General features: G+C 33.7%; 47 protein-coding genes (2 of these 47 cut by a window edge). 11 read left to right on the top strand and 36 right to left on the bottom strand.

Features of this window, described 5'->3' with window-relative positions; genetic code table 11:
• A protein-coding gene (locus ABW637_RS16080; protein ID WP_367585742.1) for a sensor histidine kinase crosses the window boundary here: on the bottom strand, positions 1-826 show its beginning. 1,208 nt of this gene lie to the left of the window's left edge; the window shows 826 of its 2,034 coding nt (coding positions 1-826); the start codon lies at positions 824-826; the stop codon falls past the left edge of the window.
• Positions 827-938: 112 nt separating this feature from the next.
• On the opposite strand from ABW637_RS16080, the gene ABW637_RS16075 reads away from it, so the two are divergent.
• On the top strand, positions 939-1,799 hold the full coding sequence (locus tag ABW637_RS16075; RefSeq protein ID WP_367585741.1) for a hypothetical protein: 861 nt from the start codon (positions 939-941) through the stop codon (positions 1,797-1,799).
• 13 nt (positions 1,800-1,812) lie between these two features.
• Entirely contained in the window at positions 1,813-4,050 is a 2,238-nt protein-coding gene (locus tag ABW637_RS16070; RefSeq protein ID WP_367585740.1) for an NAD(P)-binding protein, read from the top strand.
• Positions 4,051-4,236: 186 nt separating this feature from the next.
• Here the strand turns inward: ABW637_RS16070 and ABW637_RS16065 are convergent, their stop codons facing one another.
• Both ABW637_RS16065 and ABW637_RS16060 read right to left on the bottom strand, forming a co-directional pair.
• A complete protein-coding gene (locus tag ABW637_RS16065) occupies positions 4,237-4,809 on the bottom strand; it encodes a DUF4251 domain-containing protein (protein WP_367585739.1) in 573 nt (190 codons plus the stop codon).
• A gap of 131 nt (positions 4,810-4,940) precedes the next feature.
• Complete coding sequence (locus tag ABW637_RS16060; RefSeq protein WP_367585738.1) at positions 4,941-5,462, bottom strand: hypothetical protein; 522 nt, start codon at positions 5,460-5,462, stop codon at positions 4,941-4,943.
• Between the two features lie 162 nt (positions 5,463-5,624).
• Here ABW637_RS16060 and ABW637_RS16055 point away from each other — a divergent pair, with 162 nt between their 5' ends.
• Positions 5,625-7,010 carry an HTTM domain-containing protein gene (locus tag ABW637_RS16055; protein WP_367585737.1) on the top strand — a complete coding sequence of 462 codons (1,386 nt, stop codon included), beginning with the start codon at positions 5,625-5,627 and terminating at the stop codon, positions 7,008-7,010.
• A 62-nt stretch (positions 7,011-7,072) separates the two neighbouring features.
• On the opposite strand, the gene ABW637_RS16050 is transcribed toward ABW637_RS16055, so the two are convergent.
• On the bottom strand, positions 7,073-7,246 hold the full coding sequence (locus tag ABW637_RS16050; RefSeq protein ID WP_367585736.1) for a hypothetical protein: 174 nt from the start codon (positions 7,244-7,246) through the stop codon (positions 7,073-7,075).
• A 321-nt stretch (positions 7,247-7,567) separates the two neighbouring features.
• Between ABW637_RS16050 and ABW637_RS16045 the strand changes: the two genes are divergently transcribed.
• On the top strand, positions 7,568-8,158 hold the full coding sequence (locus ABW637_RS16045) for a YceI family protein (protein WP_367585735.1): 591 nt from the start codon (positions 7,568-7,570) through the stop codon (positions 8,156-8,158).
• 53 nt (positions 8,159-8,211) lie between these two features.
• Here ABW637_RS16045 and ABW637_RS16040 read toward each other — a convergent pair whose 3' ends face one another.
• The 16 genes from ABW637_RS16040 to ABW637_RS15965 form a co-directional block, all read right to left on the bottom strand.
• Positions 8,212-11,067: a M16 family metallopeptidase gene (locus tag ABW637_RS16040; RefSeq protein ID WP_367585734.1), complete on the bottom strand. Its 2,856-nt coding sequence runs from the start codon at positions 11,065-11,067 to the stop codon at positions 8,212-8,214.
• Positions 11,068-11,164: 97 nt separating this feature from the next.
• On the bottom strand, positions 11,165-11,704 hold the full coding sequence (locus tag ABW637_RS16035; protein WP_367585733.1) for a 4'-phosphopantetheinyl transferase family protein: 540 nt from the start codon (positions 11,702-11,704) through the stop codon (positions 11,165-11,167).
• Positions 11,704-11,958, bottom strand: coding sequence for an acyl carrier protein (locus tag ABW637_RS16030; protein WP_367585732.1), 255 nt, complete (start codon positions 11,956-11,958; stop codon positions 11,704-11,706). Before ABW637_RS16030 ends, ABW637_RS16035 begins: the two co-directional genes overlap by 1 nt.
• A gap of 9 nt (positions 11,959-11,967) precedes the next feature.
• Entirely contained in the window at positions 11,968-13,239 is a 1,272-nt protein-coding gene (locus tag ABW637_RS16025; protein ID WP_367585731.1) for a beta-ketoacyl-[acyl-carrier-protein] synthase family protein, read from the bottom strand.
• Positions 13,239-14,129: an alpha/beta hydrolase gene (locus ABW637_RS16020; protein WP_367585730.1), complete on the bottom strand. Its 891-nt coding sequence runs from the start codon at positions 14,127-14,129 to the stop codon at positions 13,239-13,241. The genes ABW637_RS16025 and ABW637_RS16020 overlap by 1 nt, the downstream gene beginning before the upstream one ends.
• Positions 14,130-14,132: 3 nt before the next feature.
• Positions 14,133-14,576: a 3-hydroxyacyl-ACP dehydratase FabZ family protein gene (locus ABW637_RS16015; protein ID WP_367585729.1), complete on the bottom strand. Its 444-nt coding sequence runs from the start codon at positions 14,574-14,576 to the stop codon at positions 14,133-14,135.
• An 11-nt stretch (positions 14,577-14,587) separates the two neighbouring features.
• Positions 14,588-15,073, bottom strand: a complete 486-nt coding sequence (locus tag ABW637_RS16010; protein WP_367585728.1) for a hypothetical protein — start codon at positions 15,071-15,073, stop codon at positions 14,588-14,590.
• 38 nt (positions 15,074-15,111) lie between these two features.
• The gene (locus tag ABW637_RS16005) at positions 15,112-16,230 is read right to left on the bottom strand and encodes a retropepsin-like aspartic protease (protein ID WP_367585727.1); all 1,119 of its coding nucleotides are present in this window, start codon (positions 16,228-16,230) and stop codon (positions 15,112-15,114) included.
• An 11-nt stretch (positions 16,231-16,241) separates the two neighbouring features.
• On the bottom strand, positions 16,242-17,033 hold the full coding sequence (locus ABW637_RS16000) for an enoyl-ACP reductase FabI (protein ID WP_367585726.1): 792 nt from the start codon (positions 17,031-17,033) through the stop codon (positions 16,242-16,244).
• Between the two features lie 49 nt (positions 17,034-17,082).
• Entirely contained in the window at positions 17,083-18,090 is a 1,008-nt protein-coding gene (locus ABW637_RS15995) for a type III polyketide synthase (protein WP_367585902.1), read from the bottom strand.
• A 63-nt stretch (positions 18,091-18,153) separates the two neighbouring features.
• Complete coding sequence (locus tag ABW637_RS15990; protein ID WP_367585725.1) at positions 18,154-18,870, bottom strand: methyltransferase domain-containing protein; 717 nt, start codon at positions 18,868-18,870, stop codon at positions 18,154-18,156.
• Positions 18,864-19,994, bottom strand: coding sequence for an NAD(P)/FAD-dependent oxidoreductase (locus ABW637_RS15985; RefSeq protein WP_367585724.1), 1,131 nt, complete (start codon positions 19,992-19,994; stop codon positions 18,864-18,866). The genes ABW637_RS15990 and ABW637_RS15985 overlap by 7 nt, the downstream gene beginning before the upstream one ends.
• 80 nt (positions 19,995-20,074) lie before the next feature.
• Positions 20,075-20,767, bottom strand: a complete 693-nt coding sequence (locus ABW637_RS15980) for a YiaD family glycine zipper/OmpA-like lipoprotein (RefSeq protein WP_367585901.1) — start codon at positions 20,765-20,767, stop codon at positions 20,075-20,077.
• 16 nt (positions 20,768-20,783) lie between these two features.
• Entirely contained in the window at positions 20,784-21,263 is a 480-nt protein-coding gene (locus tag ABW637_RS15975; RefSeq protein ID WP_367585723.1) for a lipocalin, read from the bottom strand.
• Between the two features lie 216 nt (positions 21,264-21,479).
• Positions 21,480-22,799: an MFS transporter gene (locus tag ABW637_RS15970; protein ID WP_367585722.1), complete on the bottom strand. Its 1,320-nt coding sequence runs from the start codon at positions 22,797-22,799 to the stop codon at positions 21,480-21,482.
• An 87-nt stretch (positions 22,800-22,886) separates the two neighbouring features.
• Complete coding sequence (locus tag ABW637_RS15965) at positions 22,887-23,705, bottom strand: M48 family metallopeptidase (protein WP_367585721.1); 819 nt, start codon at positions 23,703-23,705, stop codon at positions 22,887-22,889.
• Positions 23,706-24,130: 425 nt separating this feature from the next.
• On the opposite strand from ABW637_RS15965, the gene ABW637_RS15960 reads away from it, so the two are divergent.
• Genes ABW637_RS15960 through ABW637_RS15945 form a run of 4 tightly spaced genes read left to right on the top strand, consistent with a single transcriptional unit; the run spans position 24,131 to position 33,322 of the window.
• The gene (locus tag ABW637_RS15960; RefSeq protein ID WP_367585720.1) at positions 24,131-27,025 is read left to right on the top strand and encodes a caspase family protein; all 2,895 of its coding nucleotides are present in this window, start codon (positions 24,131-24,133) and stop codon (positions 27,023-27,025) included.
• A complete protein-coding gene (locus ABW637_RS15955) occupies positions 27,012-27,845 on the top strand; it encodes a gasdermin (protein WP_367585719.1) in 834 nt (277 codons plus the stop codon). Before ABW637_RS15960 ends, ABW637_RS15955 begins: the two co-directional genes overlap by 14 nt.
• Before the next feature lie 15 nt (positions 27,846-27,860).
• Positions 27,861-29,648 carry a hypothetical protein gene (locus tag ABW637_RS15950; protein WP_367585718.1) on the top strand — a complete coding sequence of 596 codons (1,788 nt, stop codon included), beginning with the start codon at positions 27,861-27,863 and terminating at the stop codon, positions 29,646-29,648.
• A gap of 2 nt (positions 29,649-29,650) precedes the next feature.
• Entirely contained in the window at positions 29,651-33,322 is a 3,672-nt protein-coding gene (locus ABW637_RS15945; protein WP_367585717.1) for an AAA family ATPase, read from the top strand.
• Between the two features lies 1 nt (position 33,323).
• On the opposite strand, the gene ABW637_RS15940 is transcribed toward ABW637_RS15945, so the two are convergent.
• The 8 genes from ABW637_RS15940 to ABW637_RS15905 all read right to left on the bottom strand — a co-directional run bounded on the left by ABW637_RS15940 (position 33,324) and on the right by ABW637_RS15905 (position 45,063).
• Positions 33,324-35,726: a glycoside hydrolase family 31 protein gene (locus ABW637_RS15940; RefSeq protein ID WP_367585716.1), complete on the bottom strand. Its 2,403-nt coding sequence runs from the start codon at positions 35,724-35,726 to the stop codon at positions 33,324-33,326.
• A 191-nt stretch (positions 35,727-35,917) separates the two neighbouring features.
• Complete coding sequence (glgB, locus tag ABW637_RS15935) at positions 35,918-37,828, bottom strand: 1,4-alpha-glucan branching protein GlgB (protein WP_367585715.1); 1,911 nt, start codon at positions 37,826-37,828, stop codon at positions 35,918-35,920.
• Positions 37,829-37,837: 9 nt separating this feature from the next.
• Positions 37,838-39,469, bottom strand: coding sequence for a phosphotransferase (locus tag ABW637_RS15930; protein ID WP_367585714.1), 1,632 nt, complete (start codon positions 39,467-39,469; stop codon positions 37,838-37,840).
• Positions 39,470-39,475: 6 nt separating this feature from the next.
• Positions 39,476-41,416, bottom strand: a complete 1,941-nt coding sequence (locus ABW637_RS15925; protein WP_367585713.1) for an alpha-1,4-glucan--maltose-1-phosphate maltosyltransferase — start codon at positions 41,414-41,416, stop codon at positions 39,476-39,478.
• 210 nt (positions 41,417-41,626) lie between these two features.
• A complete protein-coding gene (locus tag ABW637_RS15920; protein WP_367585712.1) occupies positions 41,627-42,427 on the bottom strand; it encodes a DNA alkylation repair protein in 801 nt (266 codons plus the stop codon).
• A gap of 70 nt (positions 42,428-42,497) precedes the next feature.
• Positions 42,498-42,890 (bottom strand): hypothetical protein, encoded by a 393-nt coding sequence (locus ABW637_RS15915; RefSeq protein ID WP_367585711.1) that lies wholly within the window; start codon positions 42,888-42,890, stop codon positions 42,498-42,500.
• A gap of 61 nt (positions 42,891-42,951) precedes the next feature.
• Positions 42,952-43,638 (bottom strand): helix-turn-helix transcriptional regulator, encoded by a 687-nt coding sequence (locus ABW637_RS15910; protein ID WP_367585710.1) that lies wholly within the window; start codon positions 43,636-43,638, stop codon positions 42,952-42,954.
• 111 nt (positions 43,639-43,749) lie between these two features.
• Positions 43,750-45,063 (bottom strand): cation:proton antiporter domain-containing protein, encoded by a 1,314-nt coding sequence (locus ABW637_RS15905; protein ID WP_367585709.1) that lies wholly within the window; start codon positions 45,061-45,063, stop codon positions 43,750-43,752.
• A gap of 257 nt (positions 45,064-45,320) precedes the next feature.
• Between ABW637_RS15905 and ABW637_RS15900 the strand changes: the two genes are divergently transcribed.
• On the top strand, positions 45,321-46,214 hold the full coding sequence (locus tag ABW637_RS15900) for a pirin family protein (RefSeq protein WP_367585708.1): 894 nt from the start codon (positions 45,321-45,323) through the stop codon (positions 46,212-46,214).
• Positions 46,215-46,242: 28 nt separating this feature from the next.
• Here ABW637_RS15900 and ABW637_RS15895 read toward each other — a convergent pair whose 3' ends face one another.
• The 3 genes from ABW637_RS15895 to ABW637_RS15885 all read right to left on the bottom strand — a co-directional run bounded on the left by ABW637_RS15895 (position 46,243) and on the right by ABW637_RS15885 (position 48,886).
• The gene (locus ABW637_RS15895) at positions 46,243-47,859 is read right to left on the bottom strand and encodes an FAD-linked oxidase (protein ID WP_367585707.1); all 1,617 of its coding nucleotides are present in this window, start codon (positions 47,857-47,859) and stop codon (positions 46,243-46,245) included.
• Positions 47,860-47,869: 10 nt separating this feature from the next.
• Entirely contained in the window at positions 47,870-48,229 is a 360-nt protein-coding gene (locus tag ABW637_RS15890; protein WP_367585706.1) for a hypothetical protein, read from the bottom strand.
• Positions 48,230-48,532: 303 nt separating this feature from the next.
• Positions 48,533-48,886, bottom strand: coding sequence for a hypothetical protein (locus ABW637_RS15885; RefSeq protein WP_367585705.1), 354 nt, complete (start codon positions 48,884-48,886; stop codon positions 48,533-48,535).
• Positions 48,887-48,998: 112 nt separating this feature from the next.
• On the opposite strand from ABW637_RS15885, the gene ABW637_RS15880 reads away from it, so the two are divergent.
• On the top strand, positions 48,999-49,208 hold the full coding sequence (locus ABW637_RS15880; protein ID WP_367585704.1) for a hypothetical protein: 210 nt from the start codon (positions 48,999-49,001) through the stop codon (positions 49,206-49,208).
• An 88-nt stretch (positions 49,209-49,296) separates the two neighbouring features.
• Here the strand turns inward: ABW637_RS15880 and ABW637_RS15875 are convergent, their stop codons facing one another.
• The 5 genes from ABW637_RS15875 to ABW637_RS15855 all read right to left on the bottom strand — a co-directional run bounded on the left by ABW637_RS15875 (position 49,297) and on the right by ABW637_RS15855 (position 57,205).
• The gene (locus ABW637_RS15875; protein ID WP_367585703.1) at positions 49,297-52,545 is read right to left on the bottom strand and encodes a M14 family zinc carboxypeptidase; all 3,249 of its coding nucleotides are present in this window, start codon (positions 52,543-52,545) and stop codon (positions 49,297-49,299) included.
• Positions 52,546-52,902: 357 nt separating this feature from the next.
• Positions 52,903-53,988, bottom strand: coding sequence for an Ig-like domain-containing protein (locus ABW637_RS15870; protein WP_367585702.1), 1,086 nt, complete (start codon positions 53,986-53,988; stop codon positions 52,903-52,905).
• Between the two features lie 103 nt (positions 53,989-54,091).
• On the bottom strand, positions 54,092-54,856 hold the full coding sequence (locus ABW637_RS15865) for an SDR family NAD(P)-dependent oxidoreductase (protein ID WP_367585701.1): 765 nt from the start codon (positions 54,854-54,856) through the stop codon (positions 54,092-54,094).
• 52 nt (positions 54,857-54,908) lie between these two features.
• On the bottom strand, positions 54,909-56,072 hold the full coding sequence (locus ABW637_RS15860) for a pyridoxal phosphate-dependent aminotransferase (protein WP_367585700.1): 1,164 nt from the start codon (positions 56,070-56,072) through the stop codon (positions 54,909-54,911).
• Between the two features lie 86 nt (positions 56,073-56,158).
• Entirely contained in the window at positions 56,159-57,205 is a 1,047-nt protein-coding gene (locus tag ABW637_RS15855; protein WP_367585699.1) for a helix-turn-helix domain-containing protein, read from the bottom strand.
• Positions 57,206-57,566: 361 nt separating this feature from the next.
• Between ABW637_RS15855 and ABW637_RS15850 the strand changes: the two genes are divergently transcribed.
• Positions 57,567-57,671: the start of an aldehyde dehydrogenase family protein gene (locus ABW637_RS15850; RefSeq protein ID WP_367585698.1), read on the top strand. The gene runs 1,419 nt beyond the window's last position; 105 of the gene's 1,524 nt are visible here — the first part of the coding sequence; the start codon lies at positions 57,567-57,569; its stop codon lies off the right edge, out of view.

Raw genomic sequence — 57,671 nt, 5'->3', positions numbered from 1 at the left:
ATTCTTTGGTATTTAAAAACTTTTGGGTGAATAAAGTCGCAGTAATCATGGTTAATCCTGAACTGACGACTACTATTTGATTAATAATAGGGGTATTGGGCCAAAAGTATTCAAAGAAATAACCAAATACTGACGCCATAAACCATGTAATACTGAATACATAGGCTATATAGTAGAGATAAATTCTTTCTCTTGTTGAAAAATACAAAAAGAGATTATAAAGGAAAATCATCAGCATAAACCCAAAATAGATCCCTTGTAGAAAGTCTAAATCATGTTCATAGCTTAAAAAATTGGGTAATGTACCTACTCGAAGGAGGAAAAACAAAGGTTGATCACTCTTTACCCTAAGATAAAAAGTTCGTGCGCTATTTACATCAAAATCAAGGGCAAATAGATAATTTCCCACTTCAATTTCCCTGGTATTAAAAGGTAAATCATCGCCTGTATGTCTGGTAGAAATTAATTGGTTCGCCTCATCAAATTCATAGAGCGATATAGAATCAATATATGCCGAACCGACATTCAGATAAAAATTACCCGGTTTTGCCTTGGTCACTTTAAATTTTAACCAATAAGCAGAAGCCGTACTAGAAAAATTTATGGTTTCCTGAGAATATTCTTTAAAATTAGTCTCCAGATCACCATTTATAATTTCTTCAATAGATAATCCAAGAGAAGCATCCTCCAGATAATAAGTTTGCTTTCCGATATCTAGCAATTCTGTCGAATCATGTAGAAGAATAGTTGTTTGGCTAAATGAACTAAGAGAAGACAATAATATAATCGATAAGAACCCTAAATAGTATTTGAAATAAGTTGTCATTCTTAATGCTTAATATGGGGGGATTTTATAAAAATTACTTCTTGAATTTACTAAAAATATTTATGGTATTTAACAATTTAACTTGTAAGTTTATAAACCTTTTCACGAATATATGAACAAACTCGAAATACTTCAGGAAAAAGCCAAAGGAATTGTACTTGGCGTATCCAATAATCCACAAGGACGCTATCAATTGCGTTACGAATTCTACCAAAAATACGGAGATCCTATAATTAAAGGAAACGAAGGGCTTGGAAATTCTGAATTAGCATTTATTGAATGGGAAATAAAGAGAGGCACGCTCAATCCCCTAAATGATCCACATCCAGGCAGCCCATGGTGGAGAGAAGTCAATAGTCATTTTTTGTATGTAGCCACACTTGCACAATTAATCGAAGAATCTGGTGAGACGTTTCAGGGTTTACCAGTGCCAGTTAATTTTTGGCTTGATTATATCAATACACCCAATGAATGTTCTTGGTATCGTGCCCATAACTCAAGCATAATTTCTGGGTACCAAGTAGCCGATTCATTAGCTTTCAACGAAAATATTTACGAGCAATATTTTATGAATATCGTGCTCTATCGCTTACTTTATGCCCAGTCAATGGTTGAAGGTGTAAGTTTTGGGATTTTAGGTAAAATATTTGCAAATCCCAGAGGATCAGCGGTTTCTATAATAACTGATATCGAAGCCTTTTATCCAAGTCATTACCCATTATCAAAAAAAGATATTAAGTACGTTACCCATCATGCCCATAATTTGATCGGGTTGATTGAAGACATTTTTGATAAGGTTTTTATCTTGCCACATTTGGATGAGTTATATACCGAAGCCGCCAAATGGAACAACTCCCCAATAGTGATGAAGTTCGTTAAGAACAACAAACCTATCTACCCTATTACCGAAAGTGAACTGAGTTCAGCACACTTCAATAATAAATTAACAAGTAAAAAAATTCCTATCTCTTAAAACCAACAAACCAATGCAAAACAAAGAACAGAACAAAAAGAAAATAGCCATACTAGGCAGTGGTATGTCATCGCTTACAGCAGCTTATGAGCTTAGCTCTTACGAAAACTGGCAAGATCATTATGATATCACAATATATCAAATGGGCTGGAGACTAGGAGGCAAAACAGCTACTGGTAGAGGTCCAAACGAAAGGATTCAGGAACATGGTATTCATATCGCTCAAGGATGGTATGAAAATGCTTTTAGACTGATACAAGATTCTTATAAAGAATGTGAACAACATAATCTAATGCCTGATAGTCCCTTTAAATCCTGGGAAGATGGCTTTGATCGAGAAGACACCACATTACTTACCCACTTTGATCCTAAGACGAATCAATGGATTAAAAAGAATATTATTTTTCCATCTAATGAGTATATACCTGGTCAAGGTGGACCGTTACCTTTTTCAGCCATTATTCATAAAGCAGTAGGTCTAATCGCTGAAATTTTATTTGGTACAGATCCTAACAAGGATAGTCTAGTAAATATGGCTTCTGATTCTGCTAAAAAGATTCAACCTCCAGAACATCATTCACTTTGGGCAGATTTTAAGGCTAAATTTGAAGAGTTTGGAAAGAATGCCTTTAGACATGAGGGTGAAAAGTTGTTAAATTATGTGGCTGAATTAATTCAGAACATGAGCAATATGGATGATGAAAACCATGCTCATCGCAAAAATCATCACTCTATAATCAAGGGGTTACTCGACCATCTTTCTAAATGGGTGACTAAGCTTATTGATTCGATTGCAGAACACAATGAGTATTTCTATTGGTTAGCCGTATTTGTAGAGTTTGGACTTGTTAATATGAAGGGAACATTTGGAGATGTATATAACCCCGAAACCCATGAGCTGGACTATGAACGTATCAATGATCTGGATTATCGAGAGTGGCTCAAAAACCATGGAGCAAGTGAACGATTGTTGAGTTCTGCTATGGTAAGATTTCTCTATACAGGAACATTTCATAATCTCACAGGATCTGATGGACAAGGTTATTTGGCTGCAGGTGTTGGGCTTCATTTTCTAACCAATTCGGCAGGTTATAAAGGATCTTTCGTATGGAAATTCAAAGCGGGAACTGCAGATACGATGATCACTCCTATTTATTTGGTACTTAAAAACAGAGGTGTAAAATTCAAGTTCTTCCATAAAGTTGAACGGGTGCATTACTCTGATTCTGGAGAAATAGAAAAGGTATCTATGGCCGAACAGGTCACCTTAAAAAATGGAGCTTACACCCCTACCTATAAGTTCAAAGGTCTAGATGTATGGCCAGGAGAACCGCTTTATGACCAAATAGATGATCAACAAGCCAAAGCACTTAAGGAAGGTAATTATGATCTTGAAGAAGCTTGGTGTGGTTGGGAGAATGTTGGTAAGGTATCTTTAGAAAAAGGTAAAGATTTTGATTATGTGATTTTAGGCATACCGATTGATGTTTTGGGTGGTGATGAAGGTATCTGTAAAGAGATTATCGATAAGAAGGAAACTTGGAAAAACATGTATAACCATGTTAAAAGTATTCCTACCATGTCTATGCAATTATGGATTAAACCTACATTAAAAGAGTTAGGTATGAATTTACCAGATTGGGGTTTTCCAGAGGGGTCATTACCTAACCTGGTTACGTATGCTAATCCTCAATATTCATTTATAGATATGTCGCAGGTATTACCCTTTGAAGATTGGAATGAGAATGAACCTGGCGTATTAATATACTATACAGGATCATTTCTGGATCCCGAAGTCATACCTCCATACTCAGATCATACCTATCCTCATGAGCAATTAGAACGTATCATGCGTGTTTCAGAACAATGGTTGAAGGATAAAATGGGCTGGTTTTTTCCGAATGCTACTACCCTGGAATATCCCGAAGGAATGAAGTTGGATGTAATTCACGATTTCTCAAAAACAGCCAAAACGGAGTATGCCAGGTTAAAAACACAATTTTTCAGAGCTAATGTAAACCCAACCGATAGATACACCCTATCACTTCCTGGTTCTAACAAATACCGCCTTAAAGCCAATGAATCTGGCTTTGATAACCTTATCCTCACTGGGGATTGGATCGATTTTGGTGTCAATGTAGGGTATTACGAGGGAGCTATTATTGCAGGTCTTCAAGCAGGTCAGGTAATGAGGGGTAAACTTGGATTGCCCAGTGAAACAGAGATTTTTAGCGGAGTAAAATTGAAATAGTAAGATGTAATACTGTTACAATAAAAAAATGAGTCGATAAAAGTTTTTATCGACTTTTTTAATTCTTGTTATTGATCAATTTATCAATTCAATAGTTTTTGTATTTCTTCAATCTATATTGGTTTTATCAACTTAGCAGGAAGAAATTACAAGTAGAATAATCAATAATGCACAAATAAATCTCATCTATTGTATGGTCACCGCGTTTTCTTGGGGTAGTTTTGATATTGTACCACCACTATAAGTTATAGTCGTTCGATACACACTATTTATATCAATAGTACTTTTCAAATTTGGATATAAAGTCACATAAACGTCATACACATCCCTATCGGTTTTGGCAGAGAAATGTATCCGATAGATTTGCTTTTTATCGTTTTTTATGATTTTAATTTCATCCGGTTTACCATTATATTCAATGGCCGCATCTGCCCTGTTATAATTGGTAGCAATTCGTTGTTCTCCAAAATAAGGTAGATACATAGAAATACTGTCACCGTGCATTTTCAAATAGTTTGGATTTCCAACCAAATTTATATTACCAATACTACTTCCTGGTGGGAGCAATCCGCTATTGGCAAGATTAGAAATACTAGCCGTAACCAAGGGATTTGCCCATACTGATTCTATCTGAAATGTTTTTTTAGCAACAATTTCATCAAGCGCCTTTATCTGTGCCTCGGTTACTACTGCCCTTTTTGTACCACTACAGCTTAGCAACAAACAAAAACCAAAAATCAAAAATATTATTTTCTTCATTTTATATAATAATACACTTTAAAACAACGATATATTTTAAAATTTCTTTTTTTAATGTACAAAATTTAAATACACTATTGCCTTTTTTAACGTATGATTAAGGTTACCCTCTACTAAACTCTTTTTATTCTCTAAAATTTTAGCTTCCCTTTTACTGAAAATGAATTTGGACTGGAGAACGGGGACAAATAGGTAGGATTAATATCGAAATCCTTTTGTGCTTCAATAGAAAGATATGGGTTTACATCATATCCTAATCCATTGATTACCCTGTATTGTGCAGGAATATCAGGAATAGGTAGTTGATCTGTATAGACAACCTTGGTCAATTCTATCTCACCACCAGAAAAAATATATACGCCGTTAGACACATATCGTTTGGCTAATAATGCTGATTTAAAAACGTTTACGATCGGATAAACGTCATACTGCCCTCGTACTTCGAGAAAGAGATTAGAACTAACCCTATAGCTAATGGTATACCTAGAATGTTGTTCTGGATTTGATGGTTCCATATATGAAACGCCATCAGTGATCAACCTTGGTTCTTGTGCCTCTATCTTATCAATACATATAATAACCAAAAACAATGCAATCATAAAGGCCAAAAATTGATGTTTCCCCGAAGATCTTAATGTGTGACTTTTTTTCATTGTTTTAGTTTTGGTTGGGTTCAATTAAAAGACGTTGTAAAAAAGGATGCGTTACAGGTTTGATTTTTTAATCATTAATCTTGAATACTTATAATTTGTATTTTGTATCCTTGTAAGACCATTGTCACTATATCAATAAGTAGCTATTCAAATTAGAACATTATGCCCTTTCGAATAAGAAACTTAAAATTTCTTTTTAATCAAGTTGATATTTCAAGTATTATTCTCTTTAGAATTGCTTTTGGTGCTATTATGCTTGTCGAAGTTTTTCGTTATTTCGATCATCGTTGGATTTCACGTTATTGGATTAATACTACTATTAATTTTCCGTATTGGCCATTTTTGTCGTTAAAACCACTTGAGGGAGATGGTATGTACTACCTTTTTATAGTTTTAGGAATACTTTCAATTTTTATAATGATAGGCTTATTTTATCGTGTTAGTATCTTATTATTCTTTATAAGTTTTTCGTATATGTTCTTACTTGAACAAGCACGATATCTAAATCACTTTTATTTAATTGTTTTATTGAGTTTTGTAATGTTATTTATTCCTGCTCATAAAAACTTCTCATTAGATGCATTATGGCTTAAGAATATACGCTCTAGATATATACCTTTATGGTATGTATGGCTATTGCGATTTATGATAGGCATACCCTTCTTTTTTGGAGGCATTGCTAAAATAAATCCTGATTGGCTGGCTGGTCAACCGCTACAAATGTGGTTAGCAAACGATACCGATTTTCCGTTAATAGGTCATTTATTTACAGAGCATTGGATGATTCTTATCATGTCGTATTCAGGATTGATTATAGATGTACTGCTTGTCCCGTTACTACTGTATAAAAGAACAAGAGTTTGGGCTTTTTTAGTAGGAGTTACGTTTCATTTAATGAACTCTAAACTATTTGAAATTGGTATTTTTCCTTGGTTTATGATCGCTTCTACTACGCTGTTTTTTCAACCCAATTGGCCAAGATTAGTGATACATTCTTTACTCAGAAAAAAGGAAACATATAAAGAAAGTATTCAACAATCAGAAACTACAGTACTATCAAGAAAACAAAAGTTTCTTTTGGCTGTATTGGGCTTCTGGGTACTTATAATGATTGCAGTCCCTCTGCGACACTTTTTAATTCCAGGAAATGTAAATTGGACAGAAGAAGGCCATAAATATTCATGGCATATGAAATTAAGGTCAAAGAAAGCTAATGGAGTGTTTATTGTTAGAGATAAAGATGGTCGTTTCGCCGATACTTTAGATTTGAAGAATAATCTACCTAAATGGCAATATAGAACGGCAATCGCAAGACCGCCTATTATTTGGCAACTCGCCAATGTATTAAAAAAGGATTATGCGCAACGTGGACACGATGTATCTGTTTATGCGGATATTAAAGCACGACTTAACGGAAGACCGTATCAACAATTTATAAATCCTGAAATAGATATATCAGCAGAACCTTTTCCTGTTTGGAAAGCTGATTGGATAGTACCATTATCTACGCCACTGCCAAAGAAAAGGTCACTAATTAAAAAGCGTTAAGTTCTATACGTAATTTTAAAAATCCGTAAAAGAGTAGTTTGTAAGATCGCTATCTTCGAAACTCATGTAATACCTTCTTCTCCATCTCTAATATCATCCGGTGCAAATAACTCACCATTACCAGCAATAGCAAATTGATCTCTCTTAGAACCATATCCAAAGTTAGAAGATCGTCGGTATTTGTTCTGAAAGTCGGCAAAGCGTCTCTTTCTAGAAGGCTTGTCTTTTTTATTCATAATTAAACTTTTTTGATTAATTACCTAAGTTGACGATCAATTTACTCTCTAATTTATTACTTTTTTTAATTTTACACTACACAAATACTGCACTTTATATTTATTTTATGAAATTAACTAATTCAAGACAGAATTGTAACTATTAACTTATAAGCTGTTGATCGAATTCAAAAATATATTTGAATAGTGGTTTAAAAAAGAGCTAAAAACCCCTTATTGTATAGTGTAAACACTGGTAAAAAATGATACCACGTCTCTAGAAAACCTTGGAATGATTCTTGATAATTTATACCTTTAAAAAAATTAATACCGTACCCCGCTATGAAAACTCTTCTAAATATTCTATTAGGTATCTTTATTGTCCAAGGATTTTGTCAAGGTATTACTACCGATAGTTATGTGACACCTGCAACAAATCCTAACCTCAATTATGCATTGATCAATGATTTTAAAGGAATAGATTTTGATAAAAAAAACTCTAAAATATCTTTTGATTTTATATCAGAAGATACTTCGGGCACTATAGGTGGGTTAGATTTTAGAATTGATTTTAATCCCAATGATACCGAAAATGCACTTTTTAAAGGTACGGCAGAGATTAAAACACTAGATACAGGTAATTTCTTGCGTGATGGCCACTTGATGTGGGAGAAATTTTTTCACAAGAAGAAATACCCTAAAATAGCTTTTTCAAGTAAACAAGTCGTTGCTTTTGAGAATAATACTTTTAAGGTAATTGGAGATCTAACGATCAAGGGAATCACCAAAGAAGTTATCATTACGTTTACCCTGGATGATAAAAAATTATCTGGTAAAACAACAATACACACCAGTGATTATAGTGTAAATATTCATGATGAACGAGAAAAAAACGAGCTTAATATTCAGTTTTACTTTCCGATTCTCAAATAAAATAAGCAGCACTTTTTTAGCACTGCTTTTATTTTTTAAACCTAGGTAATTTCTTATATTTTATTACCGTGAATATCTAATTCGGTAACTATTTTATTGAGTTTTTTAACTTCTTGTAACTGAGTTACCTTATCACCAACCACCAAATAGATCATTTTATTTTCTTTAATATACTTAGAAATAATTGATTTAAATGCTAACTCACTCATTGCAACAAGCTCTTTCTGATCATCTTCAATAAATGAAGCAGACTTATTATATTTACTCATCTCTCTTAAGATCTTTAGCTTATCATTCAATCCTTCATAATTTCGAGTGCTTCCCTTCAGGATTTTTGCTTTAGTAATTTCGGCATCATCTTCATCAAAATTCTCTGCATAGGTTGAGATCATTTCTTCAATAATTTTGAGTGATGGTAACGTTGCATTGGCACGTACACTTGTTGCTACAAAAAACGGAGAGATGTTCTCTTGTGATCTAATTCTTGAATAGGCTCCATACGTATACCCTTTCTGGATTCGTAATGTTTGGAATAATCTTCCGCTGGTTCCTCCTCCCAAAACCTCATTGGCATAATCTAAATTATTAAACTCTGGGTTTGTTGCCGACAATGCTAATTTACCAATAAAAATTACGGATTGTTTAGCTCCAGGAACATCAATAAAATATAATTGATCTGTATGATCTTTTTGGGTAATGTTGACCTCGGGAATAGTTACTTCTTTTGTATTCCAATTTGATGTTAGTGAAGTTAAGGCTTCTTCTACTCTATCTTTATTGATGTTTCCAGCAATATGAAACCTCGCATTTTTAGAAGATAAATTATCATAATGCTTCTTTATATCATCTAAGGAAATGTTATTCAAAGTTTCTAACGTTCCAGAATTTGGTACTCCCAAAATATTTTCATCCCCATAGACCAATTTATTAAAATTGATTGAAGCAATAGCTTGCGGACTAGCTTCTCTACCTTTTAACCTTGTCTGTAGTGCTTGTCGTAAGCGCTTATATTCTTTCTCATCCCAACGTGGGTGCACCAGTATCTCTTCGACTAAAGTCAAAGTTTCTTCAAAGTTTTTGGCCAAGCAAGATGCTGTGATACGTATTTCCTCGGTGCTGCTAGAAACATCAATAGACGCTCCTATAAGTCCTATTGCTTCTTCTAGCTCTGCAGGAGTTTTTGTTACAGTTCCTTCCATCATCATACTTGCCAATAAACTGGAAATACCGGCTTTTTCAAGGGGGTCTAATAAATGCCCTCCAGGAACAGTGATATCAAAGTTTACTAAAGGTAATTCATTGTTTTCGATACCATACAATTTCATCCCATTTGCAACTGATCCGGTCCATACTTCTGGTGATTTTAAAAGAGGTAGTTCTCCAAAATCAGGTTCGCTTCTATCATATTTTGAAGGTGTTTTCTCGTATATGGCCTCTTGCCCTTGACTTACTTCCTCATTAGCAACATCTTTTTTAACTTCTTCAATCCATACTTTTGCTTTTTCGGACTCTGCTACGGCAAGATCTAATTGTTTTTTTGGTACTACACTAGTCATTACATAATGTTTTTCTTTGATGTATTTATGATATACATTCATAACATCTTCGCGTGTAACGGCCTTAGTTAACTTTACTGTTTCAGAAATATATCCTGGATCTCCTTTAAATTCATTATCTCGAACTAACTGAAAAGCTTTATTTAACACAGTACTAAACCCTTGATATAACTGAGTCTCAAGTTCTGCTTTAATTCTTTTAAGTTCATTATCAGAAAATCCATCTTTTTCAAAACGAGTTAAACCTTCATCTATCGCCAATTTAACACTGTCTAAGTCCTTATTTGTATTGGCACGTACTACAAAGGAAAATTCTCCTGCTATTTCATTTGACTGCTGAAAAACGACTGGTTTAGGTGCTAATTTCTTTTCTTCTACAATAACTTTATATAATGGGGATTTTTTACTTCCACTTAATAGCTCTGCTAAAATACTTAAGGCATACGTATCTTTATGATATTCTTCTACCGATGGAAATACCATTCTTAACTCTGGAAGTTTTGCAAAGTTATCCTCAAAATACAAGGATTTACTTCTTTCAAGAGTAACGGGTATGGGTTTCATAGGAGCTACTTCAGGTCCTTTTCTGATCTCACCAAACCATTGCTTAACCAATTCTTTTGTTTTGGTAATATCAATATCTCCCGCGATTACTAAAGAACCATTACTTGCACCATAATACTTCTCATAAAATTCTTTTACATCACTTAAGGTTGCGGATTGTAAATCGGGTAATTGCCCTATGGTCGTCCAACTATATGGATGTCCTTCTGGATATAGATTTTTTTTGATGATCTCTGATGTGTATCCATATGGGCGATTGTCATAATTTTGACGCTTTTCATTTTTTACAACCTGCTTTTCTCTTTCCAAAGCGGCATTAGTAACTGTATTGATCATATACCCAAAACGATCAGAATCAATCCAAAGGATTTTTTCAAAAGCGTCTTTTGGTACCACTTCATAATACACCGTTCCATCACTCCAAGTACCACCATTACGCTGCCCTCCCCATTCTGGTATTAATTTACGGTTGGCTCCCACTGGTGTATTTTCAGAATCATTAAAAGCCATGTGTTCAAAGAAATGAGCAAATCCCGTTTTACCAGGTTTTTCTCTACTAGACCCTACATGCATCATTGTTGCCACTGCAACAATAGGATCACTATGATCTTCATGAAGAATTACTTCCAGTCCATTTTCCAGAGTAAATTTCTGGTAATTAATTTTGAAATCTATTGTATTTTCAACCGTTGTTGTTTCTCGATCCGTATCAGAACAAGAATATGCTAAACTACTAATACAAACTACTAATACAATTTTTCTAAAAACTAGCATCTTGTGTATTGTCATTTTTAATTACTTATATAAATATCACTACAAACCAAAAATATGAAACACTATGTAAGAATTTCATAAAGTATTTGTAAAATCATCTATTCTAAAACAACTACTTAGTAACTAGTACAATCGCACTATACCTACCATGATGTGTTATAGAAAATTGAATATTCCCTTCTTTTTTATTGATATACGCCATCGGAATCCTGTTTACATCTTTTTGTATAGCTATAGATGTTGATATATTCAGTTCTTCAGCAATCAATCGCTTCAGGTTATCCTTTATATCTATTTCGCCATCATATATATTAGAACAACACTTAGTTCCTGACGTTTTAGCAACGCTATACACATAGTTTGTAGTGATCTCTGTTTGAAGATTATAAATATGATTATCAACAAGTACATGATCATCAGGTAAACATTCAAAATCCTTAGGATTGAATGTAGGAGATAACATAAAACGACGTTGGTGCGCCTTATATGTTGCCTCTTTCATACTCCAAAACTTCCATACCAGAATTTCAGGAGTTTTTGATGCAAGAATATATTTTTGTTCAGCGTTAGTATATATTTTTTGAAGCCAGCCCCTCCTACGCCAATTACTTTGTTTTCTGGCTAACTGAAGATCAACAATATCATTGCCCATCACTTTGATGCTAATTTATTTTCTATAACCTCGAGAGAAGCTTTTACAGTTAACATTTTTTCCATAGCATCATTATCAATCTCGATATCAAATTCATCTTCGACATCTAATACAACATCTACCAGATTGGCCGAATTAATTTCAAGATCTTTAATAAAATCAGTGTCTTCATTTAAATTTTCAAGTCCTTCTTGATTTTGCACATAGGGTCCTATGATTGTTTTTAGTTTGGATAGCAATTCTTCTTTTGTCATAAATATGTTTTAATACTTTTTAAAGATAACACAAGCATTTACATCTCCAAATCCAAAACTTGCTTTTGCGATAATATTCGGAGAAAAATTAATTGTTTTATCAGGAATACGATCCCCGGAAACTAGAGCCTCTATTTCGGGATGAAGATCTTCACAATTTATGTTACCGAAAATAAAGTTTTCTTTAAGTTGCAATACAGTCGCCACACTCTCTATACTTCCCGAAGCTGCAAGACAATGTCCTACCATACTCTTCAATGAATTGATATACGGAAATTCATTTCCTTTGCGATTCAATGCTTCAGACCAATTTTGTATTTCGGCACTATCTTTAGCGGTAGCTGTTAAATGACCATTAATCGCATCTATATCCTTTGCATGTATTTTTGCATTTTCTATTGCTTTCTTTATACAATATTGTACAGCTTCGCTATTGGGTGCTGTCATACTACCGCCATTACGTTGTCCTCCGCTATTAACACTTCCTCCTAAGATTTCGGCATAAATGATAGCCCCTCTCTTGTTAGCACTCTCTAGACTTTCGATAACCAAGGCTCCTGCTCCACTTCCGGGAACAAAACCACTGGCAGATGCACTCATAGGTCTTGATGCTTCTGCAGGATTATCATTATACTTATGAGGCAAAATGCGCATAGCATCAAATCCTCCCCAAACATAAGGCCCACTATCACTGGTGCTACCAGCAAGAATAATTTCGGCATTACCACTTGCAATGCGATCATAAGCCATCAAAATAGCTTCGGTACCCGTACTACAAGCCGATGAGTTTGTAGTTACTATATTTCCACTTCCTAGTATTCCTCCTAAAAAGGCGCTAATTCCACTTGCCATGGTTTGAATAACCGTAGTACTTCCTAATCGTCTTACGTTACCTTCATCTACCTTATAAATTGCTTCGCGAAATTTATCAACGCCTAGAATACCCGTGCCAAAAATAACACCGGCATCCCACAAAGGAACTTCAGAATTATTAATAGATAGTCCAGCATTTTTCCATGCATCAATACCTGCGATTACCCCATACTCCATACCAGAGGCATTTAATCCGCGCAGCTGAATATTACTGAAGTAATTATTTAGATAAGATTTATTATAATTCGGTAAACCAGCAACTTGACATGAAAAATTTAATTCCTTCAGCTGTTCAATATACTGTATTCCACTTGTTCCACTTTTAATTGCATTTGTAAATTCTGAAACGGACGTTCCATTTGGAGATACAACTCCTAAACCTGTTATAACCACTCGTCGCTTATCCATCACTTAACATCTTTAATGATTGAAGTAATTTCTTTCAGAGCTCTTTTCGCCTCTGGCATGATAGGTAAAATCGGCCATACATGAGGCATGTTTTTTCCAAGGATAACCTTAATTTCAACACCCTCTTGCCTCGCTTTATTAACAAATAATTCCTGATCGGGAGTAAAAATATCATACTCAGCACTAAACATATATATTGGAGGAAAGTTTTTAAGTGATCCATTAATAGGAGAAATTAATGGATCTGTTAACGGCACATCTCCCAACAACATTTTTTTGGCCGAGGACACCCCATTGCAACTTAAGATTACATCTAAAGGATCCATTTTTTTAATTTTTGAATTAGTAAGAGACGCATCTATTAATGGGCTAATTGGTATTAATCGGTTTGGAAGCTCGATATTTTCTTTCAATAATCGCTGAGTAAGAGTTAAAATTAGATTTCCCCCTGCAGAATCCCCAATAAGCACTATTTTGGAAGGATCATATTGCTTTATCGCTTCTAGGTAAGCTTTAAATATATTCTCTGTAACTTCTTTTATTTTGTATTCTGGTGCTTTAGGATAATCCACCATCCAAGCCGTGGCCTTTGCACCCTTAGCTAGTTTTGAAAGTGCTATCCAATTTTCTCTTGTTGGACCATAGACAAAAGCTCCCCCATGACAATAAAAAATCAATAGATCTCTATTTTTGTTCTTTGGTACAATACTAGTAATTGATGTCTCTCCTATTTTTTTAGTCTGAAATGTACTTCCCGACAATAACCACTTACTAGGATGAAGTATATTTTGTTTTCTCTTCTTTTTATAATCTATAGGATCCTGAGACCATGATTTCTTCTCTCCTTTTAATTTGAGAACCAATTTTACCAACCAAAAACCTAGGCTCATATTTTATATTTGTTTTTTAAATGCTACCCCTGCCACTACTCCTTTTGCCACCAAAACTTCGTCTGTATTATACATTGCGACATTACATTTTAATTTACTAAATCTGAAGTACACTTTTTCTGAAACCACAATAACTTTCTCTCCCGGAAAAACAGGTTTATAAAAATTTATTTCATTACTACTCATAGCAACACCTATGGTATCGCGATCCCATTTATCTTTTAAAAGATGAATCCCAAAACAGGCCATACCGATTTGTGCCATACATTCGGTGAGTATTACCCCTGGAGTCACGGGATTGTCTCTAAAATGCCCTTCATAAAAATATTCATCCTCTTTGAATGTGTATGAGCCCTTGATATGGTCATCATCAATCTCTAAGATCTCTTCTACAAACAGAAAAGGTTTACTATAGGGCAATTCTTGTATGATATCTGGTCTAATCAAAACTCTTTTTTTTAAAATGCACATCCGCTGGGCAATGGCCGCATGGTTTCTAATTGATTGGCAAAAGTTTTATCTAAAATGTTTTTCTGAAATCCGGTTTCAACATTACCCTTAAACACCTGATCACTATATCCACTAGTATTCATATGCACCCGAACATATACTACTTGATCTTTTTTAATGGTGACCGGGCTGCCAGATCGTACAAAAGGCTGTTCATTTACGTGACTATGAGCTAGAATTCTACGATATACTAAGTTCCCCTCTTCAGAAATTACTTCCCACCAATTTGCGTATTGATTACAACCTGTATCCGGGCTTTTAATCCCTACACTAAATGTATACTCATTTTCATCACCAGTAACAGAAACACTAATTACTTCTGCTATAGCACTCTCATTTGTATCAGGAATAGTAATTCCTCCCACATTATTATCCTCTTTGCACGAAAAAATATATAAAATCAAAGGGAACCAAAAAATAAGGATGTTTTTCATAGGCACCATGTTTTACAACAGTATCAAAGCATTTAACATTACTTAAATAGTAATTCTTGATTTAAAGTAATAGTTTTTCCATCGTCAAGAGTTACTTTTAACTTATTTTTTTGTTTTGCTATTTCTCTTTGAAACTTATGAATAGTACAAAAATCACTAAATTGAAGCTCATTAATTTTTAATACTTCTCTACCCCGTCTCACCCCTTCTTCCCAGGCTTTACTACCCACTATAACTTTGGCTGTGACCATTTTTTTGTTATCAAAAATGAAGAAACATCCATAGCTTTCTCGAGATTCATCAATACTATTTACCGAACAATACAACTTGTTATTTTTAGTACTCATAAAAACTGAATTATCTTGCCAGCTAGAGTTGCCAATTTTATTACTTTTTTCTGAAAAATCTACAATAGGACTTAGCTTCAACGACTTTGAACTGATTTCTGGAAGTTTTATAGTTATAGATTTTGTTGTATTCAAAATACCATTAAAATCGAAAAAAGTACTATATATTTCTTTTTTCGTATTGGCGTTTAGGTTTTTTATTACGTTTTTATACCCTATGTGAATATCAGAATTTGTAGCTCCTGTATCCACTAAAAATTTTACTTCCTTACCCAACAGATTAAAAAATGCTAATGGTCTCTTATCTTGATATTTAAAATCAATAGCATACATATTATGATCAATACCTTGCGGAAAAAAATCTGAGTCAAACATTACCAGGTATTGGTCTTTATAATTTATCAACCAATTAAAATGAGAAATAATATCCATACCTAAAACACCGTCAACCTCATAACAAGAAAATATCTCACTGTCTTTAGCTCCCAGAATTCTATGTTTTGTAATTTTGGCTGACGCAAGTTGAACCGTATCACTTTTATAATAACGTAATCTAAATTTTGATTTACTAGAAGAGGTTATTACTAAAGTTTTTTTTGTAGTCTTTAATTCGTCTTTTACCCAAGAATAGCCAATAGAATGTGTTGCTCCGGTATCAAAAATAAAATTTTTTTCCTGACCATTAAATTGGATAGGGACAATAATTAATCCCAAGTCATTTCTAAAAGGAATGGTATCACAAAATCTCTTTTGAGCCGAAAGATATATGCTAAAAAGAGAGATTAATACAAATAACAGCTTAGATTTCATTTAATTATTTTTTAAGAGATATGTTCCCCTCCATTAACGGGGATTACGCAGCCATTAATCCAGGAGGCCTCTTCTTTACACAGTAAATATGCCGCATTAGCAACATCTTGTGGCGTTGTTATTCTATTAAAAGGATTTCGTTGTACACTATGCACTATAATTTGTTCATGACCAGGGATCATTCGTAATGATTGTGTATCAACAGCTCCGGGCTGCAAGCAATTTGCTCTAATTCCATGGGGTGCAAATTCTAAAGCAATACTACGCGTAATGGCTTCAAGCGCAACTTTTGCAGCAGAAACAGCTGCATAGTTTTTCCAGGCCTTTGTATTTCCTTCGCTGGTAAAGGATATAATACGGGTATCATCGGCAAATAGTTGTGCATCAAAAATCGCTTTTACCCAATCATAAAGACTAATTGCCATAGCCTCTAATGTTAAATGAAAATCATCATTTTTAAGAGTATGATCTGCATTAATCATAGGTTTTAGATTACCTTTTGCTATACTATGAATTAATGTTTTTATTCGCCCTTGACCGATCTCTTTTTTAATTTCAAGAATAACTTCTTTTCGATTTTCAGGTTTAAGCAGGTCAATGTTATAGGAAAGAAAATTAACACCAAGCGCTTTGATTTTTTTAAAATCATCCCCTATCTGATTTAATTCACTCTTGCGATTACGATGCACTATAATAATATTCATACCGTGCATGGCTAACTTCTTAGCAGTAGCCAATCCTAGACCTGTACTCCCACCAAGCACTATTCCCCATTCATTTTTATCTATAAATTCTTTTTCCATATAAGAGATCTCCGTTTACACGGAAACAAAAATTAGTATTCTATTTTGGCTACCATTCTAATAATATTCGCTGTGCCGAGAATCCAGGACCGAAACTAAGCATTAATCCCGTTTCGCCTTCTTGAGGGTTTCGTTCTAAAAAACGTTCTAACACATATAAGACCGTAGCACTACTCATATTACCATATTCTTTTAATATAGCCTTTGTATCGTCTATATTTTTCCCAAGGTGACCAAAAAATTCTTCAACCGTTTGTACAATTTTCTTCCCTCCCGGATGAAATATAAGATGATCTATATCTTCAATTTTTGTATTGTATTTCTTTAAAAACGGATGAATTACATCAGGAAAATGCTCAGCAATTTTTGCAGGTACTTCTGGATCCAACACCATCTGCAATCCGCCATTTGTCATTTTAAAACCCATCATTGGCGTAGCATCATAAAAATGATACATTTCATCTCCCACAATCTTAGGACCAACAGTATTTTCTTCTGAAGATAATAATGCACAAGCCGCCCCGTCTCCAAAAATCGCAGCACTTACCATATTAGTCATACTATGATCATCTAACTGAAAAGTAGCTGTAGGTGATTCTATAGCTATTACCGCAGCTCTCTTACCAGGGTTAGCTTGCAGAAAGTTTCTGGCATAAATAATTCCTGAAACCCCAGCAGCACATCCCATTTCTGTAACAGGCAACCGTACAATATCTTGCCTAAGATCTAGATCATTTATAATATAAGCATCAAGAGAAGGAATCATAATCCCAGTGCAACTCACCGTAATAATATAATCTAAAGATTTAGAATCCCAACCTGCCTTTTCTAAAGCATTTTGCAAAACAGATGTCCCCAATTTCTTAACCTCTCTTACATAAATATCATTTTTTTCTTCAAAAGATGTAGCTGTAAACACTTCTTCTATACTCATAATACCGTAGCGTCTATCCACAGCAGCATTTTCAAAGACCTTAAGTACTTTACGCCTAAAACGGTCTTCTTTTCCTGATAACCATTGAGAAACAAAAGGTAATATTTCTTTGGTTTCTCTCATATATTGCGGTAACTCTTTTGTTACTGCGGTTATTCTTACCTCCAAATTTCCTTACTTTATGTATTAATATTTTGTTTTAATAATCCAACGATATCGAAATGCCCATTTCCAATCAATTTGGTATTGTTGTAATTTTAAATCCTTGGCATACGACAGTAATTCTTGTTTCTTAAACCCTCTTTTGATAGAAACCAAACCGTCATTTTTTGCAATATATCCTTTAATAAAAAAGAAACTAAAGAGTCTAAACAGGTAATATGCAATTTTACTTCTTTGTAAATCATTAATTATGATCCCTAAAGAGGCTAATTCTAAAGTCTTTTTTATAACTTCTTTGATTTCATTACAGTTAAGATGATGCAGTGTTAGTGTGCAAATGATGATATCACAGGCTAGTTCTGAACGATCAATATGTAAAATATCCTTCTTATAATATTCTATTTCCGGATACGGAATACTTAAGTCTTTGGCAATTTCAAGGCTTTTATCATTTAGATCTACACCAACTAGCTTAATTTTTATATTTTTTTTTCTACATATATCAGCAATAACCCTAAGCATTTCACCATCTCCACATCCCAAGTCTAATAGTACTAATTCTTTATCGAGATTAGCGTCATTAATTAACTTGGCTACCGCTTTTACAGTTATACTATTACCTCCCAACAACTTATTTACCCGAGAGATATCCGACAAAGCAATTTTTAAGGCCTTTTCTTCTACAAAAGGATCGTCCATTAGTTCTGACTCATCACTTCTATGTTCTAAATTAACTAACATACTAAGGGTTCTCCATGTGTTTGTTTGATTACTTTAGGTACCATCGAAGGCAATATAGTAGCCAACTTATACGACAACTGTTGCAAATGACTATTTAATAGTACTTTTTGAAGCAACCTTCCAGAATATAATCTTTTAGAAAAAGTAGCATTCCATCGTTTCGTATACATCCTTTCTAGCTCTGTTCTTGGTCGTTTAACTGTGCAATTGTAATTCTCTATTAATAGTTCACATAATATTTGAGAACTTTGTATAGCCATAGCCATACCATTACCGCATAGTGGATGAATGAGCCCTGCAGAATCTCCTACCATAAAAATATGATTTTCTACAGGTTTCTTTTTATCAAAATTAATCTGACTTATCGTTATTGGTTTATCAAAAAGGAGCTCTGCATCTTCAAAAAAGCTTTTTAAATGTGGATTTTTATACATTACTTTTTGCTGAAAAGTATCAATATCTTTATATTTCTTAAAGCTATCATAATTCACCAGATAACAAGCATTCATTCTATCGTTTTCTACTTTAGACAGCCCACAATATCCCCCGTTAAAATTGTGAAGTGCAACCATATTTGTATCAAAATTTGCCTTATAATGCGCTTTAATAGCTAGCCAAGAGGATTTTTTGAAGATAAAATGCCGTTTTAGGGCCTTATCCAATATAGAACGCTTACCATATGAACCGATAACGTAGTCACTAGTAAAGGTTTGATTTTTACCCGTCTTGATTTGAAAACTTTCATTTTTGAAGCCAACTTCCAGTACTTGATCCTGTACTATTTCTACACCCAATTCTTTTGCTATTTTTGCCAAATGATGATCTAGCGCATATCTGCTAATTCCGAATCCACCTAAGGGCAGTACACTTTGAATAGCATTTCCTTTTTGGGTAGTTATGCTAAATTTTGAAATCTTAACTGGTTGAATTGCACTTAAATTAATGTTCAAGAAATCAAAATATGGTAGTACTTCATTAGAGATATATTCTCCACAAACTTTATGTTTTGGATAGTTGTTTTTTTCGATAAGCACAGCCTTAATTCCTTTTTTAGCTAAATGAATTGCACTGGTTAAACCAGCTAATCCCCCTCCTATGATTAGTATGTGCGAATGTTTGTTCATTTAATGAAGATACATAAATTTTGAGCATAAAAAAATCCCAACTATGTAGTCGGGATTTTTAATTTTTCTTTCAAGAAATATTATTGTTTTACTTGCTCTTGAGCCTCTTTTTTCATTTTCTCATTAGCAACAATACCAAGCTCTACTCTTCTATTTTTTGCTCTTCCTTCTGGTGTACCATTATCATATTTCGGCAGTGTTTCTCCATGAGCATATGTTGTTAAACGACTTCTGCTTATACCTTGAGACACCAAATATTCGGTTACAGCATTTGCTCTTTTTTGTGACAATGACATATTATAGCTATCATCACCTGTGCTATCTGTATGCCCTTCTACAATGATATTAGTGTCTGGGTACTCTTTGAATATACCAGCAAGTTTATTAAGGTTAGTTTTTGACTTTGCATTGATATTAGATTTATTGGTTTCAAAATAAACCCCACTATTTTCATCAAATACAACATCAATACCTTCACCAACTCTAGTAACTTCGGCACCTGGTATCTCTGATTCGATTTTCTGAGCTTGTTTATCCATTTGTTTCCCAATAACTCCACCAGCTACCCCACCAACAACACCACCAATAACGGCTCCAAGTGCAGAGTTTCTTTTTCCAACATTATTCCCGATGACTCCACCAAGTACAGCCCCGGCTGCAGTACCAATTACCGCTCCTTTTTGAGTGTTATTTGCATTTTGTATGGCTTCACAACTCGATAATATTGCCACAGCCATTAATGCAATCCCTATTTTTTTAAGATTTGTATTCATCATGTATAGATTTGAATTATTGTATTTTGTTAAAGTTCATTGAGATCACAAAAGGTGAGCCTTCTAAACTTACTGTCATAGCCCATGTCATCGTTGAATCATCAAGATGCTTTAAGGCCATTCTATATCCAGCATTATTATTCGTGCTTTTTTTCTTTTCATTAATAGGTTTGAACATGAAGTAATATTCCCCACCTTCTTCTGGTTTTGGAATAGTAAATCTAAAATTACGCTCTCCTGTAGAAACACAGCTACTTTGGTTTACTGCATATTTACCTGTATTATTATTAGGAATAAATTTCCAAACACTTCCTGTAAAACACTCAGCAGAAGCATCATTATATAAATTTACATCAAATATACCAGATCGATCGTATGAGATATTATCTAGAGACCACTCCCCTTTTAAGGTTTTTTTTGCTGCAATAACCGTTTTTTGGGGGGCGCTGCAAGAAGCTAACAACACTACTGCTAGCATTAACATAAGTTTTTTCATTGTAGTTAGATTTTATTTTTATAAAAATAGCTAATAACGATAACGTTTCCAATATTATTATATTTCAATTTAATATTTATAAAAGAGATATAATTAGTCAGATAAAATGGATGAAATACATAAAATCTAGATATAAAACTTTATGGTCCTCTACTATAACCAAATAGGACTGCCCATTAAAATCAAAATCCCCAGAAATTATAAATTTCATAAAGATTATTTATTTCTAGGTACTCTAAATAATAATATAAGACCTATAGCAAAAAACAGGATTAGAAATAGAATAGAATATCGTACACTTCCTGTTAATTGAGCGATAATCCCATAGGAAAACATACCAATTACGATTCCAATTTTTTCTGAAACATCATAAAAACTGAAGTAAGAAGCAGTGTCCACTGCATCCTTTGGTAAAAATTTTGAATAGGTTGATCTAGAAAGTGCCTGTATACCTCCCATCACGAGGCCTACAATAGCCGCAGCAATGTAAAACTGAAATGGAGTCGTAATCGTATAGGCATAAATACAAATCCCAATCCAGATAAAGTTAATTGTAATTAAGGTTCTTATATTGCCGAATTTGGAAGAAGCTCTCGACGTTAAAATCGCACCAAGAACAGCCACAAGTTGAATTAATAATATACTTATGATTAGACCCGTAGTGGCGTTTTGTTCTCCCCAGTCTAATTCTTCAATACCAAAATAAGTAGCAATAAGCATAATAGTTTGCACCGCCATGCTATATACGAAAAATGAAGAAAGATATCTACGAAGCTTTATGTCTTTTTGAAGTGCATACCATATCATTTTTAATTCTTTAAAACCATTAAAAATTACTGCTTTGGTTAACACATCTTTCTTGTTTCCTTTAGGTAAATAATAATAAGTATATTGACTAAATAAGATCCACCAGACCCCTACCATTACAAAAGACAATCTGGTTGGGGTTCCTTCATCTTCGAAACCAAACCATTCGAACTTGAGAATCATAATAAGGTTTATGATCAACAAAATCACGCTACCGATGTATCCTAACGAATATCCTTTGGCACTAATCGCATCTTGTTGCTCGGGAAATGCAATATCCGGCAAATATGAATTATAAAACACCAAACTAGCCCAAAAACCGATTAATGCCAGAAAGTAGCATAATAACCCAAACCAAAGATGTTCTAGATTAAACCAATATAAACCGATACACGATACAGCTCCTAAATAACAAAAGAATTTCAGAAAGTTTTTCTTATTCCCCACATAATCGGCAATACCTGATAAAAACGGACTAATAAAAGAAACTACTAAAAATGCTAAGGCAGTAACATAACTTATTAGAGAATCATTATTAAAGTCATAGCCCAAAAAACGTACAGTATCGTCAATGATCGTACCTTTATCATCTTTGATTATTGTTAATGCTCCCCAGAATATCGGGAAAATAGCCGATGAAATGGTAAGGTTATATACCGAATTTGCCCAGTCATAGAATGCCCATGCATTTAACAACTTCTTATGTCCTTTGGGTAATATTTTACTCATCAAGTAGAATTTAAAAAGCCATCCCGAATTGGTTCAGAACGGCTTCTAAAATAGGTATAATCTTTTTAATGAATATAAACTTTACAATTATTTAAAAGTTGTTACCCCAAATTTTTTGGCTTCAGCTCTTGCTGAAGGCGCCCATGCAGTAAGGTTTGCAATACGCGTATCACTTGATGGGTGCGTACTCATAAATTCTGGTGGAGCCTGCCCCCCGCTATTGGCTTTCATACGTCTCCATAGGTTCGCTGCTTCATCGGGATTATATCCTGCAATAGCCATAAGCTGTAATCCGATACGATCTGCTTCAGTTTCGTGGCTTCTACTAAAAGGTAGCATCACTCCAAACTGGCTTCCTAGCCCAAAAGCTGTACCAACAATTTGCTGTGTTTCTTTACTTTTCCCACTTACTGCAGCCGCTGTTGCCACACCCGCAACCTGTTGTACTTGCGCTGCACTCATTCTTTGTTGACCATGATTTGCCAATGCATGGGCAACTTCATGGCCCATAATTGCAGCTACACCTGTTTCACCTTTTGCAATAGGTAAAATACCTGTGTAAAATACAATTTTACCACCAGGCATACACCATGCATTTACGGTTTTATCTTCTACCAGGTTATATTCCCACTTATAATCTTTAAGATATCCTGAGTAACCATTAGCATTTAACCAACGCTCTGAAGCTCTGGCAATTTTTTGGCCAACCCTAGTGATCATTTCTGCATCTGATGTACCTTTTACTACCTTATTTTCCCCTAAAAACTGGTTGTATTGTTGAAATGCCATTGGCAATATCTGAGAATTTGGCACTAATGCCAAAGTTTGCTTACCTGTAAAAGGATTAGTCGCACAAGATATAAACAGCAAAGCTGTTCCAAAGACAAAGAGTTTTCTGATTTTCATAATAGATATACTATATAATTTTGGTTAGTTAAAAATACTAAAAAAACACATCATTTGAAATAAACTACCGATGTTCTCTTTCTTAATTTTTCGGTGAAAACACAAATTATTCGATAACAGACCCTTATCTCATAAAAAATTTAATATTTATGTAGATAATCACATCTATAAAAAAAGGGGGATTTACCCTTTTCTTTAGGGGTTATTTCTTTTCAAAAGCAGAATAAAAATCCCTAATTTTATATTCGTTTTAAACCTTCCAAATAACTGTAAATCAGTATAATTAGCATTTGGATTTAAAACAATTAAAAGTTATATTTATATACCCCACATTTCTTTTTTTAGAAAGTATAATATACCGTACTCGCAGTTTATGGTTTTTAATTGCAATCGTTCTTGTTCATTAATATATAGAATACACGATTATGAACCTATATGCATTACTTATCGGAATAAATGAATACGAATTAAGCCCTTTAAAACAGTGTGTTAATGACGTAAATAAGTTTCAGGAGTATTTAAATACTCTGGGTAATGTTTATAGCTCAATTTCAATCAAAAACCTCACAAATAAAGAAGCTACCAAAGAAAACATTGCGAACTCAATTAGCACATTTTTGAATAAAGCAAATGATGATGATGTAGCATTCGTGTATTATAGTGGGCATGGAACTCTAGAAGAAAGCTCAGGCAGGTTTAGTGATGCACACACAGGTTCAATAGAATGTTTAGTATGTTATAATGATAGCTCGAATACTAATAACTTTTTGCTGGCAGATAAAGAACTACGGTATTTATTTTCAAAATTCGAAAACAATCCTCATCTAGTTACTATATTCGATTGTTGCCACTCTGGAGATATTGTAAGATCGATTAGTAAGCCAACTGATCACGATTCTCGACAGAGGAAAATGAATATTTTATTTCCTTCAAGAAAATATGAGAATTTTCTTTTTTCTCATGAAATTGATGAAGAAAGGATTAAATCACAACCGTTAGCTTCATTACTACCTTTCAAAAATTCGGTAAATATTTCGGCATGCCTTTCATCAGAATCTTCCTGGGAAGATCATAAAGGAGGTGTTTTTACACGGTTTTTATTACAGCTTTTAAAGGCAAAAGACAGTAAATTACGTTACCTCGATATAGCAAAATGGGCAAAAATAAGTCTAAAGGATATCACGAATAAAAAACAAACCCCAACGATAAGCGTACAGGGTAATGGAAAAATAGATCACTATAGCTCATGGCTAGGACTTTACCCTCGGCAAAGCCAATTAGATCAAGGGCAGATATTTTATAATACCAAAAATGGATGGTACTATAATAAAGGGCAACTTTTTGGGATAAAAGATGGGACTAAAATTACTATTCAGGTAGACGACAATAAAACGCTGACTACAGATATAATTGAAGTAAGTCTTGAAGATTCTTTAATTAAAGACCCTTTTGAATTAGGAATCCCATTAGAAATAACAAAGTCTTACCCGGTAATTACTGAGACCGTTTATAGCACTTTAGATATTTATATACTAAATCTTGATAAAGATGTATACGCCGAAAAACAAATAACGGCAATTATCAATAACACCAAAAATATAATTATTTCTGGAGAGGATAGCGCTAGATTCTTTGTAACGATATTCAATCAAACAGTCTATATAAACCTACCTGGTGATATATACAAGCCTTTAGCTGTTCAGATAGATCTTTTAAACACTCCTGAAGACACTATAATTAAGATGTTAACCAATCAACTGGAATCCCTGGTAAAATGGAACTTCTATAATACACTAACCAATCCTGATGCAGGTTTTTCTGTTATCCCCATTAAAGTTGAAATACGAATGGATGATACGCAGCAATGGATAGATGTAACCAATTTGAGTTTTGATCTTGACACCATAGAAAATCAATACACAAGAAGTGGCGAATATTACCGAAAATATCAGGTTAAAGTATCCAACGTTTCAAAAGAGGAGATTTTTGTTACTGCTTTATTATTAAGTTCTGATATAGGGATCTCAACAGACCTTTTAGACCATATGTCTAAAAAGCTTAAGCCAGGAGAGTCTGTATTGTTTTACGAACATCACAGTTCTCCCTATGCTGGTTGGTCATTAGACACCTACAAAGAAATCTATAATTGGAAACATGATTGGCTATACTATAAATTTATTATCAATACCAGGGAAGATATTACGACAGCTATCCCTAGCATGAGTCAAAATCCTTTATCACCTCCAATTACCCATTCTGGTAATCTAATGGGGCATGGAGCTATTGCTGATTTTTTACCCGAAAAAACAAAATGGGATGTATATACTACTACACTTAGACTTCACAACCCAGCATATAATATAATTAACAAAAAGCTGCTTCAAAACTGGGATTGGTATACAAATCATGAAATCGTAGCTCCGTTTATTAACGCTCTATACACCACTAAAAAGCAAAATGGGCTTGTTTTCAAGACAATAAACAAAACTAACGCCTTAGGAGATCCAGAAATCAATGATAGAAACATATCAGGATTCAAATTAAAACTGGGTAACTATCTTGATGATAAATATCGCTATCGCAAGTTTAAGAAATCTAAAAAGCTGCTACCAAACTCACCTATTATAGTAGCCGAGGGAGATTCATGGTTTTTGTTTCCGTTTTTGGTAAAAGATACTATTGATTATGTAATGGAAAAATATCCTGTGCGCAGTATTGCTTCGGCAGGAGATGAAATACAAAACTATAGAGAAAGTGGTCAATTACTTGAAGAAATAGAAAAAGAACGTCCTAGATATGTACTCATAAGTGGTGGCGGAAATGATATCATAGGCCCAGAGATCATAGATATTCTTATCGAAGGATTACCATCGGGCTTAGAACCTTCAAAGTATTTGAACGAGAATCACAAGAAAAAAATGAAGGACCTATGGGGCAATTATAATTACTTTTTTAATAGAATTTACGAATTCAAATTCGTAGAACAAGTATTTATACATGGTTATGATTATGTTCTTGCTGATCTTGATAGCAAAATCATTAAAAATGGTTGGGTAAATAAATATTTAATTGAAAAAGGAATCACTGCAATAGAAGATAGAACTAATGTAATTCGGTACCTCATCGACACATTTAATGAGTTATTAAAAGATATTACTCAAAAACACAAAAATGCAACGTACTTAGATATGAGATCTTTAGTCCATAAGGATGAATGGTATGATGAAATTCATCCAAACGATGAAGGATTTGAAAAAGTTGCCGGAAAATTTTTAAACGCTATTAACCAATTAGAATATATACAACATGAGAATATGTAAAAACAACATAACCGATCAGATAAGAGATCTGTTTGACGCGAATCCACTTAGAATACCTGAAGCTAGAATACAGCCTATGTGTATGTTAGAAATTCAAAATCATAAACAAAAGTACTTAGGAGAATTTAAGTTCTTAGTTAAAGATGGGTTTGAGCACACTATAGCTATTAATACGGCACCTGTAGCACAAGTGTCTGATGTTAAAACAAAAAAAATTGATTTTAAGATTGGATTTGATATCCTAGGCAATTTTATAAAGGCATTTGGTTTAGATCCTGCTGTTATAGGAGCTTCGGTAAAAGGTTCTAGTAAAATGGCTTTTTCTTTCGGAAATGTAGTAAGAAAATATATAGACACCTTAGAACTAGGACATATCTTGGTAAGCCATGATATTAAAGGGGATCAGGATAATATTTTTATTAAAAATATTACAGATACTAAAGATGTACAACTTGCATTGATTACTGATATTCTTACAAGTACCGACTTTTCGCTTTCAACATACAAAGATAATACCACCCAGGCGGAGATAAACATTCCATTAATCCAGGATTATTTGGGAAATATTGATACTGGTTTAACTATTGAAAAAGTATCAGAGAACGAGGTAAAGTTTAAAGGCGAAACTCCCCTAACCTATGCTTTTACTTGTGTAGAAATTAATATCGATCCCTTAACCGGCAAATTTTCTAGAGGACAGTGGCTAGACAATATCAGATCTGTTAAGGGTGCTGCAGCAGTAGCCACAGCCGAGCAGATCGAAATACCAAAATTATTGCTTGATGATAATCAAGCTAATCCACTATTGATTGACTTTTAAAACCTAAATACAATAATGATGAAGGAATATTTTGTTGGAATATTTGAAAATGATACAGGAGCTCCGCTTACCTATTTAGATGATGAGCGTAAAGAGATAGATGTTCTTTTATTAAAACATAAAGAAACATTTAGCAAAGAAATAATCCCCAATGAAGGGATAGATGGATTTATTAGTAAACTACAGTTGCTTACTAATGATATGACAATTTTTCACTTTAGTGGCCATCATAATAACGATGACAAAGCTATTAAATTAAGTGATGAGATATTTAATGACAAGGGGTTGATTGAAATTTTGAATAATGCACCAAAGTTAAAAATGGTTTTTATAAATGGCTGTTCTAGTCAAAAGATTGTAGATGCCTTACATAATGTACCTATAGTAATTGGCACCAGAACCCCTGTTTATGATCATTTTGCAAAAACATTATCCACGCGATTTTATGAATTATTGCTTAATCAGAAAGACAATATCAATGCTAGTGAAAAAATCGAAGATATATTTAATCAGGCAAAAGGCTTTTTACAAGGTCATTATGAAGATTCAAATAGTACCGAAAGAGGCCCGATGGCCGCAGATGATATTGACAAAAAAGTAAACAACTACAGTTTTAAAATTAATACTGAAGCAGATGATTTCGAATTACGAACCATATATTATCCTGATCCGGATAATTTCCCTGTAAAGAAACATTTTAAAACACTTATTGATGAGATTAGACAAGAAGAAAACCTTAAGGAAGAATTATATAAATACTATCCTTACTTTTTATGTATTCACTTAGAAATACTGTCTGATTTTAATGATATAAACAATAGCATTTATCAGGAATTGAGTAAAGAACGGTATTGGGTTATCCGAAGTATGTTTAAAGAATTTTTAAATTTTCTGAAGTTCTCTGCCTATTCAATTATATGGTCAATTTCAAGAGATAAACCCGAGTTTAAAGCAAAATTAAGTGAACAGCTAAAAGAAATCCTTAGAGAAAACCTAGAAATCGGTTGGGAATCCCATGTACAGGACAAAATTTCAGAAGATCTGGCTTTTATTTATAACAATATCCCCGATGAATATTTAAGTAAGAATCCACTTTGGGGTGAATTAAAATCTTGCGTTATACAAAACCGACAGCTATTTAAAGATGTCTCTGATTTCTTTTCGGCACACCTTGAGCATAATAAAAACAGTAAACATGATTATATAAGAACAGAGCTTTACTTAGAAAAATTCTTGAAAAATTTTAAATTTTTGAGATCCTTAGGAATTGAGTCTATCTATGATGTTTTCTATAATCAATTTAGATACGACAACCAGCGCTCTTATGTCATTAATAAATCTTATTACCCTGTAAATAAAAGACCTACATCATTAGACGATAAAAAAAGTGAAATTTTCAAAGTGAATGATGATGAAGCTTCATTAGATATAGATATACATTCTGTATATATATGTACTACGAAGAATAGTAATGAAAAACCAAAAAGGCAATTAAATCTTTCTCCTTTTTATCTTGATGTTAACTCTACATCTGTTGCAAAGGACAAAATCAAACTATACTATTTAGACCGATATTCTGAAGCAACAGAAAAATTAATATATAAAGAGGTAATCAATGCCAAAGCCGATAGAGATAACAATTCTAAAAAGAGAAAGTTAGGTGAAGAAATAGAGGTTCCATTAGATGAAGATATGATTTTAGCCTTATACAAAGACGGTAAAAAGGATATCATAGAAATTGAAGAAAAGAAAAAAATAAGGGATCATTTCGAATATATAAAGAATTTAATATCCTATTCGTAGTCATGCCACATTCAAAAATAATATCCCCGTTTAAGTTTCTTGACTCGTATCAAAAAAAGGATTATCAAACCTATTTTGGTAGGGATCAGGAAAGCTCGAGCCTTTTTGATCTGTATAAGGATTCTTCGATCATGATTTTACATGGCCCGTCGGGATCAGGTAAAACAAGTCTTATCTATTGTGGGTTACTAAATAAAATAAGAGAGGATAAAAAGGTAATTAGTATCCGTAGAGATGATAATATTATAGAAGCCATTAAGAAAACCCTTTTTATATACTCTGGAGGCGAAAATTGGACAAGTGATACCCCTTCAAAATTATTAGATGATTTTTTTTCTTCTCATGCTGACCTAAATAGAATTCTAGGTTTTATTGAGCATATCGAAGGATTGATGCTTAATGTAGAAGAAGAAATAATAGAACGTAAAAGAAACAAAAAGAAAGTAACACTTGCTCCATCAGAACAATTAGAGGTAGATACCTCTATTAATGCTGCCGAGGATGACCAATATGCAATTATCAAATATAAAGAACGATTACGAAAATTTATTATAGAAAGAAAAGAGCTCCTGGAGAAGTTAAGAGAAAAAAACAAACAAGTAACAACTATCTCTAATCAATTAAACCATTACTTAACCAATGTTAGGGTTAAAAACTCAACTACATTATTTGCTCCATTGGTAATTTTTGATCAGTTCGAAGAGCTTTTTGTTCATGGTACTAAAGAAGAAATCAATAGGTTTGGATTTTTCTTAAAGTTAATATTCGATTACAAAATTCCGTTTAATATTATTATCTCTTTAAGAGAAGAATATTTTGGTTACCTGGACCAATTACAATCCTACATTCCACATATTTTTTATAAGAAAATACGTCTTGCACATCCAGATAAAGAAAGTATAAAAAATATTATTGAAAAGTCTTTTCAGAAATTTAATATTAACCAGTATAAAGGTGCTACCAATGAAGAATTACCCGATATAGAGAAACAAAATAGAATCGAGTTAATTCTGGATCAAATTAAAATCAAAGATAATGGGTCAACAAGTTATCACCTGCCATTCTTACAAGTATACCTGGATCGGTTATATAAAATTGATTACTATAGAACTTACGGAAGTGATTCTTCAAGAAATGAAAATGATACTCTACTACCATTAGAGTTTAAAGAAGATGAAATCAAAGAGTTTGGTTCTATCGAGAACGTATTAGAAAATTATATACGAGAAATTAATAATAAAATCATTCGTAACACAGATAATAAGCTAAATAACAAAGTACAGCATAAAGACAGTGTTATAAAATTTTTACGCCACTTTAGAACCAAAGATGATCTTAAAAAAAGAGTACCCATACAAACTGTAGGCGAAAACTATTATATTATAAATAATCAAAAAACTCTTAATAAAATCCAATCAGATATATGGCATGATAATAATCTAGAGTATAATGATACTGTTTCTGAAATCATTAATGAATTAAAAGAAAAAGGTATTCTTAATGTAAGTACTGATTATGCAGAACTAAGCCATGATATTATTGCCAAAGTTATTAGTAATATTCGTACTGAAGATGATTTTAGATCATTAATTAAGAAAGATTTTATCTCCTCTTTTGATATTTATGAAGACACCAAAAATGAAGGCGATTTGTTGTCAATTCAACAAATAGAGCGAATGAATCAATGCATGAGCTATATCATGAATGATGATAATACCGAGCGTTTAGAACGAAAAAAGCAATTTTTAAAGAAGAGTATTGAAGAAAGTCAGAAAGAGGAATTAGAGAAAAAAAAGCTAGAAAAAAGATTGAAAAAATTTGTGTATTATCCTACCATTATAACATGCTTATTATTTATTTTGATAGCACTCATTTATTCTAGCTACAATTTATCCAAAGAATTAAAAATAAACGAATTATCTGTAAATATTCATAAGATAATGGGCTACGCTTTAAGTGATTACAATATAGATAAAACAAAATCTTTAAATTATATTTTAAATTCTGAAGACCTTCTTGAAAAAGAAAGTAAAAAATTGTTGTATTTCATGCCTATCCTCTCCGATCAGGATTCAATATTCGATTTTGTAAAAGATTTTAAAAACGAATTTTATAAAGAATACCACAGAACTCCTCTCTATCATAATAGTTTAGATTTTAAAGGCCGTTTAAAAAAAATAAAGGCTACTAAAACCCGTTTAGCACCTTCAAATAACTCGTTATTATACGTATTTGTATTGAGTGAGACCGATAGTCTCATTGTAAAGTCTGTTTTATACAAAAAGAAAAATGCTCCCAGTAATTCGGTTCTTTTTGAAGCCAAAAATGTTTTAGCCTACGAGCCTTTTAAAAGCAAAAATCGGCTCATGACGTTAATAGCCCAAAAAGATGACAATACTGTACAACTAAAACTAATAGACCATGCTAATGAAAATAAAACAACTGCCGTAACTGGAGCCCCACTTATTAATGGAAGCAATAAAAAAAATGACTCCCTATCGGTTTACATAGAACATCAATCCCAATATTCTTTTCTTATTGCGATTGATAAAGTTGTCAATAAAGTAACGATAGATTCGATCTCTAAAAATACCTATACAATTGATCCAATTATAACTTTAAGTGATCCAATTCGAAAAATAAAGACATTTAAAGACAAAAAATATTATTTAGTCCTTCATGGTAAAAATAAATTCTATACTAATAATACTACAATCGATTCTACCTTTTTAAATAGCGCACTTGCCGAAGAAGATAGCTTTCACACATTTCAGATTAAAAATGATACCACTTTGTTTTTAGGGTTACAAGGAAGAATTAAAGTCTTTGATTTATTCAATAAAAATATCAAGGATCATTTTGTACACGATAAACAAATCAATACGATTGATTTAAATGACGAAGGAGAAATGCTGATTAGCAGCCAGGATAATGGCGCCAACTTATTAAGTAAGAATAATATGCTACTTAAACAATTTATTGGGCATGCCAAACCGCTCAAAAATGTTTCTTTTATAGATAAAAACTTTATTGTGACCAGCAGTGAAGATCAAACTGTTAAAATATGGAATATAGCACCAATTGAGATTGCCTCTGGTTCTGTTACAGGTGAAATCATAGATGTTCAATACCAGAATGATGACAAAATTAAGGTCATTTATAACCCAAAAAATGACACTATCAAAAGACTTGATGGTAGAGTTGATAAAACAGTTTTCTTGTCAATTAATGATAATAGTATCCAAGAGCATAAAGGCGAGGTAAAAAATAGTGATGCTTCTTTGGATAATGTGTATAAGCTATCAAGAATTTCTAATGATTTGCTATTAATAAATAACAAATCGAAATCAAATTATGAGGTAATAAAGGTTTCTCCACGAATTACCAGAGAGATTATCGCTATTGATCTACAAGACAGCCTTCTACTAACCGCTAGTAATGATAATACGATCCAGATATATCAGAAAGAAAAAGGTCAAAGTAAATATATTCAGATACCAAGTATGATACATCATGATTATACAATCAATGCGGCTACTTTTTCTAAAGATGGGCACTTTATACTATCAGGTGACGAACGAGGAAATATTAAGAAATGGGAATTCGAAAAATTCGAAGAGTTAATAAACTCGAGAACATTTAAAGACACTACTTTAATGGAAACCTCTAAATAACTTAAGCCAAAATATGTAATTCGGTAAAATCTTTTGGCACTACTAACGAATTATTTTTTTGATCAAAATTTACATCTTCAAACGAAACGACTACGTTATCTATTTCTATTTCTTTTATTTTAAAAGGCAGTCCTATTAACTCTATTCTCATGGTTTCATATGCTGTGATATAGCTTCCATTTTTATGCTGTTGAATGATTAGTTCATGTTCTTTCCCCGTAAAAGAAAAACTTCGTAAACTAAATCTGCCTTTAGCATAGTCATAGCCATCTTGCGCATCTTCATATACTTTAGACACTTCCTTGTTGCCAAGTTTATAGTAGGCTTCTACATGTAATTCTTCAATTTTTTTCTCGCCCACATATTGCTGTATAGGGTATTTAGGAATAATAGCTCCTTCTTTTATGAACAAGGGAATAATATCCAAATCTGCATCAACCCATTGCTCCATTCCTCCTTTTACATATTCGCGCGTCCAGTAATTATACCAGTTTCCTCTAGGGATATACATTCTTCTTCCTTTAGCATTTGGCTCTTGTACCGGGCAAACGAGAATTTGGTTTCCAAACACGAACTCATCGGTTCTATAATGTGTTTGCGGATCGGTTTGGTCAAATAATACAAGTGGTTTTAGCATAGGGATCCCTTGTTCGGCGTACTCCCAAAACATGGTATATAAATAGGGTAATAATTGATATCGTAATTCGACAAATTTTCGTGTTACATCAACAACTTCTTCTCCAAAGGTCCATGGTTCCTGGTTACCGTGATCCCCAGAAGAGTGCGTACGACAAAAAGGGTGAAATACTCCTAATTGTATCCATCGGGCATATAATTCTCCTGTTGGGTGCTCTGCAAAACCTCCAATATCACTACCGGTAAACGACATACCGCTCATGCTCATTCGTTGTGCCTGAATGTTGGCGATCCACAAATGCTCCCACGTGGCTACATTATCACCTGTCCAAGAAGAAGTATATCGCTGTGCTCCAGAATATGCTGATCTTGTAATAATAAAGGGACGCTTTGGATATGCAAATTGTTTTACCCCTTCGTATGTGGCTCTGGCCATTTGCGTACCATAGATATTATGGGCTTTTCTATGGCTACAAGGGTTGCCGTCATAATTATGGCGTACATCATCAGGAAATGTTTTACCAGGTACTTCCATAACAGCCGGTTCATTCATATCATTCCATACACCCTTTACTCCAATTTCATCAATAATTTCTTTGAATAATCCTGACCACCACTCTCGTACTTCGGGATTCGTAAAATCTGGGAAAAAGCATTCTCCCGGCCATACCTTACCTCGCATATAGGGTCCATCGGCTCGTTTACAGAAGTAATCTTTATCCATAGCCTCTTTATATACCCAATATTGATCATCAATCTTAATTCCTGGATCTATAATCACTACAGTTTTAAAACCATCTTCGGCCAATTCGGCTACCATTCGCTTAGGATCTGGAAAGTATTCTTTATTCCACGTAAAACATCTAAAACCTTCCATATAATCAATATCCAGATAAATGGCATCACAAGGAATTCGAAGTTCTCTAAATTTACTAGTAACTTCCTTCACTTTATTCTCTGGATAATAACTCCATTTACATTGATGATATCCCAATGCCCATAGCGGAGGTAATTCGGGCTTTCCTGTTAAATCTGTATAACGCGTAACAACATCTTGCATATCTGGACCATAGAAGAAATAATAATTCATTTCTCCTCCTTGTGCCCAAAAACTGGTTACGTTACGTCTTTCATGACAAAAATCAAAAAACGTCCTAAATGTATTATCAAAAAAGATTCCATAGGCTCTCTCTTCATACATTCCTAAATAAAAAGGTACACTTTTATACAAAGGATCCTGATCCTTGCCAAATGCATATTGATCTGTTGCCCAATTTTCTATGCGTTTCCCTTTTAGATTAAGGTGCATTGGTTTATCACCAAGACCATAGTAGCATTCTCCTTGCGGAGCCGATTTACTCATTTTTACTATGTTACCACCATATTCATAACTCTGCTCCCAATGAAAACCCCAATCATCTTTACATATAACATTACCGTGTAAATCAAAAATAGACGTTTTAAGGTCTGTTTTATTTATGGTCACTTCAACTCGAGAAGTAAGTATTGTATAATGCGATGTATGCTCTTCAACCTCTAATTTACTATAACCTCTCGCTCCATCTTCACTAATAGCATAAGAAAAGTCATTCTCAAAATTATTATCGGTTGCATATCGAAAACGAAGTACGCTACCTCTTAAAACGGTAACTTGCAGGATGACACCATTTTCTGTGGTAAAATTTATCTTATCTACATGCTGCGAAAAGGAAATAATCCCTCCTGGAAACATATTTCCTTTCTGTTCTAATTCTGTATTGGTGATCATATATTCATCTTTTACTTTTAGACTTGGGCAATGTAAAAGAACAACAACTTAATCAATTTAAAAATCATTTTTATGACTATTTATTAAGAAAAATTAACGAAAACGTTTGAATTGATAGGGAATTAACAAATGTTTAATTATCAACACTTTAATTTCAATAATTCCTAAGAGTACCTCTTCGTATCGAAGGGTTATTTTTTAATCTTGAACACTACAACTCCTAATGGTGGAATAGTAATTTCTGCCGAATTAGGACGATGGTTCCAATCTATATTATCTATTTGAATTTCTATAGTATTATCAACTCCGCTACCTCCATATTGTATAGCATCACTATTAAATATTTCTAGTAGCTTTCCTTCTTTGGGTAAACCAATGCGATACCCTGTTCTGGGTATGGGAGTAAAATTGCAAACAATGATTAACACATCATCTTCTTTATACCCTTTTCTGATATAGGTTATCACAGAATTTTCTGAGTCATCATAGTTTATCCATTCAAATCCCGAAGCACTAAACTGTTGCTCATATAGTGCGGGATATGTTTTATACATTTTATTAAGATCGGTTATCACCGCTTTTATACCTTTGTGATAGTCATACTGCAGCAAATGCCAATCCAGACTTTGTTGAAAATTCCATTCTTCGCGCTGTCCAAATTCTGCCCCCATAAACAATAAATTTGTTCCTGGATGTGTAAACATATATGCATATAGTAATCTAAGGTTAGCAAATTGCTGCCATTCATCACCCGGCATTCTTCCTAGAATACTTTTCTTGCCGTATACAACTTCGTCATGCGATAGTGGTAGCATAAAGTTTTCGGTAAATGCATAGGTCATACTGAAGGTAAGATCATTCTGATGGTGTTTACGATAAATAGGTTCTTTGGCAAAGTACTGCAATGTATCGTGCATCCATCCCATCATCCATTTCATACCAAAACCAAGTCCCCCAAGATAGGTAGGTTTTGAAACCATAGGAAACGAGGTTGATTCTTCGGCAATGGTTTGCACATCAGGAAAGCTTGCATACACTTCTTCATTTAATTCTTTCATAAATGTTATAGCATCAAGATTTTCTCTGCCACCAAACATATTGGGTTCCCACTCTCCTTCTTCTCGAGAATAATCAAGAAAAAGCATAGATGCTACAGCATCTACTCGTAATCCATCTGCATGATATTGATCCAACCAAAATATAGCATTGCTAATAAGAAAGCTTTTTACTTCATTTCTTCCGTAATTAAAAATAAGGCTTTTCCAGTCTGGGTGGTATCCTTTTCTTTTATCTGGGTGTTCGTATAGGCATGTTCCGTCAAAAAAACCTAAACCATGTGCATCTTCAGGAAAATGTGAAGGTACCCAATCAAGGATTATCCCAATATGACTTTGGTGGAGTTTATCTACCAATACCTTGAATTCTTCTGGATAACCAAACCTGGAAGTAGGAGCAAAATACCCGGTAAGTTGATATCCCCAAGAAGGATCATATGGATACTCCATTATGGGCATAAGTTCTACATGAGTAAATTGCATTTCTTGTACATAATCAACTAATTCGTCTGCAAGTTCTGTATACGACAAAGAACGGTCTTCTTCTATTCTTTTTTTCCAAGAACCCAAATGTACTTCGTAAACAGAAAACGGGGCATCAATAGCATTGTGCTTTTTTCGTTTTTTCATCCATGAAGCATCATTCCATTCATAAGCATCTTCCCAAACAACCGATGCCGTTTTTGGCGGATGTTCAGATCGTCTGGCATAGGGATCTGCCTTTTCGGTTTTTATATCATTATGATTCGAGTGGATTTTATATTTATAAACACTTCCCTTTCCTGCACCCGGTATAAAACCTTCCCAGATACCCGATTCATCCCAACGAACATTTAATTGGTGCTCTCCTTCTACCCAATAGTTAAAGTCTGCAATAACACAAACTGATTTGGCCGATGGCGCCCAAACTGCAAAATAAGTACCCTCTACTCCATTAACCGTTGTAATATGAGAGCCAAATTTTTCATACAAACGATAATGCCTACCGCTTTTAAAAAGATTAATATCAAATTCTGTAAATCGACTATATACAATTACTTCACTCATATTCTAACTTTAACTATTTATAATTTTTGAAATCCCCTTTAGCGGAATAACAGCCCATCGCGGTCTGCTATTTAATTCATATCCCAGTTCATATACCGCTTTTTCTAATAAACAATAGTTTAGCACAAATTTTATCTCCTTTTTATATCCAATGCTAAGGTTATGCGCTTGAACATATTTAACATAACGTCTAAGGAAAACGGCTACCATATAGCTGTATAATACTTCTGCAAAACGAAATAGATCTTCTTTGCTATAGTGAAAATCCTCGGTACTATTAAAAATAGTAGAGTATACAGCATAATTGAAAGACCTGAAAATTCCGGCAACATCCTTTAGTGGTGGTTGCTTTACTTTCCTATCTCTAATGGTACTTTCTGGTTCTCCTTCAAAATCAATAATATAAAAATCACGATCATTTACAAGAACTTGTCCCAGGTGATAATCCCCATGAATTCTTATACGTTCTCCTTTCAACTTAGACTCGTCAAAATCCAAAAGTCGCTTACGAATCTCTTTCTTACGTTCCAAAAACTCATGCGCCAATTCTAATCGATATCCATCAAGCTTATGCAGGCTGTTTTCGACTAGATTAACTCTATTTTCGAACTGATAAATAAGTCTGTTTTTTAACCATACAGAATAGTCATTACTATAAATTTGAGGAGTAAATTGTGTGTTAATACGTTCTAACCCCAAAGCAACATGCATCTGCGCAGTGCGAAAAGCTAATTGATCAATATCCTCAAAAAAACGCATCGGACAATATTTCATTATCTCGTCAGGAATGATACTCGGATCGATCTTATCGAACATACCAATGGGTTCAAGCTGACTTACATCGGGATGTATTTCGCTGAGCTTTTTAAAGATGCTTTTAAGCTGTCTCAAAAAATATTCCCAAGCATCTCCTTCATTAGGAACCAATTGTTGCATTAGAGCCAGAGTAATCACATTTTTATCTGAAAATCGCAATGTTATACTACCACTATATTTAGGAGTATTCTTAAAAACACCTTTATCTGTGAGGTATTTATTAATTTCATAATCTGGATTTTGATCTGTAAAAATCCTTCTGAAGATTTTTAAAATATACTTATCATTAAAAATAATTGAAGTATTACTCTGCTCTGCTCCCAGAAATCGAGATGAAATATATTCTTTGTCTTTGCACCCTCGACCTCGTCTAAACTCTAGTCCTTTATACTTTGTTTTAGCTCCTTCTAATATTTTTTCAAATATCTGTTTCCTAAACGATTCGAGATGCGTAGCATCGACTAAAACGCCTTCTTTTTCATTGAGCCGTATTTTGGTAATGATATCCTCTTGAGAAAACTCTTGATCCGTTACCAATGCTATCGGAATAAAATAATTTTGAACAAAGGCCTCTCTAAAGTTTACTTCTAATACCAAACCATAAAACAGGTCGGTATCGTCTTTGATCTTAAAATAATCCAACAGTTCGATATATTTTAAAGCACTCGCCTTACCTCCATACCATCGTTTGGTGATAATATATGGTTCTAAAATATCTTCACATAACTCTTCTATAAACTGAGGGTTTTTGAACAATTCTGACCATTCGGATTTATAGATATACTCATCATTTAGATCCTTTTTGTGTTTGGTTTCTGTTGTCATACTACATCACTTTTTAATTTTAAAAATGTGCATAGGTAAAGCAGGATGTAGTTCTACATAATTCCATTCATTATTCCAATGGTAACTACTTTTGGTAATTAAATCATGTACTTCAATGTTGTGCCCGGCATGGACACCAAGTTCGTGTAGGGGGAGTTGTAGTTGTCCTTGTTGAGAATAATAAGGATCGAGACTAATAATGATAAGTAATTCATTAGTCCTATGATCATCATACTTATAAAACGCAAGTAATTGATCATTCTCAATATGACAAAATTTGATATTGTTAGTTTGTTGAAGAGCGGTATTCTCTTTCCTAATATGGTTAATGCTGGTAATTATGGTAGTAAGTTTGTTTTTAATATTCCAATCCCAAGTACGTAGCTGGTATTTTTCGCTATCCAAATATTCTTCTTTACCAGGAATAGCATCTGAAACCATTTGCTCAAATACAGGTCCATAAATACCTGTATTAGAACTCAATAAAGACGATAACGAATATCGAATAATGTGCATAGCCTCATTGGCTCCTTGTAAATGATAAGGGTTAATGTCTGGAGTGTTTGGCCAAAAATTAGGACGGAAATACTCCTTCTGGTCAGTAGTTGTTAACTCATTAATATACTCAATAAGCTCATGTTTGTTATTGCGCCAGGTAAAATACGTATAGGATTGAGTAAACCCTTGCTTAGCTAATTGCTGCATCACTTTTGGCTTGGTAAAAGCTTCAGACAAAAACAACACATCGGGATATTTGTTTTTTATCTCCCCTATCAACCAACCCCAAAAATGAAAAGGTTTGGTGTGTGGGTTATCAACCCGAAATACGCGTACACCACATTCTTCTACCCAAAACATGGCTGCGGCGAGTAACTCTTCCCACATTTCTTTCCATGCAGTAGTATCGAAATATATCGGCTGAATATCCTGATATTTTTTAGGAGGGTTTTCTGCATATTGCACGGTTCCGTCTGGTCTCCACTTAAAAAACTCTGGATGATCTGTCACCCAAGGATGATCGGGAGCTGCTTGTAGCGCATAATCCATAGCTACCTCTATCCCTAGTTTCTTAGCCTTATCGACCAGATTTTTAAATTCTTCTAATGTTCCCAGTTCTTTATGAACACTTGTATGTCCTCCATCTTTGGAACCAATACCCCAAGGAGAACCAACATCATCATGAAGAGCCGTAGTCGTATTGTTTTTACCTTTTCTATTTATTTCACCTATCGGATGAATGGGAGGAAAATATAAAATATCAAAACCCATTTCTGCAATCCTGGGTAATAACCGTTCACAATCTTTAAAAGTGCCGTGTTTTCCTTCATTTTCAGAAGCACTACGTGGAAAAAATTCATACCAAGTACTAAACCTTGCTTTTTCTCTATCTACATAAACTTTTAACTCCTGATAAGTAGCCATAAGCCCTTTAGACGGATATTTAAAAAACAAATCATGAAGTTTATCACTTTTGGCTTCAGTGATTGCTTTGTCATACTGTTTTTCTTCTTTAAACAGCTCTAGAAGACTTTCTATATATGTTTTCTCTTTAGAAGTAACAACACTCTTGATTTTATCAAGATACTCTACTCCTTCTAATAGTTCTGAAATAACATGCTGGTTATCGTCAATTTTACGAATAATACCGTGCTGCCAATTTAGGGCATAATCAATCCATCCTAACAACTTATAGGTATAATACCCTTGTTTACTAACTATAAATTCGCCTTGCCATGAATCATTATCAATATGATTCATTCGCATTTCTGTCCAATCCTTATCATTTTCATGCCTGAACTGTATACTGGCTTGCACAATATCATGTCCATCACCAAAAATATCAGCCGTTATGAATACTTTTTCGTTGACAACTCTTTTAATAAAAAATACTCCATTATTAAGTTCTGGAGTTACATTTTCAATAAGTACGCGTTCTTGATTTAGCATGAAAAATTACAAATTAAGGTCATTTATTTTCGCCTTTTTGTCAAAGGATTTCCTAATTTATTATTTATTTATGAAAGTCAACAGGCTATATTGTAAGATTTTAGAAAGAATTGTGAGAATTTATAAACAATAACGTTTTCGAAACTTTTTAACGGGTACATTCGACCAAAAAAACACTGAGGAAACAACAAAATAGTATACATTTTGCATCTATTTATTAATAGATCGAAGTGCTTTTTTGAGGATATATTGAGTTTCTTTAGTTGTAGATTCTTTTTTCCACTGATTACAAATCCTTTGCACCCAATCTGGTTGAGTTTTACTTGCATCATTTAACCAGTTACCTACAGCATCTCGTACATATTTGGAAGTATCAGATTTAAGAGGCTCTAGTATCGTAATTCCTTTTTCGGGGTTTTCTTTTAATGCATCGATTTTTTTAGTCCAAACACCAATGGGTCTGGTAACTTCTACGGCATATCGACGAATATTTTCATCTTCATCTGATGTCCATTTGGATAAGATAGATATTGCTTTATCCAGGTTCATAATAATTGCTTCTTTGGTCGTAAATATGGCTACTTCACGAACACCAAAATGTGTGTCGGCACAATAGGGTTTTATAACATTAAGTCTATTCTCAATTTCAGTTTCTCGAAGCCCTGCCCAATAGGCGGCCCAACATCTCGGCACATCAGAAGTATGACTTGCAAGATAATTTAGTACACCATCATCATTTGTTAATTGCATAAACTCGATACCTATAACCTTAGTATTAGAGTTTGCTGAAGGTTTTTTCTGTGCAGAAACTGCTTCATAAAAGCTGTCATACCAATCTGCTTTTCCTAAATCTTCTAAAATGGTTTGTAAAAGTTTTAGTTGATCAACAGCTAACCATTCCATAAGGTTTGCCGTCTCAATTAGCCCTTGATTCAGGTAATTAATTACCTCTTGATCTAGATCTTTCAAGCTTCGAGCTCCTTTTCTATTTAATATACGTTCTGGGATCATAAAAAGATGATAAACAATGGTACTATCAATGTACAAAAATGATAGCACCTATTCTTTTGTTTTTTGTTAGCTATTCTTCAAATCGATTAAATGCATCAAAATGATACATTTGTATTGATTCGGGCTTAATAACATTAAATACTGCGGCGGCCTTTTGATTTTTTAAAACATCAGCAGCTGCATCTTTAGCTGATTTCATATCGGTCCAATACACAATATCAATGTATTTACCTTCTCCATTACTTGCTGTAGTTCTCTCTACGAATCCGTAATACAATTTCATGATATCATTTAGAGAAGCTAAGGCAATTTTTACTTCTTCATTAGTGTAGCCCTTTTGAGCTTCAAATAAGACAACTTCGACAACATTAGGTTTGGTTTTCATTGATGAAAGATTTTGATCAGGTTTAGTGGTACAATTAAATAATAGATTTACCATGATGATTAGAATTAACTTGTTCATGAGTATTAATTTTAATCAAAACTAAAACCGGTATATGACAACCCTATGTCAGTAGTTTTTTTTAATTATGTGTTTCGTAATATTTTTTATAATAGTCTTCGAGAGTAAACTGTTGCGGCGGGAAAAACTCTTGATTTTCAATAAGGTTAAGGATTCGATCAGTTCTAAATTGTCGATAGTCTTTGCGTAATCTACAATATGCTATCATCACCCAAATATTATTGGTAAAATAAACACCTAGAGGTTCGACTTGTCGTTTTGTAAACTGTTTATTTGCTGCTGTATATTTAATTTCTAACACTCTATAATCAGTAATTGCCTGTTGTATTATCAATAATGAGTTACTGGGGAGGATTTCACTTCTTGTATATGTAAAAACACGTTGTTCTAATAATTCTAGTTTTTCTTTTTGCGTAGTTTTAAGAACAGCAATCACCTTATCGATAGCTCCTTGATATTCCTGGATTAGAGATTGATCATTGTTGGTTTCTATGATTTTTGAAGCCGTTAACAGAGCGTTGGCTTCCTTTTCGGTAAACATTACTGGAGGTAAAGAATACCCATCTACTAAAAAATACCCTGTACCCGCTTCGGCACCAATGGGCACTCCTGCATCGGTAAGTGCTTGCATATCTCTGTATATTGTACGCAAACTAACTTCGAACTTATCGGCAAGTTCTGCAGCCTGCACTACCCTTTTGGATTGCAGTTTAACTAATATTGCTGTTAATCGATGTAAGCGTTTCATCTGTTTTATTATATTTTTCTAGTTATCAGATGGAATTTTCACCAATATTATTCTTTCAGACATAAGTAAGCAAGACTATCAATCAACAAGATAGTACTATGGCTCATTTCATTATTCGGTTTCATGAGCATCGGGCGTGATCGAATCATCAATATCACTTAGATCAGTCGTGTTGTTAATAAAATATTCTGTTTCTTCAACACTATCTTCTGGGGTAACGGCGGCGTCTAACTCTGGAGGATTTAGCTTTTTGTCTCTAATCATTCCTCCGGTCATTATTAGACTAGTACCTATAATTACAAATAGTAATATCCCTGGTTCAAAACCTTCTACCATTGCCTCTGCAGGAATCGCATAAAACAAAAGTACAGTTATTAAACCCCTAGGAGCGATAAATACTTGGGGAGAAATATCTTTCCCCATAAAAAGACGTAGCAAACCATATCGTATTGCATAAATAGAAATCAATATCAAAATACTAATTAATGTAACTTTTAGACTTAACAACGAAGAAAGTACTATCGTAATTCCAAAAATGACGAAAAATAAAGTTCGTACTACAAAAGCAGTTTCGGCAGTAATCACATGCAATTCGTGGTAGATAGATTTTGCTTTTTCAAAATCCAAGTACTCTCGTAATCTTCCTTGAAAAAACAATTTCATATTAGCGATTACTAGTCCAAAAATCAGGATAATGATTAAGGATGATAAATGCATCTTTTTTCCTAAACCATATAACAGTAGCAATACTGCGATTAACAAGAATAATTTCACCTGACTTTTTATCTTCTGAAAAATAAGGATAATGGCATAACTAGCAACCAAAGAAATCACAATCGTAAGGATAAGATTTAGAAAAAAGCCTCCTACTCCAGAATCTTCAGCCGGGTTTAACCTTCCTGTTAAGAAATAAAATAACATAATCCCTAAAATATCAGAAAACGTACTTTCATAAATATGAAACTCTTTCTTCGCTTCAGATAATGCACTTACGCTAGGGATAATAATAGCACTGGATAAAATAGATAAGGGAGTTGCATATAACCAAGCCGACTGCATGGTCATACCTTCTACTAATGCCTTTAGAATTACTGCCGCTATAAAGGTAGAAGCTACTAATCCAATTAAAGCTATTGCCATCGATTTAAGAATTGGCATTAGCTTATCACTTTTAAGTTTTAACTCTAGGGCAGCTTCAAGTACAATCATAATTAACCCAACAATTCCTAGTACTTCTAAAATAGGGCCAAAAGAATCGGTATCTCCACCAAAAGCTTTGAGGATATATTGTAAAATTACCCCCAAAATAATTAGCATTAATACTGCAGGGATATTGGTCTTTTTAGCAACCCCGTTAAAAATAAATGATAAAATAATAATAAGTGAAACTCCTATAATAACATTGTACGAAGAAAAAATTTCCATGAGTAGGTTTAAGGTTGATTATGTTAGTTGATTACGTTTGTAAACGAATGAAATAGGCCATAACGTATAAAACAGATGAAAAGATAATAAATTATTTTAACGTATATAGGTAATCAACATCAACAATATTGTATTTATAGATCATCTATCTATAAAAGAGGATTTTAGTCTGAGTCTACTATTGGATTAATATATATTTAACTTCATATATACAGAAAATAATATACCTTTAGTAGTGCATAAAATATAGAAAAATCATGTCAAATACGGGGTTAATTATTGAAGAAAGAAGCCGGGATATTGGTGACTTTTTAGTAGGAAGACTTATTCCTTTTAGAAAAAAGAGAATGGTAGGTCCTTTTATTTTTATTGATCATATGGGACCAACACGTATCAAAAATGGGCATTATATGGATGTGGATCAGCATCCTCATATCGGTTTATCTACATTAACCTATATGCTCGAAGGAGAATTAGTACATCAGGATAGTATCGGTACAAATCAACGCATCTCACCAGGCTCTGTAAATTGGATGGTTGCCGGTAAAGGAGTTACACATACAGAACGCACACCATATGACCTAAGAGAAGAAGGGAAAGAATTTACGGCTCATGGATATCAGATATGGGTAGCTCTGCCTAAATCATTAGAGGATATAGAACCAGAGTTTCACCATATGAACACCAATGATTTACCAAGTTGGAATGATGCCGGAGCAAATTACCGCCTAATTGCAGGTACTGGATATGGGCATACCTCTCCTCTACCCGTTCATTCTGATTTGTTTATGGTTGAAATAAAAACAGAAGAACAGTATGAATTAGAAATAAAGGGAGAACTGAAAGGTGAAATCGGAATTTGCATCGTAAAAGGTGCAGTAAAAGCCTGTGATAATCATATAGAACAAGGAAATATGCTGGTATCTAAAGTCGAAGACAGTTGTACCATAGTATTAGAACCCCAAACTCATGTTTTGTTATTTGGTGGTCAACCTTTTGATGAGGAAAGACATATCTATTGGAATTTTGTCTCTACAAGCAAAGAAAAAATTGAAGCAGCCAAAATAAGATGGCAAAATCACGAATTTCCGAAAGTACCAGGAGATAAAACCTATGTACCTTTACCAATTAGTAAATTAAAACAATCATAATATAGTTCTCAAAAATAAGACTTTAATATTAACCTAATAAGGAAGCAATTAAATCTTCATCAACATCTTCTGTTTCTAATACAGTATCTGATAAACCTATAGTCTCTAAAAAATCATTAGAAAACAAAGCTGCCATTTTTTTTGATAATAAACTATTACGATACTCTTTCCATTCTGATGCTTTAGCTCCATACATATATTGTACTAAACCAGGAAAACCCCAATCAGAATTCTTACCCCAATGAATTGTAAAAGGTATATCATTTTGTTGCAGTACCTGGATCATTCTACGCGAGAATTCTTTTAAACTCATAAGATTCCTGCTCTTTTTCCATAGTACACCATCTATTTCTATCATACAGGTAATAGGAAACTTAGAAAAAGCCAAAGTAGCTTCAGATTTTTTAATAAATCGCATCGCATATATTCCGGGAATAGGACCTTCTTTTTTTGTAAGATCAATTAGCACATTTAATGCTTTTTCCGAATCCTTACTGTCTACACCAAAAGAACATGCAAAAGCAGGGCCTTGATAAGGAGCATCCCAAAAGGTTTCATAGAGTGTTCCTAAGGATTCTTCGTTTACCTCTGGTAATATTTGTTTTTGTAATTGCTTAATGAAGAAAGGTATTCTTTTAGGAAATTTCTCACTTATTTTTATCAATAAATATATCAAATCCCGATATACTGATTTCTCTATAGTATTAAATGGATCTGGATACGTAGAAGTGTATGGTTTTTTATACATTGCCTCTATTACATATTGATCCTCATCGGTATATGGATTAATAAAAACTTTATAATGATAGGGTCTTTTAGGTTTTCCGTTGGCATCAATTTCTCCATCAATTCGAAAATCTGAAGAAGCAAAATCCATTGTCTTTGCTAATTTGAGTGCAGTATTCTTATTTATTTTTTTTACATATCGTTTTAATAAAAACCTATCTTCAGCTTCTATAACTATACCGTGTATAAATCCAAAAGAACCAAGACTTACCAAGGCAGCATTAAACAAGCCATCATTACGAATTACCTTTGCATTGATTTTTTGTATAAACGAATTTGTAAGCGCAGGTTTTGTATGTCGTTCGATATATACAATATCCTCTGGATTAGGTCCGGTAATTAAATTTATTCCTACCACATAATCTTGCACAGATCCTACATCTAACGCAGAACCATGCACCCCAGTCGAAATACAACCTGCAATGGTCTGACCATTACTGGCACCAGTAGTTTTTAATGATTTTCCATGAGCTCCTAGTGCTTGAGAGATTTCTTTTATTGTGTTTCCGCATTGAAAGAAAAACAGATTGCTTTTTTCATAGGGAGAATCGGGATGAACACTATCTGCAAATATCGGAAGATCTAAGTTCATATAACTATTGTAGTGCATTCTATCTTTTTGATGTGCAATACTAGACATGGACCAACGTGCACCGTATGCCCGAAATCCTTCATTATTATCTGAAGCTTCTTTGATAAGGTGCTGAATCTCTAATGCAGCATCATTATATCTATCTATAGCCGAAGGCATATTTGCTTTCCCTTCTAACTGTGTTATCTGTAATAATTTTAAGTTAAAAGGGCCATTCTTATGTAATGTATCCCAATGCGTTTTTGGATGTGAAGTAGTATTTGCCATGTTTTGCTTATTAATTTTCAGGTTTCATGCATACATATTTGATTTTTACTTTTCGTTTACTTCCGAAAGTAATTAGGTATAAGAGATTTCCGCCAAATGTATCTTTATATTCTACAGAAAACAGCTTACCTGTCTCGCAACCTAACCTCTTAACAGGAATAGTAATGTCGTCTATTGCAATATTGGCTTTGATCACAGTATCTAAAACAATCACTTTTTTATCCCGATAAAAGTCATCGCGTTCATTTTGATCAGGCATAGGAGCCCCATTAGTACTTATTAATCGTACAGAATAGCACGAAGCAAAAAGGAATACTATACTAATAAATAGTAGTGTAGTATACAAGCGATTAGTAGTCAATGGTGTCATAGTTTATTTAGATAAAATTAGTCTAGATAGGCACTAAAATTAAGCAATACCTATACATAAAAAATCACTAAAAATGGGGAATTGATTATGACAATTGAGGACTATAAATTTAGGAATTATTCTTTAACAAAGAAAGAGGAAAATACCCCTATATATGTATAAGTATACTGGGGTATTTTCCTCTTATTTCATGTGATTTTCAGTATCGAAGCAAAATGTTCTACGTATAGACATAAAAAAAGAAAGACTGAATAGCTCAGTCCTTCTCGGTAAAATAGGTAAGTTCAGGGTATTGATTAAATCTTAATCTCCCGCAAGCAACACATAATTAGCGGTTACTGGAGACACACTAAATTCTTTTACATTTTTTTTATTTACCAAATATTTATCTGCTTCGGCAAAGGCGGTTTCTAACGCACTTAATTCAGAGTTTTCTGATACGCCAATAGTCTTAGAGATAATAGTTCCGTTGGTATACTCAATGGTAATTTTCCATTTTTTTAAAGAGTGTAGGTTTTTATTCTGTGATGTCTTTTCTCCTTTATCTTTTTTCTTCTCTTTCTCATTCTTTTCATTCTTCAATATTGGTTCTGTAAGTGTAGGTGCTGCATTTCCAAAAGAGATACAAAATAAAGTGATAGCCAATAAAAGTTTCATAGTTCAATGATTTGATTAGTATGTCACGAATATACAAACATTTTTTTAATATACAAGTATTTTTTTAATAAAAATTTATTTGTATATTTGATTCCTTTTTACTTATTTTATTATGGTTAACAAGAAATTAAAACGGCTTCTGAAAAAAAGTAAAGGAGCAAAAACGGTGTATGGTATATCCAAAGCTCTAGGCGTAAGTCCGCAAGCAGGAGATTATGTGGTAAAGCGAAAGGATTTGGTAAAAGATTTTGAACGGCTTAAGAAAATTGCCGATTATATGGGAGTAGATATTAAAGATATTATTGATTTTAAAGAGAAATAATTTCGTCTTTAAATTCTAAGTTATCCATAACGAAACAAGCCGCAATGATTCATTGCGGCTTGTTTTATTTAATAAAATTATGGTATGTCTATTTTTTTACAAATCGTTTAAAAACTGTAGTTTCTTCATTCTCAATTTCTATAAGATACATTCCGTTAGGTAAATTGGATACATTAACCTTATTTTCTAATAGTTTATCATTCATAACTGTTTGTCCGATATAATTTACAATTCTAAATGAAGCATTCTTGTTGTTAATTCCTTTTACAAAAAGAAAACCACTATCAACAGGATTTGGATGCAACATTATCTTATTAGATATATCGCTTTGAACACCATCTGTTCCTTTAAAGACAACACCACCAATATTTACGGTATAATCTTCAACTTCGCCATAAGTAAATGTTTCACATGGTCCTGGTGCACCATTATATTTCATAGATACCCTCATTCTTGTTTCCCCTTCTAATGCTGTTGTTGGGATAGAGAAATTATAAGATTGATTAGCACTGCTCGACGTTGAGGCCGATACTACTTGCTCTGAAGTTTCAAATGTTCCGTTTTTATCGAAATCGATCCAAACACCCCAAAACTCTGTATATGAAGAGTTTGCAAAACCTACACTTAATACTATAGTATTGGCACCATAATCTACTGTCGGTTTATCTAAGTTGGTATAATCACTGTATCCAGATGTAGCAGAAGACGGGTTACTAAATCCTCCTATACCGACAAAATCAATATATTCGAAATTAATATTGTTTCCTTGAGAACTACAGTAAGTTATATCTCCTTCTAGGGTTGTTCCTGTTACCGAATTACTAGCTGATGAGAAATTCCCAGCGGCATCTTTTGCTCTTACAGTAAATGTATATGACGTACTCGGAGTTAAACCAGATACTACACTAATCAAACCATCTACCGTAGAATCAATCAATGTTGTTCCCTGGTACACGTCATAACCAGTAACGCCCACGTTATCGGTTGATGAATCCCAGGACAACGTAATACTTGTACCTGTTATATTAGAAGTGACAAGATTAGTTGGTGCCGTTGGCGGTTCTGTATCTCCTCCTACAGAAGGTGAAATTTTGATATTGTCTATTGCCATATCACTTCTCCAGCCACTACCCGTAGTACCTTTAAATTGTAATTTAACTACTGAACCTGAGTAACTAGAAAGGTTTACAGAAGCTTGATTCCATGTATTACCAAGGTTTCCACTCTCTGACCAGATAGAGGAATATGTTGATCCATCGTTTGTACTAATCAGAACCTCCATTGAACCCATCGTAGCGCCATACATATGATACCCAAACTCTAAGGAAACACCAGAAAGAGCCGATAAGTCAATACAAGGGCTATTAAGCAGCGCTGTTTTATTAGGACTCCCTGGTGGATTTGCACTGGTAGAAGCTTCTGTATACAGGTAAAAAGAGCCACTTTGCCCAGAAGAAGGACCTGTAGTATTCGATGGTGTCCCACCAGAATCGCGTGTCCAGTTTATATCATCTCCCGTGGCATTTGTCCAGGCTCCCAAACCAGATTCAAAACTTTCCGTATACGGAAAACTATTAATCCCTGCACACAATGGAACTTCGGTTGTTGTAAAGTTTATCGATGCACTATAGGGTGAACTTGATCCTCCTGCACAATTACCTCTAACTTGTGCTTCATAGCTCGTAGTAGCAGCTAAACCAGTAATATTGATTGTATTGGTATTTGAAGAAATAGTTGTCCAGCTTGTATTTCCTAGTACTCTGTAGCGCACATCATAGGTAGCTCCAGCGGTTGCTTGCCAATTTAATGTAGCAGTTACCGCCTGAATATTTGAAGCCGATAACCCCGTTGGGGCAACTCCACCAATTGGTGTTAATTGTACATCTTGAACCACCGCAGCATAATCTGCTATTGTAACTCCGGTTAGCGTTAATGTCTCATAACATTCTGCTTCATATAAAATATTATATGTTCCCGCTTTTACCGGTCGATAATAATCTCCTTCGGGTAGCTCTGTAGGAACCCATGATTCATAACTTTCTTTACCAATAATAGTAACTTTAGCTTCTATAGGTTGATTAGTTACAGCATCGGTAACTACACCTCTAACTCCATAATTTACCTGATTTAAAAAAGCAATAAGTGCATCACGATTATAGTTCCAATAGTTCACTAGTTGATTAGCGGGTGGCGTTTTTGCATTAGAGAGCTCTACAGTTACTTCTCTTCCTTTATGGTTATAAATCTGGTAGTCTTGTCTTCCTCCTTGTACTTCGTACCATGCATATCCATTAGTAATACCATTATTCAAAGCATCAAAATACCCATTTGGACTATTGGCCTGACAAAGATCTCTATATTCTTCAGAAACATGTATAAAATAATCTTCATCGGGGTGTGCTCCAGCATAGGTGTCCCATGGGTAATTAATCAATTCAATCCCTCCGTGGAAATTTGCAGAGAGTACAAAATGTTTTGATTCTGCAAAAGCCATAAAAGCCAATGTTTCTGTTTGGTATGCATTTCCATCGGGATTTGCCCCATCATCTGGATCAGGGTAGTTTCTGTTTAAATCTACATTATTTGCATTACCCCGGGTAGCATTAGCAACAGAAGTATTATTAGCACTATTTCTAAAAGTACCATCTGGATTTGCAAGAGGGTTGATCCACACCTCATTGTTATCTAACAAGTTTTTTATTTCTGCGTGTTTTGGGTGACTCGCATCATTATATGCTCCTAATAAATAATCAATTAAATTAAGCATCATTGGATATCCTGCAATCTCATCTCCATGCATCGATGAAGTATACATTACCCTTGGTTCTTGCTCATTACTATTTACATTATCAGATAATTTTACAAATAACAATGATTTGTCCCCTTCTGTGGTAGCGCCAATATTTTCTATTTTACATAAAGTAGGGTTATTGGTAGCAAACTCATTCATCATAGTTACATAATCCGCATAGGTTGGATATGCTGCTAATGGAAAAGTGGCCGCAGTTTTATCGGATATGTCAGAGGTCATAGTCCTATTTCCGACAATATTGTCTTCTGCAGATATCTTAAAAGGAATATTTTTCTGTAAAAAAGAAGAAAACTGATTTTTAGTAGCCATCACCTTTACCGTTTTGGTAATTTCATCATAATGTACAATTGATAATTCTTTGGTAATGGTACTAAGCTCTGATGTATTTTGGATAACAAAGCTAAAAATGGCTTCCCCTTTTACATTTAGGTATTCATTTGCAAGTTCTTTATTGCTTTTTTGTGCAAAAAGAATGCTGCTAATGGTACAAAATACCAAAAGCACTAGTAAAGACTGTTTTTTCATGGTTGTAAGAGTAGTTTAAATTGAGTTAATGATTTGTTTATGTGTAATACTATGTCTAAAGATACTATAAATTCTATGAGAATTCAATAAAGATGTTTTTCGCTTTTTAGGAGCCAAAAGACTGTTTCATAGAGAGACAGCATAAAAAAAACCTTCAAATAAAAATTTGAAGGTTGTTATATACTCTATGGTATGGTTAGTCATATTTACCATAATTTAGGTATACACTACTAATAAAAAACCCAAGAAGAGGCAATAGATAATTATTAGAGCCCCTGCTATAAGTATTCGGTCTTTTGAGATTTTTTTTTGTTTAAGCATCTATGTTGATTTGTGTGTATGTAATTCGTTATAGCATTAATTCATTTCAAAAAACAGTTCATTATTAATTCCATTTTCATCTTTATAATAAAGCATCATTTTTTTATCATTAATTTCTGTTATACTCCAAGTGGTGTTCAGTTTATTTAATGGTGCTTCAGCACCAAAATCCAATGTAATATTTACCACTCCAAATGCACTTGTAGACACAGACCATGTTCCATTAATAGTTATGGTAACATTGCCTTGGGGGGTCCCATCAACATTATCCTCTATAGTAACCGTTGATGTCTTATCTGAGTAGAAATTAAAGGTGTGGTTCTCATAATCATCAGTCACTTCATTCTCGGTATATAAAAACTCCTGTATTACAAAGCTTCCGCTGGTAAGAACTTCTATAAAACGTTCTGCTGTATAATCATTTTCTTGACAGTCATCTATCGCGCTTTCAATGGCCTCTTCGAGTTCATCTAAATCATTGATAACCATCTCGGAAGTATCATGAAGTATAACCGATACAGGAAAATTAATATTGACAACATCATCATTATCTAAATCTTCAATGAAGTCAAAAAATTCTTTATCTGAAGTGAATGTTATATTCTCGAAAATTTCAGTTTCTGGATTAAAAACCGACACTGTAATGGGGTAAACAAAATCTATACATTCTATATCTTCATCTTCACCTTCATTCTCCTCACAACTTTCGACTAACTCTTTCCATTGGTCATCATCCTCTATAAAAATTTCAGAAAAATCACTTAAAACGATTGTTATGGGGAAAATAAAATCAATTTCATCCTTGTCATCTTCAAATTCATTGAACATTTGTTCAACAATTTGAAAATCTTGCTCTGTGTTGATATTAGTTTCTACATCATTAACATCAATACTAAGAGGAAGGGCTATAGTAAAACAACTAGAACCATCAAGAATGTTATCACGAGAACCATCATTCATCGTGGTTTTACGTATAAGTTCTGCAGCCTTAGAATTCGATTTGAGTTCTTTATTTTCTGAAACTTCAATAAAATCTTCTTTATCACTTCTACACGAAACAAAAAGAAGTACTAGTAAAGGTACTAGAAAAAAAAGCCCGTTTTTGATCTGTGTGCTCATCATCAAAAAATGTTCTGGGTTGGTTTATACTATTAAAACAACTGAACACGAAAAAACCCTTTTCAAAACTTTTATAAATTCTAATTTTATGTAAGAAACCAAAATATCACCTAATGTGGCTTCCTGCATTAACGTCAATGGTAGCTCCGGTGGCATGATCCATAAGCCCACTACACATAAGAGCAATTAAAGGTGCTAAATCCTTTGGTTGGGTGAGTTCATTAAGTGCTATTTCTTCCAGAACCTTTTCTTCTCCATGGGTTTTTATAAAATTTTCTGCCATTTGGGTGCGGGTAAACCCCGGGGAAACAATAAATGATTTTATATTTTGCTTGCCAAAAGATCGTGCAACACTTCTGGCTAGTGATACCATACCACCTTTTGAAGCTGCATAGGCAAGATATTCTTCGGTTTCACCTCTAAAAACAGCTCTACTCCCAATAAAAATAAATCTCCCTTCTTTATTATCAATAAAATGATCAATCCCTAATTTGGTTAATAATCCTACAGCATTTAAATTAATATCCATAGTTTTTTTCCAAACAGAAAACCAATCTTCGGTATTTTGTTTTACAGAATGTGGTAAGAATACACCTGCATTGAGTAGCATAACATCTAATTTACCAAAAGAGACTATAACATTTTCGACAAGTGAATACACTTCTGCTTCTTCAGATAAATCGGCTTTAAAAGCTTTTGAACCAGTTTCCTTATATAAAGCAACTAACTCATCGGCTGATGTTTTATTGGTACCATAATGCACCGCTACTCTAGCTCCCATTTTCATTAAGAAACTAGCTACTTCCTTTCCCATACCATTAGAGGCACCTGTAACTAAGATAGTTTTCCCTTTTAGATCAATATGTATCATTACCTTTTATACTTTAATTCATATAAAAATAAGGTAATAATCTAGTATTCTGCTACTTCTTTATCAACCAATCCATTTTACCGATTGTCTTGATAAAAGTTTCCATCTCAGGTTGTGTCCCAATACTTATTCGAGACCATTCTGGATATTTAGCCCCACCACCAGGAACTGGTGAAATTCCGACAGTTTTTAACGCTTTACGATATCGATCAACATCTTTGACTTTCAACAACATAAAATTAGTTGTACTTGGTAAATATTCTATACCAAAACTCTGTAATGACTGTTCAACATAGGATCTTACCTCTATATTTTTATTTCGATAATCTGCCGTATATGCATTATCTTCTAAGGCTGTAATTGCCGCTGCGACACCCAAATTACAGATCAATCCCCCAAAACTATAATGTTCGCTATTAATGCGCTCTATAACCTTTGGTAATCCGATGGCATAGCCCACCCTTAAACCTGCGAGCCCGTAGGCTTTAGAAAATGTTCGAATAATCAACACATTGTGCTTTTCTATCAAAAGCTTACCAATATCTAGCCTATCTTTGGGGCTTACCAGATCTATATAGGCTTCATCAATAGCTATAGTGCAACTAGATGAAGCTATTTCTTTACAAAAGTTTTCTAGTTCTGAGGCAGACAATATTTTACCCGTAGGATTGTTGGGGTTACATATATACACTAATTGTGTATCCTTTGTTATTGCCTTTTTGGTGGCTACCAAATCGATATCCATGGATTCGTTTAACGGAATTTGCTTACACTGATGATCAAACACTTTATCAGCAAATCTCCCTGTAACATTAAACGTATACCCTGGTACTATGATGCTATTTTCTTGCTTGCCAAAAGCACGGGTTAGCATACATAAAATCTCAAAAGAACCATGGCCTAAAATCACCTGGTTCTTTTCAACTCCATGCTTTTTGGCTATACTTTCTTTAAGTGTATCTGTAGAGTATTTATGATACGAAGCATATCTATTGGTTCTAGAAAGTTGATTAGAAATGACATCTAACACTTTTTTTGATGGACCATAAGGGTTCTCGTTTGAGAATAGTCGTATTTTTCCTTCTTCCGTTGATGTACTCGATTCTAATTCTGAGAACAAAGTGTTACTATATAGTGTCGGTCCTATAATACTTGCCGCAGCAAGGGTTCCTCCTAGCTGTAAAAATTTTCTTCTGTGTACCTCTTGATTCTTCATTATTGTAAAGTTTTACACAAATTTGAAGGTAGTTTCTACCATTTCCTAACAGGATCATGATTCTGGCAGACAAAAAGATGAATTCGTTATTTGATAGCCGATTGCCGATATTGTATAGCGGTCGTATGCGTTATTTTTTTAAAAGCAGCATTAAAAGAAGAGATACTATTAAAACCACTTTCGTAAGCTATTGCAGAGATTTTATAATTTTTATATTCAGGAAGCAACAATAATCTTTTGGCTTCTGTGATACGATAACTCGCAATATACTGGGAGTAATTTTCATTCTTAGTTTGATTGATCACCTGAGATAGTTGTTTCGAGGTAATCCCAAGTTTAGCACTTAATTTTACGAGTGTTAGATCAGGGTCTAGAAACAACCTTTCATGATCCATTAAACTATTAAGTTGATTCAAATATGCTAAAGATTTTTCATTGTTCAATGGTGATTTCATATATTTTTCGGTCCTGATTTTGAAAATCCAAGGATTATTGAGTGCCCAAACAGACAAGAATATAATCACTACAGAAAATAGAAATGCTGTACTTAAATAAGGAACTATACGCAGAAATACACCAATCTGCATTAGAGACATAGCGATGGTAAGAAATGTAAAATATAATAACCAGTTATTAATCTTACGTGATTTATTTCCAAATTGAATATCACTTTTGTTGGATAACCAATATAAAGTAAAAATGCCGTACAAGAGTATATGGGCCAATAATCCCATAAAAATTACCCTTGATAACTGGCTATAATCATTCGGAATCAACCAACAAAAAAGTACGAACAAAAATACAGGAATGTAATGCATTAATACTCTACCTCTTCGAATTTCGATATTGGGTTTACATAAATGGGTAACATAAAACCATAGCGAAGGCCCAATAGCGAGTAACATACCCAAAAATACATTTCTGATTATTGGATGAATTGGGAAGTAATTATAGAATAAAGATTTTCCAATCCTAAGGCTAAAAGCAAATAGATATATAGCCAAAAACATATTGGCTTTTACACGCTGTTCTTTTGTTACTATTAGGATAGAAGCAAAAAATAGCGCCATAATAAAACCAATACTCCCCAATAGTAATTCGATATGTTTAAAAACTTCGGGATCAAGATTCATAAAACAAAGGAAGCAAAATTTGACGATTTTATGAATTGAATATGAAGTACTTCATTAGAATCAATATCCATTACAAATAATTTACAAACTAAAAATAGCCCAAATTATTATCAATTTAGAACCTAACCCATATTAGTTGACTGACGAAAGATAATCGTCTTTTACAAAAAAAAGTCTATTCGTTATTTAATGTTTATGACAATCAATTCGCAAAAAAATCACGAGAAATTAACATTGCCCTACCTAATAAATCGATCAAAATACCGTATATTTAAACATAGATCCCTTCTTGCCAGTAAGTTACATTTCATGGCAAAACATACACATTTCATTACTTAACAAACTTAAATTCTTAATTACTATGAGTATCGCTCAACCCACCCCGAAAGGCAAGGAAAAAAGACCTAGCTTTAAAGACCAATATGACAACTACATTGGTGGTAAATGGACCAAACCCGTAAAAGGG

It is taken from the genome of Aquimarina penaris (assembly GCF_040786285.1).
In the GTDB taxonomy this organism is placed as follows: Bacteria; Bacteroidota; Bacteroidia; order Flavobacteriales; family Flavobacteriaceae; genus Aquimarina.
This window is presented reverse-complemented; position numbering and strand designations above follow the sequence as displayed.

What these genes read in the sequence shown, in the direction of transcription:
- ABW637_RS16075 (WP_367585741.1), top strand. Translation starts at nt 939, where the DNA reads ATGAACAAACTCGAAATACTTCAGGAAAAAGCCAAAGGAATTGTACTT.
- ABW637_RS16070 (WP_367585740.1), top strand. Translation starts at nt 1,813, where the DNA reads ATGCAAAACAAAGAACAGAACAAAAAGAAAATAGCCATACTAGGCAGT.
- ABW637_RS16065 (WP_367585739.1), bottom strand. Translation starts at nt 4,809, where the DNA reads ATGAAGAAAATAATATTTTTGATTTTTGGTTTTTGTTTGTTGCTAAGC.
- ABW637_RS16060 (WP_367585738.1), bottom strand. Translation starts at nt 5,462, where the DNA reads ATGAAAAAAAGTCACACATTAAGATCTTCGGGGAAACATCAATTTTTG.
- ABW637_RS16055 (WP_367585737.1), top strand. Translation starts at nt 5,625, where the DNA reads ATGCCCTTTCGAATAAGAAACTTAAAATTTCTTTTTAATCAAGTTGAT.
- ABW637_RS16050 (WP_367585736.1), bottom strand. Translation starts at nt 7,246, where the DNA reads ATGAATAAAAAAGACAAGCCTTCTAGAAAGAGACGCTTTGCCGACTTT.
- ABW637_RS16045 (WP_367585735.1), top strand. Translation starts at nt 7,568, where the DNA reads ATGAAAACTCTTCTAAATATTCTATTAGGTATCTTTATTGTCCAAGGA.
- ABW637_RS16040 (WP_367585734.1), bottom strand. Translation starts at nt 11,067, where the DNA reads ATGACAATACACAAGATGCTAGTTTTTAGAAAAATTGTATTAGTAGTT.
- ABW637_RS16035 (WP_367585733.1), bottom strand. Translation starts at nt 11,704, where the DNA reads ATGGGCAATGATATTGTTGATCTTCAGTTAGCCAGAAAACAAAGTAAT.
- ABW637_RS16030 (WP_367585732.1), bottom strand. Translation starts at nt 11,958, where the DNA reads ATGACAAAAGAAGAATTGCTATCCAAACTAAAAACAATCATAGGACCC.
- ABW637_RS16025 (WP_367585731.1), bottom strand. Translation starts at nt 13,239, where the DNA reads ATGGATAAGCGACGAGTGGTTATAACAGGTTTAGGAGTTGTATCTCCA.
- ABW637_RS16020 (WP_367585730.1), bottom strand. Translation starts at nt 14,129, where the DNA reads ATGAGCCTAGGTTTTTGGTTGGTAAAATTGGTTCTCAAATTAAAAGGA.
- ABW637_RS16010 (WP_367585728.1), bottom strand. Translation starts at nt 15,073, where the DNA reads ATGAAAAACATCCTTATTTTTTGGTTCCCTTTGATTTTATATATTTTT.
- ABW637_RS16005 (WP_367585727.1), bottom strand. Translation starts at nt 16,230, where the DNA reads ATGAAATCTAAGCTGTTATTTGTATTAATCTCTCTTTTTAGCATATAT.
- ABW637_RS16000 (WP_367585726.1), bottom strand. Translation starts at nt 17,033, where the DNA reads ATGGAAAAAGAATTTATAGATAAAAATGAATGGGGAATAGTGCTTGGT.
- ABW637_RS15995 (WP_367585902.1), bottom strand. Translation starts at nt 18,090, where the DNA reads ATGAGAGAAACCAAAGAAATATTACCTTTTGTTTCTCAATGGTTATCA.
- ABW637_RS15990 (WP_367585725.1), bottom strand. Translation starts at nt 18,870, where the DNA reads ATGTTAGTTAATTTAGAACATAGAAGTGATGAGTCAGAACTAATGGAC.
- ABW637_RS15985 (WP_367585724.1), bottom strand. Translation starts at nt 19,994, where the DNA reads ATGAACAAACATTCGCACATACTAATCATAGGAGGGGGATTAGCTGGT.
- ABW637_RS15980 (WP_367585901.1), bottom strand. Translation starts at nt 20,767, where the DNA reads ATGAATACAAATCTTAAAAAAATAGGGATTGCATTAATGGCTGTGGCA.
- ABW637_RS15975 (WP_367585723.1), bottom strand. Translation starts at nt 21,263, where the DNA reads ATGAAAAAACTTATGTTAATGCTAGCAGTAGTGTTGTTAGCTTCTTGC.
- ABW637_RS15970 (WP_367585722.1), bottom strand. Translation starts at nt 22,799, where the DNA reads ATGAGTAAAATATTACCCAAAGGACATAAGAAGTTGTTAAATGCATGG.
- ABW637_RS15965 (WP_367585721.1), bottom strand. Translation starts at nt 23,705, where the DNA reads ATGAAAATCAGAAAACTCTTTGTCTTTGGAACAGCTTTGCTGTTTATA.
- ABW637_RS15960 (WP_367585720.1), top strand. Translation starts at nt 24,131, where the DNA reads ATGAACCTATATGCATTACTTATCGGAATAAATGAATACGAATTAAGC.
- ABW637_RS15955 (WP_367585719.1), top strand. Translation starts at nt 27,012, where the DNA reads ATGAGAATATGTAAAAACAACATAACCGATCAGATAAGAGATCTGTTT.
- ABW637_RS15950 (WP_367585718.1), top strand. Translation starts at nt 27,861, where the DNA reads ATGATGAAGGAATATTTTGTTGGAATATTTGAAAATGATACAGGAGCT.
- ABW637_RS15945 (WP_367585717.1), top strand. Translation starts at nt 29,651, where the DNA reads ATGCCACATTCAAAAATAATATCCCCGTTTAAGTTTCTTGACTCGTAT.
- ABW637_RS15940 (WP_367585716.1), bottom strand. Translation starts at nt 35,726, where the DNA reads ATGATCACCAATACAGAATTAGAACAGAAAGGAAATATGTTTCCAGGA.
- glgB (WP_367585715.1), bottom strand. Translation starts at nt 37,828, where the DNA reads ATGAGTGAAGTAATTGTATATAGTCGATTTACAGAATTTGATATTAAT.
- ABW637_RS15930 (WP_367585714.1), bottom strand. Translation starts at nt 39,469, where the DNA reads ATGACAACAGAAACCAAACACAAAAAGGATCTAAATGATGAGTATATC.
- ABW637_RS15925 (WP_367585713.1), bottom strand. Translation starts at nt 41,416, where the DNA reads ATGCTAAATCAAGAACGCGTACTTATTGAAAATGTAACTCCAGAACTT.
- ABW637_RS15920 (WP_367585712.1), bottom strand. Translation starts at nt 42,427, where the DNA reads ATGATCCCAGAACGTATATTAAATAGAAAAGGAGCTCGAAGCTTGAAA.
- ABW637_RS15915 (WP_367585711.1), bottom strand. Translation starts at nt 42,890, where the DNA reads ATGAACAAGTTAATTCTAATCATCATGGTAAATCTATTATTTAATTGT.
- ABW637_RS15910 (WP_367585710.1), bottom strand. Translation starts at nt 43,638, where the DNA reads ATGAAACGCTTACATCGATTAACAGCAATATTAGTTAAACTGCAATCC.
- ABW637_RS15905 (WP_367585709.1), bottom strand. Translation starts at nt 45,063, where the DNA reads ATGGAAATTTTTTCTTCGTACAATGTTATTATAGGAGTTTCACTTATT.
- ABW637_RS15900 (WP_367585708.1), top strand. Translation starts at nt 45,321, where the DNA reads ATGTCAAATACGGGGTTAATTATTGAAGAAAGAAGCCGGGATATTGGT.
- ABW637_RS15895 (WP_367585707.1), bottom strand. Translation starts at nt 47,859, where the DNA reads ATGGCAAATACTACTTCACATCCAAAAACGCATTGGGATACATTACAT.
- ABW637_RS15890 (WP_367585706.1), bottom strand. Translation starts at nt 48,229, where the DNA reads ATGACACCATTGACTACTAATCGCTTGTATACTACACTACTATTTATT.
- ABW637_RS15885 (WP_367585705.1), bottom strand. Translation starts at nt 48,886, where the DNA reads ATGAAACTTTTATTGGCTATCACTTTATTTTGTATCTCTTTTGGAAAT.
- ABW637_RS15880 (WP_367585704.1), top strand. Translation starts at nt 48,999, where the DNA reads ATGGTTAACAAGAAATTAAAACGGCTTCTGAAAAAAAGTAAAGGAGCA.
- ABW637_RS15875 (WP_367585703.1), bottom strand. Translation starts at nt 52,545, where the DNA reads ATGAAAAAACAGTCTTTACTAGTGCTTTTGGTATTTTGTACCATTAGC.
- ABW637_RS15870 (WP_367585702.1), bottom strand. Translation starts at nt 53,988, where the DNA reads ATGATGAGCACACAGATCAAAAACGGGCTTTTTTTTCTAGTACCTTTA.
- ABW637_RS15865 (WP_367585701.1), bottom strand. Translation starts at nt 54,856, where the DNA reads ATGATACATATTGATCTAAAAGGGAAAACTATCTTAGTTACAGGTGCC.
- ABW637_RS15860 (WP_367585700.1), bottom strand. Translation starts at nt 56,072, where the DNA reads ATGAAGAATCAAGAGGTACACAGAAGAAAATTTTTACAGCTAGGAGGA.
- ABW637_RS15855 (WP_367585699.1), bottom strand. Translation starts at nt 57,205, where the DNA reads ATGAATCTTGATCCCGAAGTTTTTAAACATATCGAATTACTATTGGGG.